The organism is Rhodocyclus tenuis, assembly GCF_014197755.1.
GTDB lineage: Bacteria > Pseudomonadota > Gammaproteobacteria > Burkholderiales > Rhodocyclaceae > Rhodocyclus > Rhodocyclus tenuis.
Genome location: NZ_JACIGE010000003.1, coordinates 112,653 through 167,949, shown reverse-complemented (window position 1 = coordinate 167,949; position 55,297 = coordinate 112,653). Strand labels below are relative to the sequence as shown.

56 protein-coding genes and 1 pseudogene (2 of these 57 only partly in view) are annotated in these 55,297 nt (G+C 64.3%); 25 read left to right on the top strand and 32 right to left on the bottom strand.

The genetic code is table 11. The features are described from left to right. Both icd and GGD90_RS05855 read left to right on the top strand, forming a co-directional pair. Window positions 1-237, top strand: the final stretch of a protein-coding gene (gene icd, locus GGD90_RS05860; RefSeq protein ID WP_153115319.1) for an NADP-dependent isocitrate dehydrogenase. It extends 996 nt beyond the left edge of the window; the window shows 237 of its 1,233 coding nt (coding positions 997-1,233); its start codon lies beyond the left edge, outside the window; its stop codon occupies window positions 235-237. Between the two features lie 322 nt (window positions 238-559). Further along, the gene (locus tag GGD90_RS05855; protein ID WP_184414973.1) at window positions 560-1,003 is read left to right on the top strand and encodes a GreA/GreB family elongation factor; all 444 of its coding nucleotides are present in this window, start codon (window positions 560-562) and stop codon (window positions 1,001-1,003) included. Window positions 1,004-1,019: 16 nt separating this feature from the next. Here the strand turns inward: GGD90_RS05855 and GGD90_RS05850 are convergent, their stop codons facing one another. The 5 genes from GGD90_RS05850 to GGD90_RS05830 all read right to left on the bottom strand — a co-directional run bounded on the left by GGD90_RS05850 (window position 1,020) and on the right by GGD90_RS05830 (window position 5,677). Continuing rightward, on the bottom strand, window positions 1,020-1,955 hold the full coding sequence (locus GGD90_RS05850) for a nucleoside recognition domain-containing protein (RefSeq protein ID WP_153115317.1): 936 nt from the start codon (window positions 1,953-1,955) through the stop codon (window positions 1,020-1,022). 19 nt (window positions 1,956-1,974) lie between these two features. Next, complete coding sequence (locus GGD90_RS05845) at window positions 1,975-2,727, bottom strand: LrgB family protein (protein WP_153115316.1); 753 nt, start codon at window positions 2,725-2,727, stop codon at window positions 1,975-1,977. 13 nt (window positions 2,728-2,740) lie between these two features. After that, the gene (locus GGD90_RS05840) at window positions 2,741-3,100 is read right to left on the bottom strand and encodes a CidA/LrgA family protein (RefSeq protein ID WP_153115315.1); all 360 of its coding nucleotides are present in this window, start codon (window positions 3,098-3,100) and stop codon (window positions 2,741-2,743) included. Between the two features lie 175 nt (window positions 3,101-3,275). After that, window positions 3,276-4,874 carry a malate synthase A gene (gene aceB / locus GGD90_RS05835; RefSeq protein WP_153115314.1) on the bottom strand — a complete coding sequence of 533 codons (1,599 nt, stop codon included), beginning with the start codon at window positions 4,872-4,874 and terminating at the stop codon, window positions 3,276-3,278. A 23-nt stretch (window positions 4,875-4,897) separates the two neighbouring features. Further along, complete coding sequence (locus GGD90_RS05830) at window positions 4,898-5,677, bottom strand: sulfite exporter TauE/SafE family protein (RefSeq protein ID WP_153115313.1); 780 nt, start codon at window positions 5,675-5,677, stop codon at window positions 4,898-4,900. Between the two features lie 260 nt (window positions 5,678-5,937). On the opposite strand from GGD90_RS05830, the gene GGD90_RS05825 reads away from it, so the two are divergent. Further along, window positions 5,938-6,846: a LysR family transcriptional regulator gene (locus tag GGD90_RS05825; protein WP_153115312.1), complete on the top strand. Its 909-nt coding sequence runs from the start codon at window positions 5,938-5,940 to the stop codon at window positions 6,844-6,846. 98 nt (window positions 6,847-6,944) lie between these two features. Here GGD90_RS05825 and aceA read toward each other — a convergent pair whose 3' ends face one another. Continuing rightward, entirely contained in the window at window positions 6,945-8,243 is a 1,299-nt protein-coding gene (gene aceA / locus GGD90_RS05820) for an isocitrate lyase (RefSeq protein WP_153115311.1), read from the bottom strand. 1,081 nt (window positions 8,244-9,324) lie between these two features. Between aceA and GGD90_RS05815 the strand changes: the two genes are divergently transcribed. Then, entirely contained in the window at window positions 9,325-9,906 is a 582-nt protein-coding gene (locus GGD90_RS05815; protein ID WP_228273636.1) for an OsmC family protein, read from the top strand. Window positions 9,907-9,954: 48 nt separating this feature from the next. Then, window positions 9,955-10,815: a dihydrofolate reductase family protein gene (locus tag GGD90_RS05810; protein ID WP_184414971.1), complete on the top strand. Its 861-nt coding sequence runs from the start codon at window positions 9,955-9,957 to the stop codon at window positions 10,813-10,815. 97 nt (window positions 10,816-10,912) lie between these two features. Here the strand turns inward: GGD90_RS05810 and GGD90_RS05805 are convergent, their stop codons facing one another. Continuing rightward, the gene (locus GGD90_RS05805; RefSeq protein WP_228273635.1) at window positions 10,913-11,983 is read right to left on the bottom strand and encodes a flavodoxin family protein; all 1,071 of its coding nucleotides are present in this window, start codon (window positions 11,981-11,983) and stop codon (window positions 10,913-10,915) included. Between the two features lie 776 nt (window positions 11,984-12,759). Continuing rightward, window positions 12,760-12,906 carry a hypothetical protein gene (locus tag GGD90_RS05800; protein ID WP_153115309.1) on the bottom strand — a complete coding sequence of 49 codons (147 nt, stop codon included), beginning with the start codon at window positions 12,904-12,906 and terminating at the stop codon, window positions 12,760-12,762. Window positions 12,907-12,997: 91 nt separating this feature from the next. Here GGD90_RS05800 and GGD90_RS05795 point away from each other — a divergent pair, with 91 nt between their 5' ends. The 3 genes from GGD90_RS05795 (at window position 12,998) to GGD90_RS05785 (ending at window position 15,735) form a co-directional block, all read left to right on the top strand. After that, on the top strand, window positions 12,998-14,251 hold the full coding sequence (locus tag GGD90_RS05795) for a PQQ-dependent sugar dehydrogenase (RefSeq protein ID WP_228273634.1): 1,254 nt from the start codon (window positions 12,998-13,000) through the stop codon (window positions 14,249-14,251). A gap of 151 nt (window positions 14,252-14,402) precedes the next feature. Next, window positions 14,403-15,107 (top strand): hypothetical protein, encoded by a 705-nt coding sequence (locus GGD90_RS05790; protein ID WP_153115307.1) that lies wholly within the window; start codon window positions 14,403-14,405, stop codon window positions 15,105-15,107. After that, on the top strand, window positions 15,091-15,735 hold the full coding sequence (locus tag GGD90_RS05785) for a chemotaxis protein CheB (RefSeq protein WP_228273633.1): 645 nt from the start codon (window positions 15,091-15,093) through the stop codon (window positions 15,733-15,735). The genes GGD90_RS05790 and GGD90_RS05785 overlap by 17 nt, the downstream gene beginning before the upstream one ends. Before the next feature lie 15 nt (window positions 15,736-15,750). Here GGD90_RS05785 and GGD90_RS05780 read toward each other — a convergent pair. From GGD90_RS05780 to clpS, 11 genes and pseudogenes are all read right to left on the bottom strand, one after another. After that, a pseudogene (locus GGD90_RS05780) lies at window positions 15,751-16,064 on the bottom strand (hypothetical protein); the annotation flags it as partial. Between the two features lie 9 nt (window positions 16,065-16,073). Further along, window positions 16,074-16,787 (bottom strand): ABC transporter ATP-binding protein, encoded by a 714-nt coding sequence (locus GGD90_RS05775; RefSeq protein WP_153115306.1) that lies wholly within the window; start codon window positions 16,785-16,787, stop codon window positions 16,074-16,076. Continuing rightward, window positions 16,784-17,566: an ABC transporter ATP-binding protein gene (locus tag GGD90_RS05770; RefSeq protein ID WP_153115305.1), complete on the bottom strand. Its 783-nt coding sequence runs from the start codon at window positions 17,564-17,566 to the stop codon at window positions 16,784-16,786. Before GGD90_RS05770 ends, GGD90_RS05775 begins: the two co-directional genes overlap by 4 nt. Beyond that, the gene (locus tag GGD90_RS05765) at window positions 17,563-18,429 is read right to left on the bottom strand and encodes a branched-chain amino acid ABC transporter permease (protein WP_228273632.1); all 867 of its coding nucleotides are present in this window, start codon (window positions 18,427-18,429) and stop codon (window positions 17,563-17,565) included. Before GGD90_RS05765 ends, GGD90_RS05770 begins: the two co-directional genes overlap by 4 nt. Then, complete coding sequence (locus GGD90_RS05760; RefSeq protein WP_153115304.1) at window positions 18,426-19,307, bottom strand: branched-chain amino acid ABC transporter permease; 882 nt, start codon at window positions 19,305-19,307, stop codon at window positions 18,426-18,428. Before GGD90_RS05760 ends, GGD90_RS05765 begins: the two co-directional genes overlap by 4 nt. 78 nt (window positions 19,308-19,385) lie before the next feature. Then, the gene (locus GGD90_RS05755; protein WP_233448518.1) at window positions 19,386-20,531 is read right to left on the bottom strand and encodes an ABC transporter substrate-binding protein; all 1,146 of its coding nucleotides are present in this window, start codon (window positions 20,529-20,531) and stop codon (window positions 19,386-19,388) included. Window positions 20,532-20,891: 360 nt separating this feature from the next. After that, window positions 20,892-21,398 carry a DUF1993 domain-containing protein gene (locus tag GGD90_RS05750; protein WP_153115302.1) on the bottom strand — a complete coding sequence of 169 codons (507 nt, stop codon included), beginning with the start codon at window positions 21,396-21,398 and terminating at the stop codon, window positions 20,892-20,894. A 51-nt stretch (window positions 21,399-21,449) separates the two neighbouring features. Then, window positions 21,450-22,310 (bottom strand): PA4780 family RIO1-like protein kinase, encoded by an 861-nt coding sequence (locus tag GGD90_RS05745; protein WP_153115301.1) that lies wholly within the window; start codon window positions 22,308-22,310, stop codon window positions 21,450-21,452. A gap of 210 nt (window positions 22,311-22,520) precedes the next feature. Next, window positions 22,521-23,015 carry a ribonuclease E activity regulator RraA gene (rraA, locus tag GGD90_RS05740; protein ID WP_153115300.1) on the bottom strand — a complete coding sequence of 165 codons (495 nt, stop codon included), beginning with the start codon at window positions 23,013-23,015 and terminating at the stop codon, window positions 22,521-22,523. Window positions 23,016-23,022: 7 nt separating this feature from the next. Then, on the bottom strand, window positions 23,023-25,281 hold the full coding sequence (gene clpA / locus GGD90_RS05735; protein WP_153115299.1) for an ATP-dependent Clp protease ATP-binding subunit ClpA: 2,259 nt from the start codon (window positions 25,279-25,281) through the stop codon (window positions 23,023-23,025). Then, entirely contained in the window at window positions 25,282-25,590 is a 309-nt protein-coding gene (clpS, locus tag GGD90_RS05730; protein WP_153115298.1) for an ATP-dependent Clp protease adapter ClpS, read from the bottom strand. A 268-nt stretch (window positions 25,591-25,858) separates the two neighbouring features. Here clpS and GGD90_RS05725 point away from each other — a divergent pair, with 268 nt between their 5' ends. The 4 genes from GGD90_RS05725 (at window position 25,859) to GGD90_RS05710 (ending at window position 30,032) form a co-directional block, all read left to right on the top strand. After that, window positions 25,859-26,062 (top strand): cold-shock protein, encoded by a 204-nt coding sequence (locus tag GGD90_RS05725; protein ID WP_153115297.1) that lies wholly within the window; start codon window positions 25,859-25,861, stop codon window positions 26,060-26,062. Window positions 26,063-26,240: 178 nt separating this feature from the next. After that, on the top strand, window positions 26,241-27,737 hold the full coding sequence (locus tag GGD90_RS05720) for a M48 family metalloprotease (RefSeq protein ID WP_153115296.1): 1,497 nt from the start codon (window positions 26,241-26,243) through the stop codon (window positions 27,735-27,737). Window positions 27,738-27,800: 63 nt separating this feature from the next. Further along, window positions 27,801-28,028, top strand: a complete 228-nt coding sequence (locus GGD90_RS05715; RefSeq protein WP_153115295.1) for a sulfurtransferase TusA family protein — start codon at window positions 27,801-27,803, stop codon at window positions 28,026-28,028. A 42-nt stretch (window positions 28,029-28,070) separates the two neighbouring features. Further along, the gene (locus tag GGD90_RS05710; RefSeq protein ID WP_153115294.1) at window positions 28,071-30,032 is read left to right on the top strand and encodes a chorismate-binding protein; all 1,962 of its coding nucleotides are present in this window, start codon (window positions 28,071-28,073) and stop codon (window positions 30,030-30,032) included. Between the two features lie 65 nt (window positions 30,033-30,097). Here GGD90_RS05710 and GGD90_RS05705 read toward each other — a convergent pair whose 3' ends face one another. From GGD90_RS05705 to GGD90_RS05690, 4 genes are all read right to left on the bottom strand, one after another. Continuing rightward, window positions 30,098-32,905, bottom strand: a complete 2,808-nt coding sequence (locus GGD90_RS05705) for a valine--tRNA ligase (protein WP_153115293.1) — start codon at window positions 32,903-32,905, stop codon at window positions 30,098-30,100. Window positions 32,906-33,051: 146 nt separating this feature from the next. Beyond that, complete coding sequence (locus GGD90_RS05700; RefSeq protein WP_153115292.1) at window positions 33,052-33,510, bottom strand: hypothetical protein; 459 nt, start codon at window positions 33,508-33,510, stop codon at window positions 33,052-33,054. After that, a complete protein-coding gene (locus GGD90_RS05695) occupies window positions 33,510-33,935 on the bottom strand; it encodes a DNA polymerase III subunit chi (RefSeq protein WP_153115291.1) in 426 nt (141 codons plus the stop codon). The genes GGD90_RS05700 and GGD90_RS05695 overlap by 1 nt, the downstream gene beginning before the upstream one ends. 11 nt (window positions 33,936-33,946) lie before the next feature. Next, complete coding sequence (locus GGD90_RS05690) at window positions 33,947-35,443, bottom strand: leucyl aminopeptidase (protein WP_153115290.1); 1,497 nt, start codon at window positions 35,441-35,443, stop codon at window positions 33,947-33,949. A 74-nt stretch (window positions 35,444-35,517) separates the two neighbouring features. On the opposite strand from GGD90_RS05690, the gene lptF reads away from it, so the two are divergent. After that, complete coding sequence (gene lptF / locus GGD90_RS05685) at window positions 35,518-36,597, top strand: LPS export ABC transporter permease LptF (RefSeq protein ID WP_153115289.1); 1,080 nt, start codon at window positions 35,518-35,520, stop codon at window positions 36,595-36,597. After that, window positions 36,594-37,667, top strand: a complete 1,074-nt coding sequence (lptG, locus tag GGD90_RS05680; protein ID WP_153115288.1) for an LPS export ABC transporter permease LptG — start codon at window positions 36,594-36,596, stop codon at window positions 37,665-37,667. The genes lptF and lptG overlap by 4 nt, the downstream gene beginning before the upstream one ends. 87 nt (window positions 37,668-37,754) lie before the next feature. Here the strand turns inward: lptG and GGD90_RS05675 are convergent, their stop codons facing one another. From GGD90_RS05675 to GGD90_RS05660, 4 genes are read right to left on the bottom strand one after another with little or no spacing between them, the layout of a single operon-like run. Continuing rightward, a complete protein-coding gene (locus GGD90_RS05675; RefSeq protein WP_153115287.1) occupies window positions 37,755-38,195 on the bottom strand; it encodes an RDD family protein in 441 nt (146 codons plus the stop codon). Next, entirely contained in the window at window positions 38,195-38,716 is a 522-nt protein-coding gene (locus tag GGD90_RS05670) for a DUF3106 domain-containing protein (protein ID WP_184414967.1), read from the bottom strand. Before GGD90_RS05670 ends, GGD90_RS05675 begins: the two co-directional genes overlap by 1 nt. 47 nt (window positions 38,717-38,763) lie before the next feature. Then, window positions 38,764-39,141, bottom strand: coding sequence for a DUF3619 family protein (locus GGD90_RS05665; protein ID WP_184414965.1), 378 nt, complete (start codon window positions 39,139-39,141; stop codon window positions 38,764-38,766). Between the two features lie 5 nt (window positions 39,142-39,146). Next, window positions 39,147-39,728 (bottom strand): RNA polymerase sigma factor, encoded by a 582-nt coding sequence (locus GGD90_RS05660; RefSeq protein WP_228273631.1) that lies wholly within the window; start codon window positions 39,726-39,728, stop codon window positions 39,147-39,149. A 118-nt stretch (window positions 39,729-39,846) separates the two neighbouring features. Here GGD90_RS05660 and GGD90_RS05655 point away from each other — a divergent pair, with 118 nt between their 5' ends. The 6 genes from GGD90_RS05655 to GGD90_RS05630 all read left to right on the top strand — a co-directional run bounded on the left by GGD90_RS05655 (window position 39,847) and on the right by GGD90_RS05630 (window position 46,510). Further along, a complete protein-coding gene (locus GGD90_RS05655; RefSeq protein ID WP_153115284.1) occupies window positions 39,847-41,556 on the top strand; it encodes an acetolactate synthase 3 catalytic subunit in 1,710 nt (569 codons plus the stop codon). 11 nt (window positions 41,557-41,567) lie between these two features. After that, window positions 41,568-42,059, top strand: a complete 492-nt coding sequence (gene ilvN, locus GGD90_RS05650) for an acetolactate synthase small subunit (RefSeq protein WP_153115283.1) — start codon at window positions 41,568-41,570, stop codon at window positions 42,057-42,059. 109 nt (window positions 42,060-42,168) lie between these two features. Then, window positions 42,169-43,185, top strand: a complete 1,017-nt coding sequence (gene ilvC, locus GGD90_RS05645) for a ketol-acid reductoisomerase (RefSeq protein ID WP_153115282.1) — start codon at window positions 42,169-42,171, stop codon at window positions 43,183-43,185. A 183-nt stretch (window positions 43,186-43,368) separates the two neighbouring features. Beyond that, a complete protein-coding gene (locus tag GGD90_RS05640) occupies window positions 43,369-44,010 on the top strand; it encodes a phosphatidylserine decarboxylase (RefSeq protein WP_153115281.1) in 642 nt (213 codons plus the stop codon). A 3-nt stretch (window positions 44,011-44,013) separates the two neighbouring features. After that, on the top strand, window positions 44,014-44,775 hold the full coding sequence (pssA, locus tag GGD90_RS05635) for a CDP-diacylglycerol--serine O-phosphatidyltransferase (protein ID WP_153115280.1): 762 nt from the start codon (window positions 44,014-44,016) through the stop codon (window positions 44,773-44,775). Between the two features lie 193 nt (window positions 44,776-44,968). Beyond that, complete coding sequence (locus GGD90_RS05630; protein WP_153115279.1) at window positions 44,969-46,510, top strand: 2-isopropylmalate synthase; 1,542 nt, start codon at window positions 44,969-44,971, stop codon at window positions 46,508-46,510. A gap of 53 nt (window positions 46,511-46,563) precedes the next feature. Here GGD90_RS05630 and GGD90_RS05625 read toward each other — a convergent pair whose 3' ends face one another. Together GGD90_RS05625 and wrbA are read right to left on the bottom strand one after the other, a co-directional pair. After that, window positions 46,564-46,926, bottom strand: coding sequence for a DUF2069 domain-containing protein (locus GGD90_RS05625; RefSeq protein ID WP_153115278.1), 363 nt, complete (start codon window positions 46,924-46,926; stop codon window positions 46,564-46,566). A gap of 75 nt (window positions 46,927-47,001) precedes the next feature. Continuing rightward, window positions 47,002-47,601, bottom strand: coding sequence for an NAD(P)H:quinone oxidoreductase (gene wrbA, locus GGD90_RS05620; RefSeq protein WP_153115277.1), 600 nt, complete (start codon window positions 47,599-47,601; stop codon window positions 47,002-47,004). A gap of 292 nt (window positions 47,602-47,893) precedes the next feature. Here wrbA and GGD90_RS05615 point away from each other — a divergent pair, with 292 nt between their 5' ends. Then, window positions 47,894-48,703, top strand: coding sequence for a YihY family inner membrane protein (locus GGD90_RS05615; RefSeq protein WP_184414963.1), 810 nt, complete (start codon window positions 47,894-47,896; stop codon window positions 48,701-48,703). On the opposite strand, the gene GGD90_RS05610 is transcribed toward GGD90_RS05615, so the two are convergent. Next, the gene (locus tag GGD90_RS05610; RefSeq protein ID WP_153115275.1) at window positions 48,682-50,220 is read right to left on the bottom strand and encodes a hypothetical protein; all 1,539 of its coding nucleotides are present in this window, start codon (window positions 50,218-50,220) and stop codon (window positions 48,682-48,684) included. The two genes, GGD90_RS05615 and GGD90_RS05610, sit on opposite strands and share 22 nt — an antisense overlap. 160 nt (window positions 50,221-50,380) lie before the next feature. Here GGD90_RS05610 and rpsP point away from each other — a divergent pair, with 160 nt between their 5' ends. The 4 genes from rpsP (at window position 50,381) to rplS (ending at window position 52,556) form a co-directional block, all read left to right on the top strand. After that, window positions 50,381-50,635, top strand: a complete 255-nt coding sequence (gene rpsP, locus GGD90_RS05605) for a 30S ribosomal protein S16 (protein WP_153115274.1) — start codon at window positions 50,381-50,383, stop codon at window positions 50,633-50,635. 62 nt (window positions 50,636-50,697) lie between these two features. Continuing rightward, on the top strand, window positions 50,698-51,246 hold the full coding sequence (rimM, locus tag GGD90_RS05600; protein ID WP_153115273.1) for a ribosome maturation factor RimM: 549 nt from the start codon (window positions 50,698-50,700) through the stop codon (window positions 51,244-51,246). Beyond that, the gene (gene trmD, locus GGD90_RS05595) at window positions 51,213-52,046 is read left to right on the top strand and encodes a tRNA (guanosine(37)-N1)-methyltransferase TrmD (RefSeq protein WP_153115272.1); all 834 of its coding nucleotides are present in this window, start codon (window positions 51,213-51,215) and stop codon (window positions 52,044-52,046) included. Before rimM ends, trmD begins: the two co-directional genes overlap by 34 nt. Window positions 52,047-52,190: 144 nt before the next feature. After that, entirely contained in the window at window positions 52,191-52,556 is a 366-nt protein-coding gene (rplS, locus tag GGD90_RS05590) for a 50S ribosomal protein L19 (RefSeq protein ID WP_153115271.1), read from the top strand. Window positions 52,557-52,677: 121 nt separating this feature from the next. Here the strand turns inward: rplS and folE2 are convergent, their stop codons facing one another. Beyond that, window positions 52,678-53,487, bottom strand: coding sequence for a GTP cyclohydrolase FolE2 (folE2, locus tag GGD90_RS05585; protein WP_153115270.1), 810 nt, complete (start codon window positions 53,485-53,487; stop codon window positions 52,678-52,680). 29 nt (window positions 53,488-53,516) lie between these two features. Then, on the bottom strand, window positions 53,517-55,297 hold the 3' portion of the coding sequence (gene dxs, locus GGD90_RS05580; RefSeq protein WP_153115269.1) for a 1-deoxy-D-xylulose-5-phosphate synthase. Its footprint extends 109 nt past the window's final position; only the last 1,781 of its 1,890 coding nucleotides appear in the window; its start codon lies off the right edge, out of view — the gene reads right to left on this strand; it ends in the stop codon at window positions 53,517-53,519.

The following is a 55,297-nucleotide window of genomic DNA, read 5'->3' as shown; positions in this document are numbered from 1 at the left end:
CATGGCACGGCGCCGAAGTACGCCGGCCTCGACAAGGTGAACCCGGGTTCGCTGATCCTCTCCGCCGAAATGATGCTGCGCCACCTTGGCTGGAGCGAAGCCGCCGATCTGATCATCAAGTCGATGGAAGCGGCGATCGGCGACAAGGTCGTTACCTACGATTTCGCGCGCCTGATGGATGGCGCCACCGAGGTGTCGTGTTCGGCCTTCGGCGATGCGATGATCGAGCGCATGTAAGCTGTCGGCGCCGGAGCGATTCCGGCGCCTGATTTTCCCGAAGCGATGCCGGCTTTTTTCTCCTCCTCCCTCTCCTGTCCGCGCTCCCGCGCGGCCGCTGCGCCGCTGGCGCTGTGGCCGACCGGTGTGCGGCTTGCTGCCGCCTGCCTTTCTGCTGCCCGGCGTTTGCGCTGATCGAATGATCGGCCAGCGCCGGGCGAAGGACGCCGGCGCTGGCGCCGGTGCATGCAGGACGCCCACTTTGGGCACCTTTGTGGACACATTCGCGGACGCTGGCACTCCTCGCCGGCTGTCTTGTGATCAGGCAAAACAGGAGAAGGAAATGAATCACAGCAGCCTCAACGAAGCCGCCGATGCGGCGCATTTCATCAACAGTCTGGATCGGCAGCGGCTGGTGCCGCTGATCGAGCGCGCCTGCGGGCGCGGCGACGACGCCGTGCCGCGTGCGCGCGAGGTGTTGCGTCGCGTATGTCAGGCGGTCGTGCTGCCGCCACAGGCGGTACCGGCCGATCTGGTGACGATGAACTCGACAGTCTCGCTGCATGCCGTCGACGGCAGCCGCACTTGCGAGCTGACGCTGGTTTATCCCGAAGACAGCGATCCCGACGAGCTGTGCTGCTCGATCTTCAGTTCCGTGGGGGCAGCAGTTTTCGGCCGTCGTGTCGGCGAGGAAGTCCACATTGACGAGGCCGGCTTTGCTGGTACGCGCTGGGTAATCGCTGCCATTCCCTTTCAGCCGGAAGCGCACGGCTGGCACACGATGTGAGTGCGTCCGGCAGGCTCTAGAGCAGCGCCTGCCCGAGCATGCGACAGCCGATGCCGACTGCCGCACCAAGCGCCGCCGGCTTCCAGACGGCGGCGGTACGCCGGCCGGCCGAGATGAGCACGGCGACGCCGGGGATATCGAGCGGGTGGATGAGGAAACCGGCGCTGGCGTTCATCAAGGCCGGCGTCGCCGCGCCGCTCTTCAGCATTTCGTCCATCACGCCCATCATCGCCGTGCCGCCGGCGAGCAACTTGGTCAGCGTCGGCAGCACCAGCACCGGGTCGACGCCGGCATAGCTGAGTGCTGGCGCCAGCGCTGACGTCAGCGCATCGATGGCGCCGGCGCTGCGCAGCGCGGTGACGACGACCAGCGACAGCACCAGCATCGGGATGGCGCCGACGGCGATCCTGAAGGCTTCGGCGCCGGCGCGGTTGATCACGTCGAGAACACCCTTCGCGTCTGCGGCCTGCGCGTGCTGCAGGTGTTCGTCGAGAACGGCTTCGCTGGCGTCGAGCTGGCGGCCGAAGAGATGATAGGTGGCCGCTGCGGCGACCAGTCCGCCGATGAGCGAGAGCAGCAGCGTACGGCCGAGGTCGAGGCCGAGCGCCACCAGCGGGAAGACGACGTTGGCCTGCGCCATGGACATCACCATCGCCAGCGTTGCTGCCAGATGCCGCGACGAGGTGCCGCGGCTCTCCATCATCGTCAGCGTCGCCACCGGCGCGGCAAAGCTGACGAAGCTCACCTGCAGCGCAGCGAAGACGCCGAGCCCGGTCAGTCCAAGTGGCCTGAGCAGCGGCGCCAGTCGCGCCACCAGCCAGTCGAGCGCGCCCCTGGCTTCGAGCAGGCGCATCAGCGCGAGCATGACGACCATGATCGGCAGCAGCACGAACAGCGACAATTCGACCGCCGAGCGGCCGGCGCGCAGGATGATGTCGATCAGGATTTCCATCGGGGTCGCGTCTGCTACTTCAGTGGCCGGCAAGCAGTGGCAGCAGCGGCGGCACCAGCCAAGGCAGCGTCAACGCCGCGAAGGCGCCGCCAAGACCCATCGCCAGTGCTGCGAAAGCGCCCGCTTCCTCGCTGATCTGCAGCGCGCGCGCCGAGCCGATGCCGTGCGCGGCGAGTCCGAGCGCGAAGCCGACACTAGCGTCGTCGCGCACGCCGAGGCGGCGCAGCAGGCCGCTGCCGACGACGGCGCCGAGGATGCCGGTGAGGATGACGACGACGGCGGTCAGCGAAGCGAGCCCGCCGATGCGTTCGGCGATGCCCATGGCGATCGGCGTCGTTACCGATTTCGGTGCCAGCGAGGCGATCGTTGCCGGACTGGCGCCGAGCGCGGCGGCGATCAGGCACGCCGACAGCGCCGCGGCCAGCGAACCGGCGACCAGCGCGATGGCGATCGGTCCAGCGCGTTCGACGATGCGCTGCCGCTGGCCGTAAAGCGGCACCGCGAGCGCAACAGTGGCCGGGCCGAGCAGGAAGTGTACGAACTGCGCGCCTTCGAAGTAGCGCGCGTAAGGCGTGCCGGTGGCGAGCAGCACCGTCGCCAACAGGGCGACGGCGATCAGCACCGGATTGGCCGCCGGGTGGCCGCGCAGGCGGCGCTGCAACGCGAAGGCAGCAGCGTAGGCGACCAGCGTCAGCGTCAGCCAGAGCAGCGGCTGCGTTTCCAGATATACCCAGATATCGTGGGCGGGGTGTCCGCCGATCACTGGGGGCATCGTGCGCCCCCGCTCATTGCTGCGTGTGCGCAGAGCTGCGCCGGCGGCTGAACCACGCCAGCGTCAGCCCGGCGACGGCGAGTCCGAGCAGGGTGCTGACGATCAGCGCGACGGCGATCGGCAGCGCTTCGTCGGCCAACCGGTGCAGGTGCAGCAGAACGCCGGTGCCGGCCGGCACGAAGAGCAGCGGCAGGTGCTGCAGCAGGCCGGCGGCGGTGCGCCGCTCGGACTCCTGCGGTCCGCCGCGTGCGAGCAGCCAGACGAACAGGAAAATCATGCCGAGTACCGGGCCCGGCACGGGTAGCTGCAGCAGCACGGCGAGCGTTTCGCCGAGCAACTGGCAGCAGAGGAAGAGGGCAAGCGCGGCGATCATTGGTGTTTCCGGCAGGCGGGAGGCCTGTAAGTGATGCGCCGTGTTCTACGCCTTTTGCCGGGAGTTGGCGAGCGCTGAGCTGGGCGGCAAGAACCGAGGATGCTTGGCGAAAACTTTCGGGGACGGGCGAGACGCGTCGGCTGACGCGCCTCGCCAGAGGTATTGCGTGAAGCGATCAGGCCATTGCCTCGTACAGCGGCAGCGTCAGGAACTCGGGGTACTCCGGCGTCAGCGACATGCGGTCGAAGATGTCGGCCGCCTGATCGTAGGTGGCGGTGTCCTCACCTTGCGCCGCGACGGCGGCCTTCACCTTCGCCAGTTCCTCGGCGATCATCGGCCGCACCATATCGACGGTCACCTTTCTACCGTCGTCGAGGATTCCCTTCGGCGAGACGACCCACTGCCACACCTGCGAGCGCGAGATTTCGGCGGTGGCGGCGTCTTCCATCAGATTGTGGATCGGCACGCAGCCGTTGCCGGCGAGCCACGAGCCGAGGTAGTGGATGCCGACGTTGATGTTGTTGCGCAAGCCGGCTTCGCTGATCGGTTGCGTCGGCTGGAAGTTGAGGAAGTCGGCGGCGGTGAACTCTTCATCGCGCTGCTTCTCCCACTGGTTCGGGCGCTCGCCGAGAACGCGGACGAACTCCTCGTGGGCGATGGCGACGAGACCCGGGTGCGCGACCCAGCCGCCGTCGAAGCCGTCGTTGGCGTCGCGCGCCTTGTCGTGGCGGATTCCGGCGAGCGCCTTCTCGTTGGCGACCGGGTCGTTCTTGATCGGGATCAGCGCGCTCATGCCGCCCATCGCCGGCGCGCCGCGCTTGTGGCAGGCCTTCACCAGCGCCAGCGCGTAGCTGCGCATGAACGGCACTTCCATGGTGATCACCGAGCGTTGCGCGAGACAGAAGTCGGGGTTCTTCTTGAACTTCTTGATGCACGAGAAGATGTAGTCCCAGCGTCCGGCGTTGAGTCCGGCCGAGTGCTCGCGCAGCTCATAGAGGATTTCTTCCATCTCGAAGGTGGCGAGGATCGTCTCGATCAGCACGGTCGCCTTGATCGTGCCTCGCGGCAGCCCGACGTGTTCCTGCGCGGCGACGAAGACGTCGTTCCACAGGCGCGCTTCGAGGTGGCTTTCCATCTTCGGCAGGTAGAAGAAGGGGCCGGCGCCGCGCGCGACTTGTTCCTTCGCGTTGTGGAAGAAGACGAGGCCGAAGTCGAAAATGCCGCCGGAAACGCGCTGACCGTCGACGAGCACGTGCTTCTCGTCGAGGTGCCAGCCGCGCGGGCGGATCTGCAAGGTGGCGATCGTGTCGTTGAGTTTGTATTCCTTGCCGGCCTCGTTGCGGAACGACAGCTGGCGGCGGATCGCCTGGTACAGGTTGATCTGGCCCTGGATCTGGTTGTCCCAGTTCGGCGCGTTCGAGTCCTCGAAGTCGGTCATGTACGAATCGGCGCCCGAGTTGAAGGCGTTGATGATCATCTTCGCCTCGACCGGGCCGGTGATTTCGGTGCGACGGCGTTCCAGCGCCTTGGGCAGCGGCGCGATTTTCCAGTCGCCGGCGCGGATGTGCGCGGTTTCCGGCAGGTAGTCCGGCATCTCGCCGGCGTCGATGCGTGCCTGACGGGCGACGCGCGCGGCCAGTAGTTCCTGGCGACGCGACTCGAAGGCGCGGTGCAGTTTGGCGACGAGCGCTAGCGCGTCATGCGTCAGTACGCTTTCGTAGCCGGGCTTGAGCGGACCGGTGATTTGTACGCCTTGCGGCAGATTGAGGCTCATGGGGTCTCCTTGTCTGTTGTCGTTCAGAAGTACGTCTTGATGAAATAGATGAGCGTCAGCGCGCTGCCGACGGCGACGACCAGCCGGCGCAGCCACAGCGCCGGCAGGCGGCGGGCAAGCGAGGCACCCGCCCAGCCGCCGGCCATCGCCGTAACGAGCATCACCAGCGCGTGCGGCCAGCTGATCGCGCCAGCGATGATGAAAGTCGCCGACGAGACGGCATAGTTGATGCCGGAAGTCAGGTTCTTCAGTGCGTTGATTTCCTGGATGTCTTCGAAGCCTTGTATGGACAAGGCGGCGAGCGTCAGGATGCCCATGCCGGCGCCGAAGAAACCGCCGTAGATCGCCACCACCAGCTGGAATATCGCGCCGCCGACACCGCCCGGTGTTTGTGCCTGCGTGCTGCCGAGGCGCTGCCGAATCCGGGTGAGCCGTTTCGAGATCTGCCCGCTGAAGGCAAACAGCGCGGTGGCGACGAGCAGCAGCCAGGGAATCAGCTTCGAGAAGGCGGCGTTCGACGTCGCCAGCAGCAGCAGCCCGCCAACGATGCCGCCGATCAGCGAGACGACGATCAGCAGGATCGCCCAGCGGCCGTGGCGCATTGCCTCGCGCCGGTAGGTCCAGGCGCTGACAAGGCTGGCCGGGCACAGGCCGACGGTATTGGTGGCGTTGGCCATCACCGGCGGCACGCCGGCGGCGAGCAGGGCGGGGAAGGAAAAGAAGGTGCCGCCGCCGGCCAGCGCGTTCATGCCGCCGGCGAGAAAGGCGCCGCCGGCGACGAGGAGCATCAGCGCCAGATCCATCTCAGCGTGCTCCGGCCTTCGCCGGCCGAGCGCTGCCGGTAGGCGCGTACGCAGCGATCGGCACGAGACGGCGAAGGCGGGCGGTCGGGCGGGCTGTGGTAAAGGTGGCGGTAGCGATCATTGGCGGATACGAGTGGCAGTCGGATTGCATCAGGATGCGAAATCCCGTGCAGAGTTCAATGTCATGCAGTTTATTGTTGCTCATAACAAAATATAAGACGCGTTGCGGGCGAATGATCTTTTACTTAAAGTATTAAGTTATGGATACCTTCAAGCAGATCGGCGCCTTTGTCAGCGTGGCCACGCGCGGCAGTCTTTCCGCCGCGGCGCGTGCCGAAGGGGTGACGCCGGCCATTGTTGGCCGCCGCCTCGATGCACTGGAAGCGCGCCTCGGCGTCAAGTTGATGGTACGGACGACGCGCAAGCTGACGCTCACCTTCGAGGGACAGGCCTTCCTCGAAGACTGCCAGCGCGTGCTCAACGATCTGGCCAACGCCGAGGCGGCGGTGTCGCTCGGTGGCGTCAAGGCGAGCGGCCAGTTGCGCGTGTCGGCGCCAGCCGGATTCGGCCGCCGCCATGTCGCGCCGCTGGTTGGCGCGTTCATGCAGGCCAACCCTGAAGTCACGGTCAATCTCGATCTGTCTGACCGCCTCGTCGATCTGGTCAATGAGAACATCGACTGCGCCGTGCGTATCGGCGAATTGCAGGATTCCAGCCTGGTCAGCGTCCGGCTCGGCGAAATGCGGCGCATGGTCGTCGCCAGCCCGGCGTATCTGGTCGCGTGCGGTGTGCCGCGCACGCCGGCCGATCTGGCGCGGCACAATTGCCTGTCGCTCGGGCAGCAGCGCGGCTGGGTGTTCCGCGACCCGGAGAGCGGTGAGCTGGAAACGCGCAAGGTCGGCGGCCGCTTCGAATGCAACGATGGCGCGGTGTTGCATGAGTGGGCTCTCGCCGGCAAGGGGCTCGCCTGGCGGTCCTTGTGGGAGGTCGGACAGGATCTGCAGGAAGGCCGGCTGAGCTCGGTGCTCGATGCCTGGCAGGCGCCGCCGATGGGTATCTACGCGGTTTTTCCGCAACGCCGGCATCTGCCGCTGCGCGTGCGCCTGTTCATCGACCTGCTCAAGGAAAGCTACAGTGAGCCGAGCTACTGGGCGCTGAACGGCGCCTAGCAGTGCAGGCCTGGAGGGGGGCGGCACGGGCGGGCCCATGAAAAAGGCGCCGGTGGGGGCACCGGCGCCTTGTGCTCCTCAGGAGGCCGTGGGTCGGCTTAGTGGAACTGTTCTTCCTCGGTCGACCCGGTCAGCGCGGTGACGCTCGAGGTGCCGCCCTGGATGACCGTGGTCACTTCATCGAAGTAGCCGGTGCCGACTTCCTGCTGGTGCGAGACGAAGCTGTAGCCGCGGTCACGCGCCGCGAACTCGGGTTCCTGCACCTTCTCGACGTAGGCCGACATGCCGCGGGCGACGTAGTCCTGCGCCAGGTCGAACATGTTGTACCACATGGAGTGGATGCCGGCCAAAGTGATGAACTGGTACTTGTAGCCCATCGCGCCGAGCTCGCGCTGGAACTTGGCGATGGTCGCGTCGTCGAGGTTCTTCTTCCAGTTGAACGACGGCGAGCAGTTGTAGGCGAGCAGCTTGCCCGGATGCTTGGCATGCACGGCTTCAGCGAACTTGCGTGCGAATTCGAGATCCGGCGTGCCGGTTTCGCACCAGACGAGGTCGGCGTATTCGGCGTAGGCGACGGCGCGCGAGATCGCCTGGTCGAGGCCCTTCTTCGTCTTGTAGAAGCCTTCGGCGGTGCGCTCGCCGGTGACGAAGGGCTTGTCGTTGGCGTCGTAGTCGGAGGTCAGCAGGTCGGCCGCTTCGGCGTCGGTACGTGCGATGACCAGCGTCGGCACGCCGCAGACGTCGGCGGCGAAACGCGCGGCGATCAGCTTCTGTACGGCTTCCTGCGTCGGCACCAGCACCTTGCCGCCCATGTGGCCGCACTTCTTCACCGAAGCAAGCTGGTCTTCGAAGTGCACGCCACCGGCCCCGGAGCGGATCATCGCCTTCATCAGTTCGAAGGCGTTGAGCACGCCGCCGAAACCGGCTTCCGCGTCGGCGACGATCGGAGCGAAGTAGTCGATGTAGCCCTTGTCACCGGCCGAGATGCCCTTCGAGTGCTGGATTTCGTCGGCACGGCGGAACGAGTTGTTGATGCGCTCGACAACTTTCGGCACGGAATCGACCGGGTACAGCGACTGGTCGGGGTACATCGACGCGTACGAGTTGTTGTCGGCGGCAACCTGCCAGCCGGACAGGTAGATCGCCTTGACGCCGGCCTTCACCTGCTGCATCGCCTGACCACCGGTCAGCGCGCCGAGACAGTTGATGTACGGCTCGTTGTTGACCAGATTCCACAGCTTTTCGGCGCCGCGGCGCGCGATAGTGTATTCGATCGGGAAGGAACCGCGCAGACGGACCACTTCAGCCGCCGAATAGCCGCGCTTGATTCCCTTCCAGCGGGGGTTCTCGGCCCAGTCTTTTTCCAGTGCGGCGATTTCTTGTTCGCGGGTGCTCATGTTCATCCTCGTGAAATTAGCGGCCGTCGGAGACGACCAATACGTCGATTGGATCGCGCCGGTGGCGGGTTGGCGGCGTGCCGCGGACCGTTGTTGCTGGGCGTCGATGGAGGAAAGTATATGGGCCTTTCTGTGTCGTAGCAACAGTCTTATATAAGACAGAAGATATTATTTTTCGCATCATAATCATATTGTTGCAATCGGCATCCCGGATTGCAAAAAGGCATTGATCGAGATGAAACGAAAAGCGGCAGGCGCTGCTGACAAACAATGGAGTTCTTCCCTGCGCCGACAAGTATTTCTCCGGCGTGCATCCAACAAATAGTTCTTCTTCCGCACGCCTGCGAGCCGCTTTTGAGCCGACCTATAGCCCGCCTTGGCTATTGCTTGCACCTCGGGCGCCTTTGATGGTCGATGATCGCCCTGCAAGACGAACTGGCGTTGCTGGATCGCGCCAATGTGTGCGTCACGCGCCGTTCAAGTGCATCCAGTGGGGCGTTGCAGTTGCGGGCGGGGATTTGAGGGATCGGCAAATGCCAAACCGATGTCCCGATAAGCGCCGCGGCGAGACCCTGCCAACAGGGTGCGAAACCCGCCGCCGACCCTGATCAGTCAGCTACGCCTTCAGCGCCGCCGCTCAATGATCAGGACCGACCTCAAATCTGTGGCGGGTCCGTCTCGCGCGCCGGTTGCCGATGCTTGCCTGCTGCCGCGATGAAGGCTGCCGCACCATCAGCCAGCGTATCGACGCCCGCCAGAACGATGCCCGGGTCGGGCCTGCCGGAAATCTCCAGCTTAGACCGGTACTAAATCCGGTGCAGCCTCAGCCCTCACGGCTTGCGATAGGTGTTCCGGCCTTTGCTGTGCCCGCTGTTTCCGCTCGGTACCTTAGCGAACTGACGGCCGCACCGTGTCGCCAAAGATTCAGCGGCCACAACGCAGGCGCTTGCTCCTGCCGGTCTGCAGCGCTGGGCTGGCGACTTCGTTTGCATGCGTCTTTGCCCGCAACGGCCGATACCCGCGACGCTTTGCGCATTGGCTGAAAGCTTCTGCGCGCTACCGTACGGAGCAACGTGCCGGAATGGTGACAATAGCTTTCTGCTTTCCGACGCTGACCGGTCTGGGTTGCATGGCGATTTCTGGCATGCCGTCACCGAAGTGCTGCGGCGGAATTCGTTGTTCTCTCAACCCCCATGGAAACAGGAGCGACACCATGAACGACAAGACAGCCAGCGTGCATTGGCAAGGCCACGGCAAGCAGGGCCAGGGAAAGATCAGCACGGAAACAGGAGCGCTGAAGGAGTATCCCTATGGTTTTGCAAGCCGCTTCGAGGACGATCGGCGAGGAAGCAATCCCGAAGAGCTTCTCGGCGCAGCGCATGCAGCGTGTTTCACGATGGCGTTTTCCTTTGCCTGTGACAAGGCCGGCCTGGCAACCAGCGCTATCGACACGCAGGCCAGCGTGCGCCTGTCCCGACAGGGTGACGGCTTTGTCATCGACCGCATCGCTCTCGCCATGCAGGCGACGGTACCCGGCATCGACGAGGCGAAGTTCCAGGAGATCGCCACTGCGGCGAAGCTCAATTGTCCCTTGTCGCAGGCACTTGCTGCGGTCCCGGAAATCACGCTTCTGGCGACGCTGCGGCAGGATAAGGGCGGCTGAATTCGTTTGCGCCGGAACCTCTCTTAAGCAATGCCGCAACCCGCTCCCATGCCGATCCGGCCGCTGGCAACGCTTTTTGCAATGAAGCGAGGCAAGCTGTTGCCGCTGCCGCCCAGACTGGCTCGCCTGTACGGCAGCCTGCGCATGCCACGGACACTCACTCATCCGCACGTCTTCAGCAATTTTGTGAGCACGCTGGACGGCGTCGTCTCGCTCAACGTGAAGGGACACGCCAGTGGCGGCGACATCAGTGGCTGGAACGCCCAGGACCGCATGGTGATGGGTCTGTTGCGCGCCATTGCCGACGTGGTGGTCATCGGTTCCGGCACCTTGGGCGCCGATCGCGAGCACGTATGGACGGCCGAAGCCATTTTCCCCGAGCTTGCGGATGACTATCGGCGGCTGAGGGAAACCTTGGGCAAGGATGACGCGCCGCTCAATGTTGTCGTCAGCGGCAGCGGCGAACTCGATCTGCGTCTCCCCGTGTTCGCGTCCGGCAAGGTGCCGGCGCTGATCGTGACGACGAGCGCGGGTGCGCAGCGCTTGCGCAAGCATGCTGTGCCCGATTCGCTGGCAATCCGCGCGATTGCTGGCGAATCGGCGACGATTCCGGCCCAGGCCATTCTTGACGAGGTGCTTCGCGTGAGCTCCGGCAAGATGATCCTGGTCGAGGGAGGGCCACGCCTGCTTGGTGATTTTTACGCGCAGCGGCTTATTGACGAGCTGTTCCTGACGCTCGCGCCGCAGATTGCCGGGCGCGAGGCGAATGACCGGCGGCTCAGCCTCGTCATGGGGAGGGCGTTTGCGCCGGGTGAGGGGCCTTGGGGAAGCTTGCGCGACGTGCGGCGCGGCAGCAGTCATCTGTTTCTGCGCTATTCATTTGCCGCGTCCAGGACAGAAGCGTCATGACGCGGCCGTCTATGCCGACCACCGACGGGCTCGAACTTCTCTTCAGCGGCATGGGATTTCTCCTGCCAGCAAAACGCGCCAGATGCGGGAGTGCCGTTCACTTGGGTCGCGGCCGCGCCAGATTCGGCTGCACGGCCTGCAGTCGGCCGGCACGCAACTCGATCACCGCTTTCGCCACGGCTCGCGCGACATTGCGCGTTTCTTCCTGCATCGCCTGATTCCGGTCGAGCGCCTCATGACTGGTCGCATACGGCTCGTAGTAGCCGATATAGCGGTCAAGCCGTGCCGCGACGCCGGCGTCGATGAAGCCCATCCAGTCGAGCCAGTCCGACAGCGCGCGGCGCGATTCTTCGACCCCCGTCACGTCGCCATGCACGACCAGGCCATAGGCGCGTCCCGCCAGGTGTTGCGGGTAGGTCCAGCCGGCCATCTCCAGTGCTTTTGCCTTGCCGGCCTTCTTGCCCGAGGTCGAGGTCGGATCCGGGTTGCCACCGTCGGCGCAAACCAGGCGGTCAATCATCAGCTTCAAGGGGCTGGGGCTCTGATACCAATACACCGGCGAGACGATGATCACCGCATGGGCGGCGGTCCACCGCTCGTAGATGTCGGCCATCCAGTCGTGGACCTGGTTCAGCGCGTGGTTCGGATAGCAGCTGCACGGCCAGTGGCACAGCGGCATCGCGGTCGATACGCAGCCCTTGCAGGGATGAATCTGCCGACCGTAATCGGAGGTGAGCAGGCTCAGGTCGAGTACATCGGCCTCGATCTGCGACTGCTCCAGAATTTCGCGAGCAAGTCCCAGCAGCCTGAACGTCTTCGATATCTCGCCCGGACACGTACCGTCATTGCGCGCTGACCCGCAGATCAGCAACACCCGCGAAGGTGTCGTGGGGTCGGCCCAGCGCAGTTGTGCTTCGTCGAGGCGCTCGCGGGTGGCAATCCAGTCGGTCGACAAATCGTAATCCGGATCAACGTAACTTGTGCCGGCCTTCTGTGTAAAGGGCGCCTTGCGGCCCTCCGCGTAGGCCTGCCACGCGATCTCTTCTAGGCGTGCAATCGACTGATCTTCGGCGCGGAATGCCGGATCATGGAAGGAAGCACGGAAGCGGACGCTGAATTCGCTGCGCTCAAGCTTCGCTGGCGCCTGGCCCTTGCGGATATCGATCACGATGGAACCCCGCCGAAAGTGCCTTCGGAGTCGCATAGCGCGCTGCGGCAGGCGCCGTCCACGAGCGCCGTGCTTGGAAACATATTGCTGCCGGCTTTGGCCCAAAGGTAGTCGGTGTCGAGTCGGCATGGCGCAAGAGGGAGCGTTCGCGCGGCAAGCCGCGGTCGGCGACTATGGGCACGGCGTTTCAGGCTCCTCCGCGGAGGGTAGAGAGCTCGCCACATGTGATGATATTCGCGCAAGTTGTTCTCCTTGGGAGATTTGTACGGCTCGATTTCCACGCTATTCAGAGCCCCCGGAAGCGTCTGTACGCAAACACACAAATGAAGCCGGCAGTCTCGCGCCCGAAACTCGGTGCACAGCTTGGTGCCGGGAAAAACTCCTGACAGCCAATGTCGCGCACAGCCGTCATCAGGCGGATTGCGCCAGTTCGTTCGAGAAAACGTGAGCGCAATCGCGATGCTGCAGTGTGTCGTTTCCAAGCAGGACGAGTGCGTCGCGCCAGCGCGCTGCGGGCGAGCTCCCCGTAGTCGATGGCAATAGCCAGCGTCGGGATCCTGGCGCAGCTGCCGTCACCGACGCCGGCCGAGTATTCGATGTGGCCGCAGGTCGCCTCTTCCTTCCGACTGCCCAGCAAGTGGTGGGTAGTCCTGGACGTCAGCAGATCGCTGTTTGTGCTCCATCGCACGGACTCGCTTGGTCTGCCCCTTGAATATCCAATGACGAAGCACTGCCGGCGGATTTTGCGCAGGTGTTGCGGATCGACTGGCCTTGATCTACTCGGGGATGTACATGATGGAGAATTGCCTGCTGATACTGATGCTGTCCTTGGTGGTGCTGTTTGCCGGGCTCCGCCGCAAGCGTTCGACGCGGACGGTGATGCCGGCACGAGCGCGCAGAGTTGCTGTTCCGGGATCGCTCATGGGTGATCGGGCGGTACCCGGGTTTTCCTCGTTGCTGTTGAAAGCTTGTTCGATCGGGGGGGTACTACTGGTCCTGTCGGCATGCGGCGAGGTGGCCACGCTGCCGGTGTCGGCAGGCATCGGCCCGCAGCCGGTGCTGCCGACACCGGCGCCGGGCTTGCTGCCGACGGTCAACATTGCCCCCGCCACGGGTTGGCCTGTTGGCGTTTTGCCGCAGGCCGCTCCAGGAACCCGCGTCACCGCCTTCGCTCGCGGCCTCGACCATCCGCGCTGGCTGTATGTTTTGCCCAATGGCGACGTACTCGTCGCCGAGACCAACGCGCCAGCGACGCCTGATGACGGCAAAGGAATCAAGGGCTGGGTGATGGGGCTGGTGATGGGCCGGGCGGGAGCCGGCGTTGCCAGCGCTAACCGCATCACCTTGCTGCGCGACAGCGACGGTGATGGCGTGGCGGAGTTCAGTTCGGTGCTGCTCGAAGGACTGCATTCGCCCTTCGGCATGGCGCTCGTCGGCGATGTGCTGTTCATCGCCAACAGCGATGCCGTGCTGCGCTTTCCCTACCACGCGGGTGATACGCGCATCGCCGCGCCGGGCGAGAAGCTGGTCGATCTTCCCGCTGGCCCGATCAATCACCACTGGACCAAGAACCTCATCGCCAGTGCTGACGGGAAGAAGCTCTACGTGACGGTCGGTTCCAACAGCAATGTCGGCGAGCGCGGCATGGCGGCCGAAGCCGGGCGCGCCGCCATCTGGGAAGTCGATATCGCCAGCGGCGCACACCGCATCTTCGCCTCCGGCCTGCGCAATCCCAATGGGCTGGCATGGGAACCCGCCAGCGGTGTGCTCTGGACGGTCGCCAACGAGCGCGACGAAATCGGCAGCGATCTCGTTCCCGACTACCTGACGTCGGTGCGCGACGGCGGCTTCTACGGCTGGCCTTACAGCTACTACGGTCAGCACGTCGATGAACGGGTGCAGCCACCGCGACCGGACCTCGTCGCCATCGCCATCTCGCCGGACTACGCGCTCGGTCCGCACACGGCGTCGCTCGGACTCGCGTCTTCGCGTGGAACGACCCTGCCTGCGGCATTTGCCGACGGCATGTTCGTCGGCCAGCACGGCTCGTGGAACCGGCGGCCACACAGCGGCTACAAGGTCATCTTTGTTCCCTTTGCAGGTGGACGACCGTCCGGGATGCCGGTTGATGTGCTGACCGGCTTCCTGAGCGAAGAGGGAAGCGCTTACGGCCGCCCGGTCGGCGTCGTGATCGACAAGCGCGGCGCGCTGCTCGTCGCTGACGATGTCGGCAACGTCGTCTGGCGCATCAGCACGTCGGAACATTGAGCCGCGCTGCGCCATCTTGGCGGCGGCAAGTGTATGTGCAGAAGCGTACAGACGGCGGATAACGGCTCAGGCGAGGGTACGCGAGCATTGGCGCCGTCGTACCAAAAGGACGCCTGCCCACCAGTGGATTCAGTGAAAGGTTTTCGTCATCATGAAAAATACATCAATCGACAGCGCAGTTCCGGGCGAAGCCAAGCTCAAGAGTGACAATTCGTCCGCTCATGGCGCAGGCAAAGCGGCAAGCGCCGAAAAATTTCCGCCTCGCCGCGAACTTGCCGAACAGCCCCCGGCGGCAGCGACTGAGGTGCCAGCGAGCAAACCGGGACGGCACAAGGTGTCGGCAATCTATCCGACGCGCAACGAAGCCGAGACAGTTTGCCAACGCCTGAGCGACGGCGGCATTGACTTCTGTACCGTCGATAGTGCGCACGAGCAGCCACTTGCGGTGATCGAGGACAGTAGCGACGAAGTACTCAAGGAGGTGCTGGTGGACGGCGCCATCGGTACCGCGATCGGCACCGGCGTCGGAGTGATCGGTACTGCGGTGTTATGGGCCTCCGGGGCTGCCCTCTTCATCGCCAGCCCGGTGGTGGCTCCGCTTGCCTTGCTGGGCTGGTTTGCCAGCATCGGTGGCGTCGTCGGCGCCGTCACCGGTTCGGCCAGCACACCGGAGGCCGGCACGACGCGCAAGGAGGGGAAATTCTCCGAACTCGTGATGGACGCGATCAAGGCCGGCAATGTCGTCCTGATTGCCCGACCGCGCGACCACGCCGAATCGGAACTGGCGAAGAAAATCATCGCCGACTCGCTTAGAGGTCGCGACAAGGCGGCGTCCGAATTTGTCGCCGAAACTTGATCGGCGGCGTCGCAGCGCGTCGGCGATGATCGCGGTGAAAGACTTTCCCATTGTCTGCGTCGGCGGCTCGGCGGGCGGTCTGGATGCTTACATTCGGCTATTGCAGAACCTTCCCGGTGACATGGGGGTGGCCATCGTCATCGTCAATCACATCACGAGCGTGCCGACGCTGCTCCATGAAGTGCTTCCTCGCTTTAGCGAGATGCCGGTCGAACTGATCACGGAAAAGCTTTCGATCACACCGAATCGCGTATTCATCATTCCCTCTGATCGGGATTTGCACGTCAAAGACGGGGTCTTCCATCTGCTGCCAATCTCCAAGCCGCGCGGCTGGCCAGATGTCATTACTGTTTTTCTGCGCTCATTGGCTGACTGCTGGGATGGCAAACTGATCGCCGTCATCGTCTCCGGCTACGACGGCGACGGTGCCCCAGCGCTGTGCGGGATCAAGGCGGTCGGCGGCATCACGATCGCGCAGCGGCTTGATACGGCCAAGCAGCCCGACATGCCGGAAAGCGCAATCAACAGCGGCTGCATCGATTTCATCCTGTCGCCGGAAGAAATCGCCGCATGCATCGTGCGGCTCGCACCGATCATGACGCATAAGCACCGAAACAGCGGCGATTGAGCGATTCCCGGTCGATCAGAAATGCAGCCCGATGCTGACGCCGCAATGGGCGGTTTCAAATCCCAAGCGCAACAGCGATGAATCAGTGGACCGGGATGCAGGTTGATGCACCAAAGCCGGCATCCGGGCGAAGACTTCGGGTGGCGAGTGGACGGCATCAGTCGCGCGCGGCCGGTGCTTCAGGCGGTCGGCGATGCTGTCGAGATCGTCCTGGCTGAACACTCTCAGATCAGTTCCCTTCGGAAGATACCGGCGCAGCAGGCCGTTGGCGTTCTTGCCTTGCCGCGTTGCCAGGGGTTGTGCGGATCGCAGAAGTGTACGGCAACGCCAGCGCCGCCTCAGCCGCCGAGGTAGGCGGCTTCGACTTCGGGGTTGGCGAGCAGGTTGGCGCCCGAATCGGCGAGGACGATCTTGCCGGTTTCGATGACGTAGCCGTGGCGGGCGATTTTCAGCGCCTGGCGCACGTTCTGTTCGACGAGCAGGATGGTCAGACCCTTGCGGTTGATCTCGACCAGCGTGCGGAATATTTCCTGCACCATCAGCGGCGCCAGCCCCATCGACGGTTCGTCGAGCAGCAGCAGCTTGGGCTTCGCCATCAGCGCGCGGCCGATCGCCAGCATCTGCTGCTCACCGCCGGAGAGGTTGCCGGCGAACTGGCCGGCGCGGTCCTTGAGGCGCGGGAAGATTTCGTACACCTCGGCGAGCGTGGCGGCGATCGCCGCCTTGTCGTCGCGCGTGTAGGCGCCGAGCGCGAGGTTTTCGGCCACCGTCAGCGTGGTCAGGATGGCGCGCCCTTCGGCCACCTGCACCACACCGTGGCGGACGATCTGGTGTGCCGGCAGGCGCGAGATGTCCTGACCGTCGAACTCGATCGTCCCGCGCGTGGCGCGCAGCAGTCCCGATAGCGCGAGCAGCGTGGTGCTCTTGCCGGCGCCGTTGGCGCCGACCAGCGCGGTGATCTCGCCCGAGTTGAGGTGAAAATTGATTCCCTTGACGGCCTCGATGTGGCCGTAGCTGACCGCGAGGTCGTGTACGCGGAGCAGGACGCTCATGCCGCTTCCTCCTCGCGACCGAGGTAGGCCTCGATCACTTCCTGATTGTTGCGCACCTCGTCGGGCGAGCCTTCGGCGATGATGCGGCCGAAGTTGAGCACGGCGATGCGGTCGCACAGCCCCATGACGAAACGCATGTCGTGCTCGATCATGAAGACGCCGTAGCCGCGGTTGCGGATGTTGATGATCTCTTCCATCAGCAGCGTCTTTTCCGACGGGTTCATGCCGGCAACGGGTTCGTCGAGCAGCAGGAGCTTCGGTTCAGTGGCCAGTGCGCGCGCAAACTCGAGCTTGCGCTGGTCGCCGTAGGAGAGGTTGTCGGCGAGCATGGCGGCCTTGTGTTCGAGGCCGAGCCACGAGAGCAGCTCGAAAGCGCGTTCGCGCGCGCGCTTCTCGGCGGCGCGACAGGCGCTGCTGTTGAAGAAGATGCCGCCGGCGCCGTATTTCAGGTGCTCATGCATGCCGATCATCACGTTCTCGAGCAGGCTCATCTCCTTGAAGATGCGGATGTTCTGGAAAGTGCGCGCGATGCCGCGATGCGTGATCTGGTGCGGCGGCAGGCCGACCAGGCTCTCTCCCTGGAATTCGATCGTGCCGCTGCTCGGCGCGAGCAGGCCGGTAACGAGGTTGAAGACGGTCGTCTTGCCGGCGCCGTTCGGGCCGATCAGTCCGTAGATGCCGCCGGCGGGAACTTCGAAACTGACGTCCTGCAGCACATGCAGGCCGCCGAAGTGCTTGCCGACGTTGCGGATCGACAGCAGCGTTTGCGGGGTATTCATGCCTCAGCTCCCTTGGCCTTGCCGAACCATTTGCGGAAGCGGCGCGGATCCCACAGCCCCTTGGGCAGGAACAGCACCACCAGCACGAGCACGGCGCCGTTCACGAAGGAACGGTAGTCGTGCAGCGAACGCAGCAGTTCGGGCAGCAGCGTGATGATCGAGGAACCGAGCAGCGGCCCGATCAGGCTGGAGATGCCGCCGAGGACGGCCATGGTGAGGATGTCCACCGCGGCCTCGAAGCCGTACTCGCGCGGGCTGATGAAGAAGGTGAAGTGCGCGTTGAGCGCACCGGCGACGCCGGCGATGAAACTGCCGAGCGTGAAGGCAAGCAGCTTGTAGCGATCGACGTTGATGCCCATCAGGCGTGCCGCCACTTCGTCTTCCTTGATCGCCTCGAAGGCGCGGCCGACCTTCGAGCGGCGCAGCCGCGCCAGACCATAGATGGTCAGCGCCAGCAGCGCGGCGATGTGCCAGCCCTCGGTCTCCAGCGGAATGCCGTTGAGACCTTCCGGGCCGCCGGTGATCTCGAGGTTGAGGACAGTGATGCGCACAACCTCGCCGAAAGCCAGCGTTGCCATTGCCAGATAGACGCCGGAAAGACGCAGCACCGGCGCGCCGATGAGTAGCGCGACGACTGCCGGCGCGATACCGCCGGTGAGCAACACCAGCGGGAACGACCAGCCAAGCTGCAAGGTCAGTAGCGCCGAGACGTAAGCGCCGATGCCCATGAACGCGGCGTTGGCCAGCGAGAGCAGGCCGCACGAGAGCGTCAGCCAGATCGACAGCGCCAGCAGCGCATGCACGCCGACCGAAAACACCAGCGTGCTGTAGGTCGACCAGAAATCGTTGAACCATTCCATCATGCTTTCCTTTCCAGCACTCGGCCGAACAACCCGGATGGCCGCACCAGCAGAATCAGGAAAAGCAGGCCGAAGGCGACGGCGTCGCCCATCTGGCTCGACAGGTAGGCCTTGCTGATCACCTCAGCGAAGCCGAGGAACAGCCCGCCGATCAGCGCGCCGCGGATGTCGCCCATGCCGCCGAGGATGATCACCGCCAGCCCCTTGTGCAGCATCGGCTGGCCCATCTGCGGCGTGATCGCGTTGAAGTCGAGTCCGATGAGCACGCCGGCGATGCCGCCGAGCGCGGCGGCGACAAAGGAGGTGACGTGAAACAGCCCTTCGACGTTAATGCCGAGCAAGGACGCGGCCTTCGGCGATTCGGCGATGGCGCGCAGCGCGCGGCCGAGTTGCGTACGCTTGAGCGCAGTGAACAGCACTGCCATCAGTATGAAGGCGATGGCGACGATGGCGATCTCCAGCGCGCGCACATGCACGCCGCCGACGATGAACTCGCCCGCCGGCAGCGTCTCTTCGGGGAAGCGCAGCACCTCGGCGCCGAACATTCCCTGCGCCGCGCTGGTGAGCATGATGCCGACGCCGATGGTGGCGATCATCGGCGTCAGATGCGGTGCGTTGCGCGCGCGCAAAGGCTTGAGGATGAGCACGTCAACGAGCAGGCCGAGCGTGCCGCTGAGCAGCATGGCGCCGAGCATCGCCAGCCACAGCGGTGCATCGAGATGGCTGACCAGCCATAACGCGGCGTAGCTGCCGACCATGAAGATCGCCCCGTGCGACAGATTGATCACGGCAAGCACGCCGAACACCAGCGTGAAGCCGAGCGCGAACAGCGCATAAACGCTGCCGAGGGTCAGGGCATTGAGAAGTTGCTGTTCAAGCATTGGAGCATTCCATCGGCTGAAGCAAAAGCAATGCGGGGCAGACTTTCATCGGCCCCGCATTGGAGGGTGCAGCGGAAACTATTTGCTGTCGTAGAGCGTGAACTTGCCGCCCTTGACGATGTAGATGAACGGCTTCTGGTCGGCGTCCCAGCCGCCGGGCTTGCCGGTCTTGGTTTGCGCCGGGCGGAACTTGAATGGGCCGGTGGCGCCGTTGATCGTCGCCTTGGGCAGCGCGTTCTTCAGCGCTTCGCGGTCGGCAGCGATGTCGCCGGAGAGCTTCACGTCCTTCAGCGCCGCAGCAGCGATGTGTAGCGCGTCATAGCCTTGCGCCGCGAACTGGTTCGGCTCGCTGCCGAACTTCTGCTGGTAGGCGGCAACGAAGGCCTTGTTGGCCGGCGCCGGGTTGGTGTTCGACCAAGGGCTGCCGACGAAGGTACCTTCACCGGCGAGCTTTGAGATTTCGAACAGCTTCGGCGAGTTGAAGCCGTTGCCGCCGATGAACGGCGCCTTGATGCCGAGGCCGCGCGCCTGCAGCATGATGTTGGCGGCTTCTTCGGCGAGACACGAGCAGACGATGGCGTCCGGGTTCGAACCCTTGATCTTGGTCAGCTGCGCCTTGAAGTCGACGTCGCCCTTTACGTAGGTTTCGGTCGTCGTCACCGGCAGCTTCTGTTCTTCGAGCACCTTCTTGAAGACGTCGTAGCCGCTCTTGGTGAAGGCGTCGTCGTTGCCGTAGATCACGGCGACCTTCTGCAGCTTGTAGTGCTTGGTCGCGGTGGCGACGGTGATCGGCAGCACATCGGATTCCATCACCGAATTGCGGAAGGTGTAGGGGCCGATGTCGGTGATGCCGTTGGCGGTGACCGAGGTGCCGAAGACGACGGTCTTGGCGGCATTGGCCACCGGTCCGGCGGCGAAGAACGAGTTGGACAGCGTCGGGCCGAAGATCATCAGCACCTTGTCCTGGAAAATCAGCTTCTTGAAGACGTTGATGCCTTCTTCCTTCTTCGCCTGTTCGTCTTCGATCACCAGCGCAATCTTGTTGCCGTTGATGCCGCCCTTGGCGTTGATTTCATCGGCGGCGAGCTGGAAGCCGTTGCGGATGGCGACGCCGTACTGGGCTGCACCGCCGGTGAGCGCTTCGGCAATGCCGATCTTGATGTCGGCTGCTTGCGCCACTCCGGCGCAGGCAAGGGCGCTGATCAGCGCGATGGATTTGGGCATGAAACGCATGAAATCTCCGATAGACGATGACAAGTTGACCGAGCGGGGCTGCCAATTGGGTTCTTGCGGTCGACGCCGCCGTGCGCGCGGCTGCCTCGGCTGTCGAGGCTTTCGACCGGGTTCAGACCGCGGGTGTCTGGTCTGAGGGCTGCGCCGACGACGGTCCCTTGTGGGGCGTCGCATCGGACTTGCGCGATGGACCGATCCGGTATCGGGTCGACGGGATTTGCCGCCGCGCGGGAAAAGCGCTGATTATACAGGCTCAAGCGAGCGCTTCGGCGCTTCGGGAACGGCCCGCGCCACGCAGGGTCGGCTGTTTATGCCGCTGCAATGCGCGTTGGCCCGGGCGGGCCGTCAGCGCTAGGGCGTGCCGATGAAGTCGCGCTTGCCAATGTCCACGCCGTTATGGCGCAGAATGTTGTAGGCCGTGACCAGATGGAAATGGAAGTTGGGCAGGGCGAAGCCGAGCAGGTACTGCATTCCCTGAAACTGCATCTGTTGGCCGCCGATGCTCAGCGCGATGTCGCGCGTTTCCGAGTCATTGACTCGCGCGGCGTCGACCGACTCGACAAAGGCGATGGTGCGCGCGATGCGCTCCTGCAGTTCAGCAAAGCTCTGCTCCGTGTCGGTGAAGCTTGGCACTTCGATCCCGGCCAGTCGCCCGACGGCACCTTTGGCGTGATCGCAGGCAATCTGTACCTGCCTGCTCAGCGGAAACATGTCGGGGAAGAGTCGCGCCGACAGCAGTACCTCTGGCGCGATCTTTCTGGCGTCGGCGTGGGCTTCCGCCTTGGCCAGAATTGCGCTCAGGTTTCTGAGCAGGTTGACGAAACGCGGGGCGCTGGCTTCGTACATTGAGATGGTCATGGTGAATCTTTCAAAACAGGTGGTTGATCGGTGCCGGCGGGCGGGCTTCGCCTAAGCGAGCGGCAGCGCTGCCGCCGCCAGGCGTGCTTGCCGGGCCTCTTCTTCTTCGCTGGCGGCGTTGATCACCAGCAGCACCTCGTCGAGGTCAGCAGGTTTCTCGTCGCGGCGGAAGACGCCAGAGAGCTGACTGTCCGCTTTGAGCTTGCCTGCTTCGTAGAGTGCCCAGATTTCGCTGCCGTAATCGGTCGCGAGCAGTTCGGGCGCGAACTGGCCGAAATAGGTGGCGAGATTGGCAACGTCGCGCGCGAGCATCCGGCTGGCGTTGTTGTTGGCCGCCGCGTCGATGGCCTGCGGCAGGTCGATGATCACCGGCCCGTCGCTGTCGACGAGTACGTTGTACTCGGACAGGTCGCCATGGACGATACCGGCACAGAGCATGAGTACCACCTGGCGAATGAGGGCGGCGTGGAACTCACGCGCCTGCTCGGCGCCGAGGACAACGTCGTTGAGGCGCGGCGCCGGTTCGCCGTCGGCGTCGGCTACCAGTTCCATCAGCAAGACGCCTTCGTGGAAGTTGTACGGCGTCGGCACGCGAACGCCCGCTGCCGCGAGGCGGTAAAGCGCGTCGACCTCGGCGTGTTGCCACGCCGCCTCCTGTTCCTGGCGACCGTAGCGCGAGCGTTTTTCCATGGCGCGCGCCTGCCGGCTGTTCTTGACCTTGCGTCCTTCGGTGTAATCGACCGCCTGACGGAAACTGCGCTTGTTGGCTTCCTTGTACACCTTGGCGCAACGCATCTCGTCGCCGCACTCGACGACGAAAACCATCGCCTCCTTGCCGCTCATCAACTGGCGGACAACCTTGTCGATCAGTCCGTCGACGAGCAACGGTTCAAGTCTGGCAGGCGTTTTCATCGTATTTTCCGTGGGCTTGCCGGCAAAGGGGTGCTGGCGTCAGTGGGCTCAACGCTGCGCGCGGGCGTGCAGGAGACGTGCGTCGTTTCTGGGTGACGCACAGCGCCGGCGGTCAGCCTGGTCGCCAGCTGGCAGGAAAGCCATGCCCGCCGAGCCGGCTTCGCTGCGCGCGGCGGTCGTGGTGAGATGATGGATGTGAGCGCGATGGGCTCAGGCCAGTGCGTCGCGACAGACGATGATGCCGTCTGCGTCGGCGCACAGCCATTCGCCGGGGAGAAAGGCGATGCCGGCGAAGGCCAGCGGCACCTCTCGTTCGCCGAGTCCGCGCTTGACGCTTTTCAGCGGATGCGTGGCGAGCGCGCGCACACCGATGTCGATCGTGGCGATCACCGCCGAATCGCGGATGCAGCCGTTGATGACGATGCCTTCCCAGCCGTTGCGCTGTGCCAGTTCGGCCAGCTGGTCGCCGAGCAGCGCACAACGTAAGGAGGCTGCGCCATCGACCACCAGCACGCGACCCGTACCGGGTTCGGCGAGCGCTTCACGCACCTTCGAGTTGTCCTCGAAGCTGCGCAGCGTGCTGATCCGGCCGGCAAACGACTCCCGGCCACCGAAACGCTGTAGCAGCGGCGTGGCAACGCGCAGGCTGCCGTCGGCGAGACGTGCTTCGTGAGCGTCGAGCAGGTCGGCGGTCTGGTAGCTCATCCGCTGATCAGACCACCGCTTCGGCTTCTTCGGCGAAGACCAGATGAACCTTGCCCTCGGCGTCGACATCGACGGTGACCTGGCCGCCGTTGGCGAGCCGACCGAACAGCAATTCGTCGGCCAGCGCCGAGCGGATCGAGTCCTGGATCAGCCGCGACATCGGCCGCGCGCCCATCAGCGGGTCGAAACCCTTCTTCGCCAGGAAATCCTTGAGCTCCTCGGTGAACACGGCCTCGACCTTCTTCTCGTGCAGCTGTTCTTCAAGCTGCATGAGGAACTTGTCGACCACGCGCAGGATGATGTCGTGATCGAGCGGACGGAAAGAGATGGTCGCGTCGAGGCGGTTGCGGAACTCCGGCGAGAACAGGCGCTTGATGTCGATCATCTCGTCACCGGCCTGCTTGTTGCTCGTGAAGCCCATCGTCGCCTTCTGGATCGCTTCCTGACCGGCGTTGGTGGTCATGATGATGATCACGTTGCGGAAGTCAGCCTTGCGCCCGTTGTTGTCGGTCAGCGTGCCGTGATCCATCACCTGCAGCAGGATGTTGTAGATGTCCGGATGCGCCTTCTCGATTTCGTCGAGCAGCAGCACGGCGTAAGGCTTCTTGGTTACCGCCTCGGTGAGCAGGCCGCCCTGATCGAAGCCGACGTATCCCGGCGGCGCGCCGATCAGCCTGGATACGGCGTGGCGCTCCATGTACTCGGACATGTCGAAGCGGATCAGTTCGTTGCCGAGACTGTAGGCGAGCTGACGCGCGACCTCGGTCTTGCCGACGCCGGTGGGGCCGGAGAAGAGGAAGCTGCCGATCGGTTTGCCCGGATTGCCGAGGCCGGAGCGCGCCATCTTGATCGCCTTGGCCAGCGCGTCGATCGCCGCATCCTGCCCGAAGACGACGGCCTTCAGGTCGCGGTCGAGGTTCTTCAGCGAACTGCGGTCGTCCGACGAAATGTGCGTCGACGGAATGCGCGCGATGCGGGCGACGATCTCCTCGATGTCCTGCTTGCCGATCAGCTTCTTCTGCTTCGACTTCGGCAGGATGCGCTGCGCGGCACCGGCTTCGTCGATGACGTCGATCGCCTTGTCGGGCAGATGCCGGTCACTGATGAAGCGCGCCGACAGTTCGACCGCCGAAGTCAGCGCTGCCGCCGAGTATTTGATGCTGTGGTGCGATTCGAAACGCGTCTTCAGCCCCTTGAGGATTTCGACGGTCTCGGCGATCGACGGTTCGTTGACGTCGATCTTCTGGAAGCGACGCGACAGCGCATGATCCTTCTCGAAGACGCCACGGTACTCGTTGTAGGTGGTTGCGCCGATGCACTTCAGCTGGCCCGACGAGAGCGCTGGCTTGAGCAGGTTCGAAGCGTCGAGCGTGCCGCCGGACGCCGAACCGGCACCGATCAGCGTATGGATCTCGTCGATGAACAGGATCGAATTGGGGTTTTCGGAGAGCTGCTTGATCACGCCCTTCAGGCGCTGCTCGAAATCACCGCGATACTTGGTGCCGGCGAGCAAGGAGCCCATGTCGAGCGCGAAGACGCGCGCCTTGGCGAGGATTTCCGGAATGTCGCCCTCGACGATGCGCCGCGCCAGTCCTTCGGCGATGGCGGTTTTGCCGACGCCGGCCTCGCCGACCAGCAGAGGGTTGTTCTTGCGCCGCCGGCACAGCGTCTGGATGACGCGCTCAAGTTCCTTGTCGCGGCCGATCAGCGGGTCAATGCGTCCCTGCTGGGCCAGCGCATTGAGGTCGATCGTATAGCTCTCAAGAGGACCGGAAGTGCCTTCGGGTTCGCCTTCGGCTTCGGTTTCACGCTCCTGGCGCGTCGTCGTCGGCTGCACCTTGCTGATGCCATGAGCGATGAAATTCACCACGTCGAGACGCGTGACGCCCTGCTTCTGCAGGTAATAGACGGCGTGCGAATCCTTCTCGCCAAAAATGGCGACGAGCACGTTGGCACCATTGACGGCCTTTTTGCCTGAAGACTGCACATGCAGGATCGCGCGCTGGATGACGCGCTGGAAGCCGAGCGTCGGCTGCGTGTCGATCTCGCCTTCACCGGCGACCGTCGGCGTGTGCTCGCCGATGAACTGGCTCAGGTCCTTGCGCAGTTGCTCGATGCTTGCACCGCAGGCGCGCAGGGCTTCCGCTGCCGACGGATTGTCGAGCAGCGCGAGCAACAGGTGCTCGACCGTGATGAACTCGTGGCGCTTCTGCCTCGCCTCGACAAAAGCCATGTGCAAGCTGACTTCAAGTTCCTGCGCAATCATTCAGTTCTCCTCCATGACGCACGCCAGCGGATGCTGGTGGTCGCGAGCGAAAGTGCAGACCTGTTCAACCTTGGTTGCGGCAACATCCTTCGGGTAGATGCCGCACAGGCCACGTCCTTCGTTATGGACTTTGAGCATGATTCGCGTCGCTTGTTCTCGATCCATCGAGAAAAATTTCATCAGAACGAGAATCACGAATTCCATCGGCGTGAAATCGTCGTTGAGCAGCAGCACCCGATACATCGGTGGCGGTGCAACTCGCGTACGTTCTGCTTCAAGCAGCGAACCATGCTGATGCTGTTTTGTCATGGGTCAATTCTAACGGCTCTTCCCGAATCCGCAACCTCGCCCCGCCTCGCTGGGAAACGGCGGCGAGAGTCGCGCCGGCCGGGAAAAGCTGAAATATTTCGAAAATGCTTGACGCATTCGCCGGAAGTAGCGTAAAAAGGTTCGCATGTTCTGGTTTGGAACGGTTCTCCGGGTTTCGCTTTCCGGACGCCACGCAGGCCGTCGTTAAAGCCAAAACATGCAAGTCGGGCAAGGCCCGGATTTAGTCTCTTTTCAAGGAAGTCGCAATATGGCAACTGGTACTGTTAAGTGGTTCAACGACGCTAAGGGTTTTGGTTTCATTACGCCGGATGATGGCAGCGAAGATCTGTTCGCGCACTTCTCCGCGATCACCATGCCCGGATTCAAGACCCTCAAAGAGGGCGAGAAGGTTTCCTTCGACGTGACGCAAGGCCCCAAGGGCAAGCAAGCTTCGAACATTCAGCGCGCCTGATCTTTTCAGGTTCGCAAAGAAACCCGCTGCAAAGCGGGTTTTTTTTCGCCTGCGCTTTGTCCCGGTTCGCTGTGCCGGAGCGCCCGGCAGACTCCCGCGCAATCGACGGAAACGATTGGAAACACACGTTGCCCGGCACCAGTTCATGCGCTGCGATCGACTCCGGTATCATGCCACGATGAATCCAAGACCTTTCCTGCGCTTGCCGGCCTTGCCGCTCCCGGCGGTTCCGCTGCTGCTGGCGGCCTTTCTGGGAATGGGTGTCTTGTGGCCGGCGCAGGCTGCCGACGAATTGCCCGACCTCGGCGAGTCGGCGCGTGTTGATCTTTCGCCGCAGATCGAACGGCGTATCGGCGAAAGCATCATGAACGACATCCGGCTGTACGAGCCGACCTATGTCGACGACGCCGAGATCAGTGACTATCTCAATCGCCTCGGCGGCCGACTGGTCGCTGCGAGTGCCAATCCGACGGGCGATTTCCTCTTTTTCGCGATCAACGACAGCGCGGTCAACGCCTTTGCCATGTTCGGCGGCTTTATTGGCGTCAATACCGGAACGCTGCTCACCGCGCAGACCGAATCCGAACTGGCCGGCGTGCTTGCGCACGAAATATCGCACGTCACGCAGAGCCACCTCGCGCGCCAGATCGCCAAGCAAAAGCAGAACTCGATTGCCAGCATGATCACCATGGCAATCGGCATTCTGGCAGCCCGCTCCAACTCGCAGGTGGCTGGCGCCGCGATCGCCTCGGCGCAGGCCGGTTCCATCCAGGCGCAACTGGCTTACACGCGGGATTTTGAGCGCGAGGCTGACCGTTTCGGTTATCTCGCGCTGGAAAAAGCCGGCTTTGATGTGCATGGCATGGGTGATTTCTTCGAGCGCTTGCAGAAGGCTGGGCGCGTCTATGACAGCAATGCGCCGGTGTATTTGCGCTCGCACCCGCTTACGGTCGAGCGCATTTCCGACATGCAGAACCGTGCGCAGAACGCGCCTTACCGGCAGGTCGTTGATAGCCTCGATTTTTCACTGGTGCGTGCCAAGCTGCGCGCGCAGCAGGGAACACCACGCGAAGCGGTGACCGACTTCGAGTCGCAACTGGCCGAAAAAAAATACGCTTCGGAACTGGCGGCGCGCTATGGCTTGACGCGTGCGCTGCTGCGTAACCGCGACCTTGCCGGTGCGCAGCGCGAAATGGCGCAGCTTAATGCGCTGGCCAAGACGCAGAAGTCCGCCTCGCCGCTGCTCGCCGGGTTGGCTGGCGAAATTCGCAGCGCCGCCGGCGATGCGCCCGGTGCGCTCGTCATCTACCGCGACGCGCAGTTGCGCTTCCCGCAGGCGCGCTCGCTCCTGTACGCTTACGGCGAAGCGCTGTTCGCCAACCAGCAATACGATCTGGCGATGCGTTTCCTCGATGCCCAGTTGCAGCTCTATCCGTCCGATTTCAAGCTCTATCAACTGCAGGCGAAAACCTGGGCGGCGCTGGGCAGGCGTCTGCAGCAGCATCGGGCCTTGGCTGAGTTCTACGCCTTGCAGGGTGAGCTTGGTCAGGCCGTCGAGCAATTGCAGATCGCGCAACGTGCCGGCGACGGTGATTTCTTCGAGCTGTCGGTGGTTGATGCCCGCCTGCGCGAACTGCGCCGACAGCAGGCCGAAGAGGCCAAGCGCCGCAACTAGACCGCGGCCCAGCGCGCTGGCGTGCTGGCGCAGCAGAACAATTGATACAGGAAATTGCCGGATATGGATTTCGACCGCGAACTTGACGTCACCTCCCTCAAATGCCCGCTGCCGATCCTGCGCACCAAGAAAGCGCTGGCTGAGATGGACTCGGGGAAGCTCTTGCGTGTGCTGGCCACCGATACCGGTGCGGTACGCGATTTCGAGGCTTTCGCCCGGCAGACCGGGAATGCGCTGCTCGCTAGCGAAGAGGAAAACGGCGTCTTCGTCTTCCTGTTTCAGCGCAAGTAGCCCGCCGGGCGGGCCTTGCTGATTCGCGTGCCCGAAAATTCGATGTCTTGCGCGGCTGGCGGCGCCTGGCCCGGTGACGATTTCGCACTGTTTGACGACGATGCCGGCGGTGCGCTGCTGCTTTCCGGCTACGTCGGCGAACTCGTCTTTTCTTCTACGGACGATCCGCGCGCGCTATTCACCGCCGTCGAGGCGGCCGCCGGGGAGGGCTGGCTGGCACTGCGTGTCGACTACGAGTTCGGCCATCGACTCCAGCCCAAACTTCCTCACCCGCCGGCCGGCCGGGCCTTGCTGCGCGCTTTTCGTTTTTCCCGTGCCGAGCGACTGGACGCCGCTGGCGTCGACAATCTGCTCGCCTGCAAGCTTGCTGCGCTCGACGACGAGTCGCGTGTCGCCGGCGTCGCCGAACTGCGACCGGGGCTTTCTGCTGGCGAATACGCACCGGCGGTCGAGCGCATCCGCAACTGGATCCGCACCGGCGACTGCTACCAGATCAACTTCACCTTTCCCATTGACTGCACGCTCTACGGCGATCCGCTGGCGCTCTACGCCGCTTTGCGCCGCCGCCAGCCGGTGCGTTATGGCGGCTTTCTCGTCGTTGGCGGCGGATCGGTCCTCTCGTTCTCTCCCGAACTTTTCTTCGCGCGCGCGGGCGCGCGGGTCATTACACGACCGATGAAGGGAACGGCGGCGCGCGGTGCCAGCGTCGCCGAGGATCTCGCCTGCCGTGAAGCCTTGCTCAACTCGGCGAAGGAACGCGCCGAGAACGTGATGATCGTCGACCTGCTGCGCAACGACCTCGGCCGGCTGGCCGCGCCCGGTGCCGTTCGCGTCGACGCGTTGTGCGTCGCCGAGGCCTACCCGAGCTTGTGGCAGATGGTTTCGACCGTCTCTGCCGACCTGCCAGACGCGAGTCTCGGCGACATTTTTGCTGCACTTTTCCCCTGTGGCTCGATCACCGGCGCGCCGAAATTGCGCGCGCAGCAGCTCATCGACGAGCTCGAGACGCAGCCGCGCGGGCTGTACACCGGCGCTTTCGGCTGGCTGGCGCCGGATGGCGACTGCCGCTTCAACGTGGCGATCCGCACGCTGAGCCTGCCGGCTGACACGGCAAGTCAGTGCGCGGCCAGGGACGGCGCTGCGCCAGCCGGCGTCGCTGCGGCGAATGAGGGGGCAGAAATTGCTTCTGCGGGCGGTGATGCTGTTTGGCCCGGCCGGCGTGCGCGCCTTGGTGTCGGCAGTGGCATCGTCATCGACGCCGATCCGGCGCGCGAGTACGCGGAATGCCTGCTCAAGGCCGAGTTCCTGACGGGCTTTGATCCCGGTTTCGAACTGATCGAAACCTTGCGCCTGCAGCAGCCCGCGGCTTCGGCGCCGGGTTTGCCGCGCTGTGCTGCCTCGACGAGCCTGGTCTATCCGCTGCTCGGGCGCCATCTCGAACGTCTGCAGTGCTCCGCTCGCGCGCTTGGCTTCACCTGCGATCTGCCGGCGATCGAGGCGGCGCTGCTAGCACTCGCCGCCGATCCGCAACTGACTTTGGCGTCGGTCTGGCGGGTGCGTCTGACGCTCCGGCACGACGGCCGCTTCGCACTGAGCCACGCACCGCTGCCGTTGCCGCCAGCGGTGGACTTGCTCGCCGTAGTGGCTGACGAACGGCTCGATCCCGACAACTATCTGCTGCGCCACAAGACCAGCGCGCGTGCGCGCTACGAGCGGGCGCTGGCGGCCTTGGCCGGACGCCCGGAAGTGTTCGATGCGCTATTTCTCAATCGCCGCGGCGAGGTCTGCGAGGGCGCGCGCAGCAATGTCTTCGTCGAACGCGGCGGCGTCCTGCTGACACCGCCGGCCCGTTGTGGCCTGTTGCCCGGCGTTCTGCGCGCCGAATTGCTGGCCAGCGGTCGTGCCGTCGAGTCGCTTCTGACGCTGCCAGACCTTCTCGCCGCGCCGCGCATCTTTCTCGGCAATTCCCTGCGCGGCCAGCTGCCGGTAAGTATCGGGCGGTAAACGGCGAAGGCCAGCGTCAGCCGGCCTTCGCCGGCGAAAACTGCTCGCGCGGAATTGCTCGTCCTTTACCCAGCCAGCTTGGCCAGTTGTGGCCGCAGCTTGTCGAGCGTCGCCGAAAAGTCGGCGAGCCGTTGGCGTTCCTGATCGACGACCTTGGCTGGCGCGCGCGAGATGAAGCGTTCGTCGGCGAGCTTGTTGCCGGCCTTGACGATCTCGCCTTCGAGGCGGCTGATTTCCTTTTGCAGGCGTTCGCGCTCGGCGGCGACGTCGATTTCCACCTTGAGCATCAGCCGCGTTTCGCCGGCAACGGCGACGGGGGCGGCCGCGTCTTCCGGCAGCGTGTCGACGATGCTGATTTCGGAGAGCTTGCCGAGCGCCTGCATCCACGGCGCGAAAGCGGCGAGGCGCGCCGCGTTGCCGCTGGCGATCAACGGTGTCTTCTGCGCCGGCGAGATGTTCATTTCGCCACGCAGATTGCGGCAGGCGTAGACCAGCGCCTTCAGTTCGGCGATGTCGGCTTCCGCAGCGGCATCGATCCGCCCGACGTCGGCGCGCGGGAAGGGCGCGAGCATCACCGAGGCGTTTTCGGCAAGCGGCTTGCCGGCGGCGATCGGCGCCACCGTCTGCCACAGTTCTTCGGTAATGAACGGGATCAGCGGATGCGCCAGACGCAGCGTCGCTTCGAGAATGCCGATCAGCGTACGGCGGGCGCCACGGGCGGCGGCCTCGTCGCCGCTCTGGATCGACACCTTGGCCAGTTCGACGTACCAGTCGCAGAACTCGTCCCAGACGAATTCGTAGATTTCGCGGGCGAGCAGGTCGAAACGGTAGTCGGCGTAATGGCGTTCGACGGCAGCGGCACAGCGTTGCAGGCGGCTCTCGATCCAGCGGTCGGCGGCGCTCAGCGTGAACGGCGCGTCAGTGGTGAAGCCGAGGTCCTGTCCTTCGCAGTGCATCAGCGCGAAGCGCGTCGCGTTCCACAGCTTGTTGCAGAAGTTGCGGTAACCCTCGCAGCGCGCCAGGTCGAACTTGATGTCGCGGCCGGGGCTGGCGAGCGAGAGGAAGGTGAAGCGCAGCGCGTCGACGCCGAAGGCCGGGATGCCCTGCGGGAATTCCTTGCGTGTGCGCTGCTCGATCTGCGCCGCCTGCTTCGGGTTCATCAGGCCGGTGGTGCGCTTCTTCACCAGATCCTCGACACCGATGCCGTCGATCAGGTCGATCGGGTCGAGCACGTTACCCTTCGACTTGCTCATCTTCTGGCCTTCGGCGTCGCGGATCAGGCCGTGCACGTAGACGTCGCGGAAGGGGATTTTGCCGGTGATGTGCTTGGTCATCATGACCATGCGCGCCACCCAGAAGAAGATGATGTCGAAGCCGGTGACCAGTACCGACGACGGCAGGTAGAGGTCGAGCGCCGGGTTCGACTTTTCCGGCCACTCCGGCGTCCAGTCGAGCGTCGAGAACGGCCACAGTGCCGACGAATACCAGGTGTCGAGCACGTCCGGGTCGCGCGTCAGCGCGCCGGTGTAGCCGGCCTTGGCAGCGAGCGCCTGCGCCTCGGGGGCGTCGTGCGCGACGAAGACCGAACCGTCCTCGCCGTGCCAGGCCGGAATCTGGTGGCCCCACCACAGCTGGCGCGAGATGCACCAGTCCTGGATGTTGTTCAGCCACTGGTTGTAGGTATTTACCCAGTTTTCCGGGACGAAGCGGATCTCGCCCGAGGCGACGACGTCGAGCGCCTTCTCGGTGATTGACTTGCCATCAGCGCCCGGTTTGCTCATGGCGACGAACCACTGGTCGGTGAGCATCGGCTCGATGACGACGCCGGTACGGTCGCCGCGCGGCACCTTGAGCTTGTGCTTGTCGGTCTTCTCGAGCACGCCGATCGCCTCGAGGTCGGCGACCACCGCGCGGCGCGCGTCGAAGCGGTCGAGGCCGCGATACTTCTCGGGCGCGTTGTCGTTGATCCTGGCGTCGAGCGTCAGGATGCAGATCGTCGGCAACTGGTGGCGCAGTCCGACCGCGTAGTCGTTGAAGTCGTGCGCCGGTGTCACCTTGACGCAGCCGGTGCCGAATTCCATGTCGACGTAGGCGTCGGCGATGATCGGGATTTCGCGCCCGGTGAGCGGCAGCTTCACCGTCTTGCCGATCAGCGCACGGTAGCGCGGGTCTTCCGGATGCACCATCACCGCGGTGTCGCCGAGCATCGTCTCCGGGCGCGTCGTCGCCACCGTCAGCGAGCCGCTGCCGTCGGCGAGCGGGTAACGGATGTGCCAGAGGAAGCCGTCTTCCTCCTCGCTCACCACTTCCAGGTCAGAGACAGCGGTGTGCAGCACCGGATCCCAGTTCACCAGCCGCTTGCCGCGGTAGATCAGACCCTCGTTGTAGAGGCGGACGAAGGTCTCGGTGACGATTTTCGACAGGCCGGCGTCCATCGTGAAACGCTCGCGCGACCAGTCGGGCGAGGTGCCGAGCCGGCGCATCTGCCGCGTGATGGCGCCGCCCGAGTATTCCTTCCACTCCCAGACTTTCTCGACGAACTTGTCGCGGCCGAGGTCGTGGCGCGAAACGCCCTGCGCGTCAAGCTGGCGTTCGACGACGATCTGCGTGGCGATGCCGGCGTGGTCGGTTCCCGGCTGCCACAGCGTGTTGTCGCCGCGCATGCGGTGGTAGCGCGTCAGCGCGTCCATGATCGCCTGGTTGAAACCGTGGCCCATGTGCAGCGTGCCGGTGACGTTCGGCGGCGGCAGCAGGATGCAGAAGGCGTCGGTCTTGGTGGTGTCGAGGCCGGCCTGGAAGTGGCCGGCGGCTTCCCAGGCGGGATACCAACGGCGTTCGATGTCGGCGGGTTCGAAACTTTTGGCGAGAGGCATGGTGGCGGCGGGGGATAGGTGACTGGACAATGGCCAGTGTCGGCCGCGCCTGAGGCGGCAGCGGGCAGCAGGCGAAAGACGCGGATTATACCGGATGGCGTATCGACGCCGCGGCGGGCTGGCGCGGCGCGGGGCCGCTGAGCCGATCAGTCGCGCGCCGGGGGCTCTTCGTGCGCCGGCAGTTGCTGCCGCCGGGCGAGAAAATCCTTGAGTGCGTTTTCGGCAATGGCGCGCAGGTCGCGGCGCAGATCGCCCTCGATGCGCGCGAAACTGGCGTCGATCAGCGCCGGCAGCTCTGCTTCCAGCCGTTCGCCGACGGCCTGCGCCAGTTCGCTGGCGAGGCGGTGCGCCAGCGCTTCTTCGATCGCCGCTGCCGGCATGGCCGCAGGCGTGGCTTCCGGTGGGATGACTTCGGTGAGGACCGGCAGATCGTCCTCGTTGCCGGCCGGCGCGGGCTCTACGGCGGGGCTTGGCGGCGCCAGCGGCTCGGCAGGATTCGCCGGCGGGGCAACGACGGGGCGCGGCGTGGCGATGAAGCTGCGCCGTTTCTGCATCAAGGAGTCGGCGCGAAGCACCAGCGCGCCGGTTGCGCGGTCGATGTCCATCAGCCGCGTCCGGCGAGGTCGATGAAAGACACGGCGAAGCCGCGTTCGCGATAGCGGCGAACACGTTCGCGGCCGGCATTGCGCGCTTCGGCGTCGTCGCCGACGACTTCGATGATCGACGCGAAGCGTTCGGCGCCTTCGGGTATTTCGTCGGCGAGACTGAACAGGCGCTCGCACTGTTGCGGCTGCTCCAGTTGCCGCGTGATCACCACCGGCGTTTCGGCGGCGAGCGGCGATTCGGCGCGCACATGCGCAACAAAGCTGCCGGGCGGATGCAGCCACAGCTGCCGGTCGATGGCGTCGGCGACGGCAGCTTCGGGTGCGAAGACGAGCAGCGCTTTCTTCTGCGCGAACGCCTTGCCGATGAGCACGGCCGCGGCGGCAATGCGGTCGCTGGCGTCGTGGTAGAAAAAGACCTGGGTCAAGGTGTTTGCGCTCAGGTGAGCAGTTCGGCGCGCTTGAGCAGATAGTGCGCAAGCAAGGGCACCGGCCGCCCGGTGGCGCCCTTGTCGGCGCCGCTCTTCCAGGCCGTGCCGGCGATGTCGAGGTGCGCCCACTCGTATTTCTTGGTGAAGCGCGAGAGGAAACAGGCGGCGGTAATCGCTCCGCCCCAGCGCCCGCCGATGTTGGCCATGTCGGCAAAGGGGCTCTTCAGCAGTTCCTGATAGTCGTCCCAGAGCGGCAATTGCCAGGCACGATCGTGCGCCTCGTCGGCGGCGCCGAGCAACTCGCGGGCAAGGCCGTCGTCGTTGGCGAAAAGGCCGCTGGCAACGTGGCCGAGTGCAACGACGCAGGCGCCGGTGAGCGTGGCCACGTCGATCACCGTTTCCGGCGACAGGCTTTCGGCGTAAGTCAGCGCGTCGCAGAGGATCAGGCGACCTTCGGCGTCGGTGTTGAGGATTTCGATCGTCTGTCCGGACATCGAGGTGACGATGTCGCCGGGCCGGCTGGCGTTGCCGCCGGGCATGTTTTCCGCCGTCGGGATGATCACGCTCAGATTCAGCGGCAGCTTCATTGCCGCGCATGCCTTGAGAACCCCGAGCACGGTGGCGGCGCCACACATGTCGTACTTCATCTCGTCCATCTCGGCGCCGGGCTTGAGCGAGATGCCGCCGCTGTCGAAAGTGATTCCCTTGCCGACCAGCACCAGCGGCGCTGCGCCCCCGCTGCTGCCACGGTAGTGCGCGACGATCAGTTTCGGCGCCTGCCGCGAGCCGCGGGCGACCGCCAGCAGCGCGTGCATGCCGAGCGCTTCCATGTCGGCGTTTTCGAGAATCTGGCAGTCGAATCCGTATTCCTGGGCGAGCGATTGCGCCGTTTCGGCGAGGTGCGTCGGCGTGCAGATGTTGCCCGGCAGATTGCCGAGGTTCTTGGTCAGAGCGACGCCGTCGGCGATGGCGATTCCCTGCGCCAGTGCCGCTTCCGCTGCCGCCAGTTCGTTGCGTCGCTCGACGGCGAAGGTGAGCTTGCGCAGTGGCCGGCGAACCTCGTCCTTCTTGCTCTTGAAACGGTCAAAACGATAGACGGCTTCGCGGGCGACGATGCTCGCCTGGCGGATCCGCCAGGCGACGCTGCGCTTCCTGACAGCGATTTCGGTGAGGAAAATGACGCCGTCGAAGGATCCGGTTTCGTTGAGCGTTTTTACCGCGCAACGGATCGCCTGGCAGTATTCCTTCTCGCGGAATTCCTTTTCCTTGCCCAGGCCAACTAGCAGGACGCGGTCGCACAGCGTGCCGGGAACCTTGTGCAGCAGCAGCGTCGAGCCGGCCTTGCCTTCCATGTCGCCGCCGCGGATGACGTCGGAAAGGTAGTTGCGGGCAGCGTTGTCAAGCAACTCGGCGGGCAACGAAAGCTTGCGTGGTTCGAAAACGCCGACGACGACACAGGCGCTGCGCTGCTTTTCCGGGCTGCCGCTTTTTATGCTAAATTCCACGCGCCGTCCCTCCGCCAGAGAAGTTGCTTGCAAAAGAACTGATTATCACAGTTGTATTTCATTAAAGTCAAAAGATGATCTTTCATCGCGCCGTGCGGCGCGAGCTGACGCACGCGGCGGCCGGCATCTTCGTCGCACTTTTCGCCATCATGGCGACGACCCAGTTGATCCGCCTGCTCACCGAGGCGGCAGCAGGCAAGGTAGCGCCCGAGGCAGTGATCGCTCTGCTCGGTTTTGCAGCGCTCAATTACCTGCCTGTCCTGCTCTCGCTGGCCATGTTTATCGCCATATTGCTGACACTTTCGCGCAGCTATCGCGATTCGGAGATGGTCGTCTGGTTTTCTTCAGGTTTGCCGCTGACCGCCTGGGTGCGCCCGGTGCTCGCCTTTGCCGCACCGCTGGTGCTTGCGGTCGCGGTCCTGTCATTTTTCCTGTCGCCCTGGGCTTTGTCACAAAGTGCAGAGTTCCGGCAGAAACTCAGCACGCGCAGCGATGCCGGTCAGGTCTCGCCGGGCGCCTTTCAGGAGGCGAGCAGTGCCAATCGCGTCGTTTTTGTCGAGGCCGTGGCCGAGGACTCCAGCGCGGTGCGCAATGTCTTTGTCAGCTCGGTGCAGAACGAGCGCCTCGGCGTGACGATGGCGGCGACTGGTCATCAGGAAAGCGCAGCCAATGGCGACCGTTTCATGGTGCTCGAGGATGGCAGGCGTTACGAGGTCGAGCCGGGTATTCCCTCTTTTCGCGTGCTTGAGTTCGACCGCTACGCGGTGCGGATCGAGACAAAAGAAGCGCAAGGCATCGAGCGCACGCCGCGCAACATGTCCACCCGCGACCTGCTCCGGGACGAAAAGGCGGTTAACCAGGCCGAGCTTCTCTGGCGCATCGGCATTCCGCTGTCGACGGTGGTGCTCGCCCTGCTGGCAATTCCGCTGTCTTTCGTCAATCCGCGCGCCGGTCGCTCGGCCAACATGCTCGTCGCACTGTTCACCTACATGATCTACAGCAATCTCTTGTCGATCGGCCAGGCCTGGGTGGCGCAAGGCAAGGTATCTTTTGTCGTCGGCATGTTCGGCGTGCACGTCCTGATGATTGCCCTGCTGCCGCTGCTCTTTTACCGGCGTATCGCCGTCACCTCTTTCCTGCAGCTGCGCCGATGAAGATCTACCAGCGCTACCTGCTGCGCGAAACGATGGCGTCGGTGCTGCTCGTTCTCGTCGCTTTTCTCGCCTTGTTCGGCTTTTTCGACATGATTGCCGAACTCAAGGACGTCGGCCGCAATGGCTACCAGCTGCAGCATGCACTCGCATACGTTCTGCTGCGTCTGCCGGGACGTGTTTATGAGTTGATGCCCGTCGCGGTGTTGATCGGCACGCTCTATGCACTGACCACGCTGGCGCGGCATTCGGAAATCACCGTGTTGCGCGTCTCGGGGCTGTCGACGCGCGGACTGCTCGGCAGTCTGTTCATCGTTGCCGGGCTGGCGGCGGTGACGACCTTCCTCATCGGCGAGTTCGTCGCGCCGCCGGCCGAACGTGCGGCCAACCAGCAGCGGCTGAAGGCTTCCGGCGGCATCGTCGCGCAGGAATTCCGCACCGGCTTGTGGGTCAAGGACGAGCGCACATTCGTTAACGTGCGTACGGTGCTGCCCGATGCCGGCTTGCGCGGCGTGCGTATCTACGAGTTCGACGAACAGGCCAGGTTGCGCTCGGTGAGCGAGGCGGAAGCGGGCGAGTACAAGGCCCCGGCCGGCTGGCAACTGACGGGCGTCGTCCAGACGATCCTAGACGGCGATCGGGCGCGTGTCGAGAAGAAGCCCCAGATGCTCTGGAGTTCGGCGCTGAGCCCGGACATTCTTTCGGTGTTGCTGGTCGTTCCCGAGCGGATGTCGTTCGCGCATCTCACCGCTTACATCCACCATCTCGCGGAAAACCACCAGAAGACACAGCGCTACGAAATCGCGCTATGGAAGAAGATCATCTATCCGCTGGCGGCCTTCGTCATGGTTGCGCTGGCCTTGCCTTTCGGCTATGGGCATGACCGCGTCGGCGGCGTCAGTCTGAAGATATTCGCCGGGGTCATGATCGGCATCTTCTTCCACATGCTCAACGGGTTGTTCTCGAGCCTCGGCGTCATCAACAACTGGCCGCCCTTGTCGAGTGCCATCGCGCCGTCTGCGCTGTTCCTGCTTGCGGCGATGGCGATGCTTGCCTGGAGCGAGCGGCGCTAAGGCTGGCAGCGCAAATCGTACTGCCGGTGCAGTGTTGCGGGGTGCCGGCATTCGCCGATGGCACTGGCGCGCCATCGGCCAACCCGTTCACTTTTTCGCGGCGGGCGGCAGCAGCGTGATACGGGTGCCAGACAGTCGGTCGTGCAGGAACTGGCGGTCGCGGTCGAACAAGGCCCAGAAAATGCCGATGCCGCCAAGCAGCAGGCTCGGGTAACTGAGGCAGTAGCGCAGCAGCGCCTGCCCCGGACGCACCGGACCGCCGCTGACGTCGTTCAGTTGCAGGCGCCAGGTTTTCATCGCCAGCGTCTGCCCGCCGTGCGTCCAGAACCAGCCAAAGTAAAGCAGCAGCGAAAGAAAGAAGTGCGCCTGCAGCACCGGCGGCGTTGCCAGTCGATGGGTGAACGCGCCGATGAGCACGTGCGGCAGCAGCATCAGGATCAGCAGCGCCGCGGCGAGCAGGATCGTCTCGTAGGCCATGCCGGCCAGCCGCCGGGAGATTGCCGGCGGTACATTTGCGTGATTGCTCATTAGGGGTGTGGCGCCTGCTCGGGCGCAATTATGGCGGGACTGCTGGTTTCGCCCGCACTGACGGCGGCTGCATCGGCAGGTTTTGACGTCTTCGGCGGGATGGCGGGGAGCGTTCCCGCCGGCGCAGCGTGGCGGCTCTTGGCAGCGGCGACGCTTGCCGCCTGTTCCTGCAGCTTGCGTTTCTCTTCCTCGGGAAGGTTTACGTAAACCTCCCATTTTTCCTTCAGTTCCTGCTTCTTTTCCGGCGGCAGTTGCGTCACGGTCTGGTATCTCTCACGCGCCGCCTGCCTTTGCTGCGGCGTCAGCTTGGCCCACTCGTACATCTGCGCCTGGACCCGTTTCTGATCCGCCGGAGACATCGTCGCAAAGCGCTGGGCGATCCCCAGCCATTTTTTGCGCCGGTAGTTCTCCATCTGGTTCCAGTCGCTGGCCAGCGGGACCAGGATGCTTTGCTGCTGGAAGCTGAGTTCGTTCCATTTCGGCTGCGCTGGCGTGGCGACGACCGCCGCCGGCGTCACCACCGCTGCAGGTCCCGCCCAACTACAGACGCAAATAAAACAGCTCAGCGCTATTCCGCCGAGGAGTTTTTTAACCATGCGTCGAAGCCTTTGTCGGTGAGTGCGCCAACCGGAAGCTCATCAGCGAGGAGCGCGCTGTCGATTTCTTCCATTTCGGTGAGGCTTTGGTCGGCGTGCCAGTACGCGGCAAAGCCGATGCCCAGTGCCAAGGCCAAGGCCGCCAGCAGTTGCTCGACATGCAGGCGCTCGAAGTGCGAGTGCAGGAAATTGCCGACCGATGCCAGTGCCGACTGACGCACCGCGACCCGCTGCTGCGCCAACGCGCGTTCGCGTGCTGCGCGCAGACGTTCGCTGGTGGCGGAAGGCATCTCGTGCAGTCCACGGTTCAACTGCAGCCTGACCTGCCGGGCAAACTGCAGTTCCTGCATTTCGTTCATAAAGTCACTCCTTTTGCTGCGAGCGCGGCGGCCAGCGTATGTGTGGCGCGCGAACAGTGCGTCTTGACGCTGCCTTCCGAGCAGCCCATCGCCTGGGCGGTCTCGGCAACATCCATATCTTCCCAGTAACGCATCAGGAAGGCTTCGCGTTGACGTGGCGGCAGCGCCTTTACTTCTTTTTCGATCAATTCGAGTACCTGTGCCTGCTCGAACTGCGCGTGTGGCGTGCTTACCGACTCGTTGTCGTTTTCCGACAGCAGACTCTCCAGCGGGTCGTGGTCTTCGTCGTCGCTCGGTGACAGTGCCGAAAACAGCGTCGTCCATGTCGAGCGAACTTTGCTGCGCCGGTAGAAGTCGCGGATCGTATTCTGCAGGATGCGCTGAAAAAGCATCGGCAGTTCTTCGCCCGGACGGTCGCCATACTTTTCGGCCAGTTTCATCATCGAGTCCTGCACGATGTCGAGCGCAGAATCTTCGTTGTGAACGGCAAACATCGCCTGTTTGAAGGCGCGGCGTTCAACAGCAGCAAGAAAGTCGGACAGTTCGCGTTGGCTGGCCAGAAGGGGAATCCTTTGCAAAACCGGTAAGCATGGCCTGCTTGCCGTCGTGCGCCGGGGGCGCAAGCCTTGACCAATCGGGGCTCAGGCATTAACGTAACCGGCTTTTTCGAGCACTCAGCTTGGTAAGGCGACGGCGATGATGATGACCGGTGCGGAGATTGTAATCAGGTGCCTCCAGGAAGAAAAGGTCGAGTATGTTTTCGGCTATCCCGGTGGTTCCGTCCTCCATATATACGATGAGCTGTTCAAGCAGGACAAGGTCAAGCACATTCTTGTCCGCCATGAGCAGGCTGCCGTGCATGCGGCCGATGGCCTGGCGCGCTCGTCGCACAAGGTCGGCGTCGCCATGGTTACCTCCGGTCCGGGCGCGACCAATGCCGTTACCGGCATTGCCACCGCCTACATGGATTCGATCCCGCTGGTGATCATCACCGGACAGGTGCCGACGGCCTACATCGGTCAGGACGCCTTCCAGGAGTGTGACACCGTCGGCATCACGCGGCCCTGCGTCAAGCACAACTTCCTGGTCAAGGACGTGCGCGATCTGGCGGTGACGATGAAGAAGGCTTTCCACATCGCCAGCACCGGCCGTCCGGGCCCGGTGGTCGTCGATATCCCGAAGGACATCACCGCGGCGAAGTGCGAGTTCGACTACCCGAAGACGATCCAGATGCGTTCGTACAACACGGTGGTCAAGGGGCACCTCGGCCAGATCCGCAAGGCCGTGCAGCTGCTGCTCGACGCCAAGCGGCCGATGATCTACACCGGTGGCGGCGTCATCCTGTCGAACGCCGCCGATCCGCTGACACGTCTGGTGCGTCGTCTGGGATTCCCCGTCTGCAACACGCTGATGGGTCTCGGCGCCTACCCGGCCGGCGACCGCCAGTTCCTTGGCATGCCCGGCATGCATGGCACTGTCGAAGCCAATATGGCGATGCAGAATAGCGACGTGCTGCTGGCCATCGGCGCGCGCTTCGACGACCGCGTCATCGGCAATCCCGAGCACTTCTCGGACGTGCCGCGCAAGATCATTCACATCGACATCGACCCCTCGTCGATTTCCAAGCGCGTCAAGGTCGACGTGCCGATCGTTGGCAGCGTTCCCGACGTGCTCGAAGAGATGTTGCGTCTGCTCGACGCCGACAAGGCCAAGCCCGACGCGACGGCGCTCGCCGACTGGTGGGCGACGATCGGGGGCTGGCGCGGCAAGAACTGCATGCGCTACGAAGCGAAGAGCGACGTGATCATGCCGCAGTACGTGATCGAAAAGCTGCACGAGATCACCGGCGGCGAAGCGATCATCACCTCCGATGTCGGCCAGCACCAGATGTGGGCGGCGCAGTACTACAAGTTCGAAAAGCCGCGGCGCTGGCTCAACTCGGGCGGTCTCGGCACCATGGGCGTCGGTCTGCCTTACGCCATCGGCGCCGCCTTTGCCAATCCCGACCGCCCCGTCGCCTGTGTGACCGGCGAAGGTTCGATCCAGATGTGCATCCAGGAGCTGTCGACGGCCAAGCAGTTCCGCCTGCCGATCAAGATCATCTCGCTCAACAACCGCTACCTGGGCATGGTGCGGCAGTGGCAGGAGATGTTCTACGGCAGCCGCTATTCCGAGTCGTACATGGATTCGCTGCCCGACTTCGTCAAGCTCGCCGAAGCTTACGGCCACGTCGGCATTCGCGTCGACCGGCCGGAAGACGTCGAACCGGCGCTCAGGAAGGCGTTCATCGAGCACAAGAACGAACTCGTCTTCATCGATTTCCGCACCGATCCGAAAGCCAATGTCTTCCCGATGGTGGCAGCGGGCAAGGGCTTGTCGGAAATGATTCTGGCTGAAGATCTGTGAGGGGCGACGACATGCGACACATCATTTCCATCCTGCTCGAAAACGAAGCCGGTGCGCTGTCGCGCGTCGCCGGGCTGTTCTCGGCGCGCGGCTACAACATCGAGTCGCTGACCGTGGCGCCGACCGAAGACCCCTCGCTGTCGCGGATGACCATCGTCACTTCCGGCTCCGAGGAAGTACTCGAGCAGATCACCAAACAGCTGAACAAGCTGATCGACGTCATCAAGGTCGTCGACCTGTCGGAAGCCGCGCACATCGAGCGCGAGCTGATGCTGATCAAGGTCCGTGCCGCCGGCAAGGACCGCGAGGAGATGAAGCGCATGGCGGAGATCTTCCGCGGGCGCATCATCGACGTCACCGAATCGACCTATGTGGTCGAACTCACCGGTCCCGGGGCCAAGCTCGACGCTTTCATCCAGGCGCTCGACGGCAGCCTGATCCTCGAAACCGTACGTACCGGCGTCAGCGGCATCGGCCGCGGCGACCGTATCCTCAAAGTGTGAGGTGGCGGCCGCACCGACGCTCCGGAGTCGGTCGCTGCGCTGGTTTTCCCGCACTTGAGCTCATTTCGCCCGTTTCAACTATCGCGCTCACGCACCTGAAAGGAATCGCATGAAAGTTTATTACGACAAGGACGCCGATCTCTCGCTGATCAAGGGCAAGAAGGTCACCATCGTCGGTTACGGCTCGCAAGGCCACGCCCACGCGCAGAACCTCAACGATTCCGGCGTCAAGGTCACCATCGGCCTGCGCAAGGGCGGCGCTTCCTGGGCGAAGGCCGAAGCGGCCGGCCTCAAGGTCAAGGAAGTCGGCAAGGCTGTTGAAGGTGCCGACGTCGTCATGATCCTGCTGCCGGACGAGAACATTCCTGCCGTCTATTACAACGACGTCGAGCCGAACATCAAGAAGGGCGCCGCGCTGGCCTTCGCGCACGGCTTCAACGTGCACTACAACCAGGTCGTGCCGCGTGCCGACCTCGACGTGATCATGGTCGCGCCGAAGGGCCCGGGCCACACCGTGCGCTCCGAATACCTGAAGGGTGGCGGCGTTCCCTCGCTGATCGCCGTGCATCAGGACGTCTCCGGCAAGGCCAAGGATGTTGCGCTGTCCTACGCGGCGGCCAACGGCGGCACCAAGGGGGGCGTCATCGAGACCAACTTCCGTGAAGAGACCGAGACCGACCTCTTCGGCGAACAGGCCGTGCTCTGCGGCGGCGCCGTCGAACTCGTCAAGATGGGCTTCGAAACCTTGACTGAGGCCGGTTACGCGCCGGAAATGGCGTACTTCGAGTGTCTGCACGAACTGAAGCTGATCGTCGACCTGATGTACGAGGGCGGCATCGCCAACATGAACTACTCGATCTCGAACAACGCCGAATACGGCGAGTACGTGACCGGCCCCGAAGTGATCAACGAGGAGTCGCGCTACGCCATGCGCAATGCCCTGAAGCGCATCCAGAGCGGCGAGTACGCCAAGCAGTTCATCCTCGAAGGCAAGACCAACTACCCGTCGATGACCGCGCGCCGCCGTCTCAATGCCGAGCATCCGATCGAAGTGGTCGGCGGCAAGCTGCGTGAAATGATGCCGTGGATCCGCAAGAACAAGCTGGTCGACCAGTCGAAGAACTAAGTTTTACGTATTGAGAGCGGGCGCGGCCGACCGGTCGCGCCCGTTTTCGCTATAGTTGCTGCAGTTTTTGCCCGTGTATTCGTCGCTTCGCAGCATCGGCCGCACGCTGGCTTGTCTCTCCCCGGCTTCCGTGCCGCCGCCCATCCGGCGCTTCGCCGCCACTGTCTGGACGATTTCCGCCCGATGAATTACCCGCACCCCATCATTGCCCGCGAAGGCTGGCCCTTCCTCGCCATCGCTATCGCCGTCGCCATTGGCGTCCATCTCGGCTTCGGCGCGATGCCGGCCTTTCCGTTCTGGATCATCGCCATCTTCGTCCTGCAGTTCTTCCGTGATCCGCAGCGCGTCATCTCGGGCGACGCCAAGAGCGTCGTCGCGCCGGCCGATGGCCGCATTGTCGTTGTCGAGGAAGTGCGCGATCCCTATCTCGATCGTCAGGCGATCAAGGTCAGCGTGTTCATGAACGTTTTCAACGTGCATTCGCAACGCAGTCCGGTCGATGGCGAGGTGAAGCAGCGCTGGTACAACCCCGGCAAGTTCGTCAATGCCGCGCTCGACAAGGCATCGACCGAGAACGAGCGCAATGCCTTGTGGCTGCGCACCAAAGACGGCCAGGATGTGACCTCGGTGCAGGTCGCCGGCCTCGTCGCCCGCCGCATCCTCTGCTACGTCGATGCCGGCAAGCAACTGGTGCGCGGCGAGCGCTACGGTTTCATCCGCTTCGGTTCGCGGCTTGATGTCTATCTGCCGCTTGACGCCCGCGTCAAGGTGACGATTGGCGAAAAGGTGTATGCTTCGACCACCGTTTTGGCCGAACTTGCCTGAAACATGCCGGAAATAAAGCCCCGCAAGACCCTGTTCAATCCCGAGTTGCGTCGGCGCGGGATTTACGTTCTCCCCAATCTGTTCACGACGGCCGCCTTGTTCTGCGGCTTCTTCGCCGTCGTCCAGGCGATGAAGGGCGCGTTCGAGCTGGCCGCGGTCGCCATCTTCGTCGCCATGGTGCTCGACGGCCTCGATGGTCGTGTCGCGCGACTGACGCGAACGCAGAGCGCCTTCGGCGCCGAGTACGATTCGCTCTCCGACATGGTCTCGTTCGGCGTCGCCCCGGCGCTGGTAGTCTATGTCTGGGCGCTCAAGGACATGGGCCGGCTCGGCTGGATCGCCGCTTTCATCTACTGCGTCGGCGCCGCGCTGCGTCTGGCGCGCTTCAACACCACGCTCGAAGTCGTCGACAAGCGCTACTTCCAGGGCTTGCCGAGCCCGGCGGCGGCGGCGCTGGTCGCCGGCTTTGTCTGGGTGGCGATCGACAACGGCATCGCTGCCTTCGACGTGCGCTGGATCGCCTGCGTGCTGGTGATCTTCGCCGGTATCACCATGGTGACCAATGTCCGTTTCTACAGCTTCAAGGACATCAACCTGCGCCGCAGCGTGCCCTTCATCTTCATCGTCGCCATGGCGCTGGGCTTCGCAGTGATTTCCTACGACACGCCGGCAGCGTTGTTCCTGCTCTTCGTCGTCTACGCGCTGTCCGGCTACGTACAGGCGGCGATTCGTCTGCTCAAGCGCAAGACGCCGAACCCCGGCTGAACTGACGCACGCCCGTCCCTTGTGCCGGGATGGTGCGCGCGGTGCTGGCGAGTCTAATGCCGGCGCTCCGGCAACAGGGTTTGTTTCGCCGCGGCGCTTCGCGCGCCGACCCTCTCCCTCTACAATCCTGTGCACTCCGCCCTGATTTCCGGATCCGGTGTCGGGCTTCCTTGACTATCTTCGGAGTCAGCTCATGAAACAGCGCCTCGTCATTTTCGACACCACCCTGCGCGACGGCGAACAAAGCCCCGGCGCGTCGATGACGCGCGAGGAAAAGCTGCGCGTCGCCCGCCAGCTCGAACGCATGCGCGTCGACGTGATCGAGGCCGGCTTCGCCGCCGCGTCGCCGGGCGACTTCGACGCCATCCACGCCATCGCCGAGACGATCAAGGAGTCGACCGTTTGTTCGCTGGCGCGCGCCAACGATAACGACATCCGCCGCGCCGGCGAGGCGATCCGCCCGGCGGCGTCGGGACGAATCCACACTTTCATCGCCACCAGCCCGATCCACATGGAGAAGAAGCTGCGCATGAGCCCCGACCAGGTCGTCGAGGCAGCGGTGCGGGCGGTCAAGCTGGCGCGCGAATACACCGACGACGTCGAGTTCTCGGCCGAGGACGCGGTGCGCTCCGACTTCGATTTCCTGGTGCGTATCTTCGACGCGGTGATCCAGGCCGGCGCGACGACGATCAACGTCCCCGATACCGTCGGCTATTCGATTCCCGAAGTCTGGGGCGAGCGCATGCGCACGCTGATCGAGCGCGTACCGGGCGCCGACAAGGTGGTCTGGTCGACGCACTGTCACAACGACCTCGGCATGGCCGTCGCCAATTCGCTGGCGGCGGTGCTCGCCGGCGCACGCCAGGTCGAATGCACGATCAACGGCCTCGGCGAGCGTGCCGGCAACGCCTCGCTCGAAGAAGTGGTGATGGCGGTGAGGACGCGCTCCGACCTGTTCCCGGTCGAGACGCGCATCGACACGACGCAGATCGTTCCGGCGTCGAAGCTCATCTCGCAGATCACCGGCTACCCGGTGCAGCCGAACAAGGCCATCGTCGGCGCCAACGCCTTCGCGCATGAGTCGGGAATCCACCAGGACGGCGTGCTCAAGCACCGCGAAACCTACGAAATCATGCGCGCGCAGGACGTCGGCTGGGCGCAGAACAAGCTGGTGCTCGGCAAGCACTCCGGGCGCAATGCCTTCAAGTCGCGGCTCGCCGAGCTGGGTATCGAGCTCGCCGGCGACGAGGCGGTGAACGCCGCTTTCGCGCGCTTCAAGGAACTCGCCGACAAGAAGCACGAGATATTCGACGAGGACTTGCAGGCGCTCGTCTCCGACGAGGCGGTGAGCGCCGGCGAGGAGCACTACAAGCTCGTTTACCTGCACGTCTGCTCGGAAACCGGCGAAACGCCGCAGGCGACGCTGACGCTGACGCTTGGCGGCAGCGAACAGAAGGCGCAGGCCACCGGTGGCGGCCCGGTCGACGCGTCGTTCCGCGCCATCGAGTCGATTGCCGGTTCGGGTGCCGAACTGCTGCTCTATTCGGTGAACGCGATCACCACCGGCACCGACGCGCAGGGTGAGGTCACCGTGCGGCTGGCCAAACAGGGGCGCATCGTCAACGGCGCTGGCGCCGATACCGACATCGTCATTGCCTCGGCGAAGGCCTACCTCAACGCGCTGAACAAGCTGCACTCGTCGCTCGAACGCGTCAATCCGCAGGGCGACGTGTAGGGCGTACGCGGGCTCGCTGCGGCATGGCGCCCGCCATGCCGCGTCGCCCGGTTTTATTGCGCTTGCTTGCCTGCCTGCGCCGACGGCCGCGTCCGGTAGGCGTAGGCCACGCTGGCAATGAAGAAGACAAACGAGAGGACGATTTCGGCGATGGCCAGCGCCTGCGACATTCCCTGTTCGGTGGTGGCGCGGACGATGCCTTCGGCAAAGTAGGCAAGGATCAGCATCGATACCCACTGGTAGGTGTAGCGGCGACCGTGCAGCACGCCACGCAGCGGCAGCAGCAGCGGCAGGCACTTCAGCGCCAGCCACGAGCCGCCGGGATGGATCGGCGCCAGGCGCAATTCCCAGGCGAGGCAGAGGAAGATCAGCGCAATCAGGCTGACGATCGAGGCATTCAGGGCGAGTCGGGTCATGGCTTCCGGGGCGGCTAAGGACGCGGGGAAAATGGTGGTGAAAGAGCGCTGGCGGGCAGCTCGCGCAAGGCGCCGTCAGCCGCCGCCAGCGAGGCGGCGCGCGATCGTGGCCAGCCGCTGTCCCTGGGCAAAGGCCAGCTGGCGTTCGTCGGCACTCAGTTCCGGGTCGCCGTCGCTGCCGGCGACGTGGCTCACGCCGTAAGGCGTGCCGCCGCTGCGCGTGGTCGACAGCGCCGGCTCGGTAAAAGGCAGTCCGACGATGAGCATGCCGTGGTGCAGCAGCGGCAACATCATCGACACCAGCGTCGTTTCCTGGCCGCCGTGCATGCTGCCCGACGCGGTAAACACGCAGGCCGGCTTGCCCACCAGCGAACCATTCACCCACTGCGTGATGGTGCCGTCCCAGAAATACTTCATCGGCGCCGCCATGGCGCCGAAACGCGTCGGACTGCCGAGCGCGAGTCCGCTGCATTCGTCAAGATCGGCGGGCTCGACATAAGGGGCGCCGCTTTCCGGCACCGCCGGCGCGCTGCTGGTGCAGACGCTGGCGACTTTCGGCACGGTACGCAGGCGCGCGCCGACACCGGACACCGATTCGATGCCGCGCGCGATCTGCTGCGCCAGCGCGCGCACCGAACCGCGCTGGCTGTAGTAAAGGACGAGGATTTCGCTCATCGGGCTATTATACGGGCGACGTCGGCAGCGTCTGCCGCCGACACCTTGCCGGCTTTGTCCACCTTTCGCCGCGGGCCGCCGCGGATGGCGGTTCTTTCCGGCTGCACCGGAAGCGCAGCCTTGTCGGCACCGATGAATCTCTCGCCATGGTTTTCCTCCTTCCGTTTCGCTTCGTGTTGACCGCGCGCCGCCATCCTTCATTCCCTCTCCTGCCGGCACCTTCGCTGTGCCGCTGGCCGGTATCGTGATCGCGCGCCCGGTTTCGCCGCTGCGGCGTTTGCTCCGGCGCCTCGTGCGCCGGTTCAGCGAGGAGAATCTCGACGAGGTCGCCGCCAGCCTGGCATTCACCACCTTGCTCTCGCTCGTGCCGCTGGTTGCGCTGATCGTCAGTCTGGCGACGCTGCTGCCGAGTTTTCCGGATTTTGCCGAGCAGATCGACCGCTATCTGGTGCATAAATTGCTGCCCGAAGGCTCTGCCGGGCTGATCGCCCGCTACGTGCTCGAGTTCTCGCACAAGGCCGCGCAGGTGACTGTCGCCGGCCTGCTCCTGCTGGTGGCATCAGCGTTTCTTTTGCTGCTCACCATCGAGCGTGCTTTCGGCCATGTCTGGCGGGCGCCGCGGCGGCGCTGGTGGCAGCGGCTGCGTCTGTACGCGGCACTGGTCGCACTCTGGCCGCTGGCGCTCGGTGGCGTCGCCGCAGCGATTTCCTACGCGGTGACGGTGTCGCTCGGTCTTGCCGACGAACCGCCCTGGTTACGTCGTCTGGCGTTCAAGGCGATGGGCGTGCTCGTGCCGGCGCTGTTTTTCGGAGGACTGTATTACACGCTGCCCAATGTCCGCGTGCGCGTGCGCGATGCGGCCTGGGGCGGCATCGCCGCCGCGCTCGCCTTTGCGCTGATGCAGAAGGCCTTCGAGCTGTACCTGCAGCACTTTCCTTTCTATCAGACGATCTACGGCGCGTTCGCGACGGTGCCGATCTTCCTGATCTGGCTCTACCTGTCGTGGGCGGTGGTGCTGATTGGTGCGCTGATCGCCGCGACCCTGCCCGAATTCGCGGCCGTTGAAGGCGGAGCCGATACTCAGACGCGCTCGTCGGCCTGAACGGCGAACAGCGCCAGACTCGGCGTCAGCTCCTCGGTGTGCGCGATGTGCAGCTCGCGCACGTCGACCCGTCCGCTATCGACGACGACGATCAGCTTTTCTTCGACCGCAGGTAGCGCCGCGGCGGCGATGAGCAGTTTCGTCCGTTCATGCAGCGGTGGCGCGGCCGGCAGCAGCAGCGCCGCCTGTGTCGTGCCGCTGGCGGGCAGCGCGAGCAGTGCCGGCAGCGCCAGCGGCGCGACGATCTGCAAGCCGAGTTCGAGGTGTTCGGGGTTTTCGGAGATGGCCCAGCGCACCATGGCAATCTGCCAGTGCCGGTCTTTCCCACTATCGTCTTCGCTGCAGCGGACGGCGACGACTTCGCCGACAGCCAGCGGGCCGCTGTCGCCACCGACATGCATCACTGCATAGCCGTCCGGACTTTCGTTGATGATCATCCAGTCTGACAGCGGTGCCGAATCCTGGCCACGCAGCGCCGCAATGACCGCCGTCAGTCCGGCACACAGTTGCGCGCGACTCGACTGCCGGCGCCGCAGGAAGCGTCGCTTGCGTGGCGCGCCCCAGCAGTTGAGCAGGTGGCGCAATGTGCCGCGCTGCTCGGGCGTGATTGCAGTTACCGGCAGTGAAGTGTCGATTGTCGCGTCGCCGGCTGCAGTCATGTGCCTTTCGACCAGAGTCGCGAGCGCTGCACAGGAGAAGAACAGCGCGCCGCTGTCCGGTGGCGGTGCGCGGCGCGCCAGCGGCGCCGGTGGCTGGTCACGCAGCGGGTCAATCCAGAAGGTCGCCGAGCCAGCCGGAGCCTGTGCCGACGGGGCGTCGACCTGTCCGGCGAAACGCTCGGCAAAAGCGGCAACGAAGCTGATTTCGCGCGCCGTCAGCGCCGCCGGATGGGCGCAGGCGACGAGCAGCGCAGCGTTGTAGACCTGACGCAGGCTGCGCGTCGCGGCGGCCGGAATGTGTTCGGCAAGACCGAGACGGACCGCTTGCACGTGGCGCTGATGCAGCGCCAGCCAGACGCCGCTGCTCGCCGGCGATGCCGTCAGGTAGCTGAGCAGCAGATGTCGGGCGAGCGCGTCGACGCTGCGCCACAGTGCGCCACCTGAGCGTATCGCTGCTGTCGCCGCTTCGCCGTCGTGCGCGGCATCGCCAAGCGCGCTTGCGGCCGGCAGGTCTGCCGCGAGTTGCCAGAGCAGTTCGTGCATGACGCGCAGGGTGCGCCCGGTGCTGCGCGGCAGCGGCAACTCGTGGTCGAGCAGGCTTGGCGTCAGTGCGTTGATCAGTGGCAACGCGCGATCAAAAAGCCGTTCGAGCAGTGCCGCGCGCTCGTCGTTCGTGGCGGCAATCTCGCGCAGGGCAAGGAGATGGCCGCGCAGGGCTTCAAGCTCATCGCGCGGCTGTGCCGGATGGCGGACATTCAGCCAGTCGGCAATTGCGCGCAGACAGGAAATTTCGTCAGTGGCGCCGCCCGTTGTGGCGGCGGCCGGGTCGCTGTCAGCTGCTAGGATCGGATCGTTCATCGCTATGGGCTTGGGCGCCGGCCGGTGTGAGCTGAACGATTATAACCATGGCGCGCCGGAACGTGTCCGGCAGTCCAGCTTTGCTGCCGGAATATCAGCTTGTTTTCTCGCGGTTTCTTGTTATAATCCTGCCCTTTTTCTGAATCCGGAAGAGAGTGTCATGGTAGTCATTCGACTGGCTCGCGGCGGCGCCAAGAAGCGCCCGTTCTATAACCTGGTGGTCGCGGATTCCCGTACCCGCCGCGATGGCCGTTTCATCGAGCGTATCGGCTTCTACAACCCCGTCGCCGCTGGCGCCGAGGAAAGCCTGCGCATCGCTGCTGACCGCCTGAACTACTGGCAGCAGCAGGGTGCCCAGCTGTCGCCGACGGTTGCTCGTCTGGTCAAGCAGGCTGGCGCCAAGGTCGCGGCCTGAGTTCTCCGCTGACCGCTGATTTGTCCGCCAGTCAGTCTTCGTCTCTGCCGGCGACCCCGGTCATGGCAGAGGCGGGGGGGGCTGCGGTGGAAAATGCGTCGGCGTTCGTCGTCCTCGGCAAAGTTGTCGATGCCTGGGGAATTGCCGGTGCGTTGAAGATTCATCCGTTCGCCGACGATCCTGTCGCGTGGGCAAAGTTGCCGGTCTGGTGGCTCGGCCGCGAGGAGCAGGTAACTGGCAACTGGCGCGAATGTCGTTTGCGCAGGGGTCGCGTGCACGGGGAAAGCGTGGTCGTCGAATTCGACGGTGTCGCTGACCGGAATGCTGCCGAGGCCTTGAAGGGAATGCTGGTCGGTGTGCCGCGTTCGGCGCTGCCACCGGCACGCGAGAATGAGTATTACTGGGCTGATCTGATCGGCCTGCAGGTGTTGAATACCCGCGATGAGCCGCTCGGGCGTGTGCTCGGGCTTATCGAAACCGGCGCCAACGATGTTCTGCGAGTTGGTGTCGAGGGCGAGCCGGAACGCTTGCTGCCCTTCGTTGCGGCGGTGGTGCTGTCGGTCGACATTGGTGCGGGATGCATCCGCGTCGATTGGGAAGCCGACTGGTGACGACAAGTCCGGCGTCGCCCGCAGGGGAGACGCGACCGTTGCTGCTGGTCGAAGCGGTCACGCTTTTCCCCGAGATGTTTGCCGCGGTGGCGCAGTACGGCGTGACGCGGCGGGCGCACGAGAAGGGGCTGTGGCAACTCGGTTTGTCGAATCCGCGCGATTTCACGCACGACGAGCGGCGCACGGTTGATGACCGTCCCTACGGCGGCGGTCCGGGAATGGTCATGCTGGCGGCTCCGCTGGAAGCGGCGATCGGCGCAGCAAAGCAGCGTCAGGCCGCTGCCGGTTCTGCAACCAGCCGGGTGATCTGTCTGTCGCCGCAGGGCGCGCCGCTGACACACCGGCGGGTCAGCGAGCTGGCGGCGGATGCGCAGGCGGGTGTCGGGCTGGTGTTGTTGTGCGGACGTTATGAAGGAATCGACGAACGCTTGCTGCAGCGTTGCGTTGATGAAGAAATATCGCTGGGCGATTTTGTTCTCTCCGGCGGCGAGATTCCGGCGATGGCGCTGATCGATGCCGTCGTCAGGCAATTGCCGGGGGTGCTGAACGACGCCGAATCAGCGGAACAGGATTCGTTTGTGGCGGGCCTGCTCGATTGCCCGCACTACACGCGGCCCGAGGAATACGCGGGGCTGCGGGTGCCGGACGTGCTGCTCTCCGGTCACCATGAAGAAATCCGGCGCTGGCGCCTGCAACAGGCGCTGGTGCGGACACGGCAGCGGCGTCCCGAGCTGATTGCGGGGCGGACGTTGTCGAAAGAGGAAGCGCAACTCCTGGCGCGGTTTCAGGAGGACTCGTAAGCGCTGCCGCTGGCGGCTGGCTACGGGCCGCAGTCGAAGTACGCAATGCAGTACGCAACTCCTGGCGATTTTCAGGAGAATTCGCAACTCCCGGCGCAAGCACTGGAGCAATGCGGTCAGACAAGCAAAAAAGGAGTATCAACAATGAATCTGATCCAGCAACTCGAGCAGGAAGAAATCGCCCGCCTGGGCAAGACGATCCCCGACTTCGCGCCGGGTGACACCGTCATCGTTCAGGTGAAGGTCAAGGAAGGCACGCGCGAGCGTCTGCAGGCCTATGAAGGCGTCGTCATTGCCAAGCGCAATGCCGGTCTCAACTCCAGCTTCATCGTGCGCAAGATTTCCTCGGGCGAGGGCGTCGAGCGGACGTTCCAGACCTATTCGCCGCTGCTGGCAGCGATCGAGGTCAAGCGTCGCGGCGACGTGCGTCGCGCCAAGCTGTACTACCTCCGCGAGCGTTCCGGCAAGTCGGCGCGCATCAAGGAAAAGCTGACCGCGCGCAAGGCCTGATCACCGGTCTTTGTCGCCGCGGCTGCGCGCCCGGCGGCAAGCGCAAGAAAAAGGGCAGCGTCTGCGGACGCTGCCCTTTTTGTTTGGATCGCGGCGCGGTGCGCGGTGAGCGGCCGAACGATCAGTCGGGCGTTTTCTCGATCAGCGCGTACGCCGAGTGGTTGTGGATCGACTCGAAATTCTCCGATTCGACCGTATAGCGGCGGATGCGCGGGTCGGCGTTGAGGCGTGCGGCGACATCGCGCACCATGTCCTCGACGAACTTCGGGTTGTCGTAGGCGCGTTCGGTGACGTATTTCTCGTCCGGGCGTTTCAGCAGGCCGAACAGCTCGCACGAGGCCTCGCTTTCGACGAGGTCGACGATTTCCTCGATCCACACGTGATCGTCGGCGCAGAGCGTGACGGTGACGTGCGAGCGCTGGTTGTGTGCGCCGCGCTCGGAAATCTTCTTCGAGCAAGGGCACAGGCTGGTTACCGGCACAACGACGCGCAAGGTTGCTTCGATCTCGCCGTCGCGGATGTCGCCGATCAGCGTCACGTCGTAGTCCATCAGACTCTGCACGCCGGAAACCGGCGCCGCCTTGTTGATGAAGAACGGGAAGTTCATCTCGATGTGACCGGTTTCGGCTTCCAGCCGGTCGACCATGTGGCGCAGCATCGCCGGGAAGCTCTCGACCGAGATTTCACGCTCCTCGGTGTTGAGTATCTCGACGAAGCGAGACATGTGCGTGCCCTTGAAGTTGTGCGGCAGGCCGACGTACATGTTGAAGACCGCGATGGTGTGCTGGATGCCGCCCGACTTGTCGAGCACCTTCACCGGGTGGCGGATCGCCTTGATGCCGACCTTGTTGATGGCGATCTGGCGCGTATCGGCCGAGCTTTGCACGTCGGCCATCGCCGCGCCTGGGCGCGGCGTGGGGGATTGGGGCATTTCTTCTCCTGCAGGCGGCGTGGTGCTGCTCACGCCACCGTTCTCAATAGGGGCGCCGCGCCAAGGCGTTCACGAACCGTTGCGACGATGCCGGCGCGGTCGAGGCCGAGTTCGGCGAGCAGCAGCGACTGGTCGCCATGCTCGACAAAGCGGTCGGGCAGGCCGAGGCGCAGCAGCGGCGTCGGGCAGCCGGCTTCTTCGAGGACGCGCGCGACTTCGGAGCCGGCGCCGCCGACCAGCGCGTTTTCCTCGAGCGAGACGAGCAGCGTGTGCTCGGCGGCGAGTTCGAGAATCAGATCGCGGTCGATCGGCTTGACGAAACGCATGTTGGCGACGGTGGCACCGAGTTCTTCGCCAGCGGCAAGCGCCGGCGCGAGCATGCTGCCGAAGGCGAGCAGCGCGACGCTGCGGCCACGGCGGCGGATTTCGCCCTTGCCCAGCGGCAGCTCGTTCAGTTCGGGTTCGATGGCGACGCCCATGCCGCTGCCGCGCGGGTAGCGCACGGCAGCCGGGCCGTCGTAGCGGAAGGCGGTGGTCAGCATGCGTCGGCACTCGTTTTCGTCAGCCGGTGCCATGATCACCATGTTCGGGATGCAGGTCATGAACGACAGGTCGAAGGCGCCGTGGTGCGTCGGGCCATCGGCGCCGACGAGGCCACCACGGTCGAGCGCGAGGACGACCGGCAGGTTCTGTAGCGCGATGTCGTGCAGCAGCTGGTCGTAGCCACGCTGCAGGAAGGTCGAGTAGATCGCCAGTACCGGCTTCAGTCCTTCGCAGGCGAGACCGGCGGCGAAGGTCGCCGCGTGCTGTTCGGCGATGCCGACGTCGAAGTAGCGGTCCGGGTATTGCCGCGCAAAGCGGATCATTCCCGAGCCTTCACCCATCGCTGGCGTGATCGCCACCAGACGTTTGTCGGCGGCGGCCATGTCGCACAGCCAGTCGCCGAAAATCTGCGTATAGGTCGGCTTGCCGCCGCCCTTGCCTTCGAGGATGCCGACTTCGGGCTGGAACTTCGAGACGCCGTGGTAGAGGATCGGGTTCGCTTCGGCCTGCTGGTAGCCCTGTCCCTTCTTGGTGATGATGTGCAGGAACTGGGGGCCGCGCAGGTTCTTCAGGTTCTGCAGCGTCGGGATCAGCGAATCGAGGTCGTGGCCGTCGATCGGGCCGATGTAGTTGAAGCCGAATTCCTCGAACATCGTTCCCGGCGTCAGCATTCCCTTGACGTGCTCTTCGGCACGGCGCGCGAACTCGAGCAGCGACGGCGCGACGCCGAGCATCTTCTCGCCGGCGCGGCGCGCGGCATTGAAGGTGCTGCCCGAAAACAGGCGGGCGAGGTGGCGGTTGAGCGCGCCGACCGGCGGCGAAATCGACATGTCGTTGTCGTTGAGTACGACCAGCAGGTCGGCGTCGGTGACGCCGCCGTTGTTCAGCGCTTCAAACGGTTGGCCGGCGGACATGGCGCCATCACCGATCACCGCGACCGTCTTGCGCGTTTCGCCCTTCATGCGCGCGGCAACGGCCATGCCGAGAGCGGCCGAAATCGAGGTCGACGAGTGGCCGACGCCGAAGGTGTCGTACTCGCTTTCGCAGCGCTTGGGGAAGCCGGAAATCCCACCGTGCATGCGCAGCCGGTCCATGCCGGCACGCCGTCCCGTGAGCGCCTTGTGCACGTAGGTCTGGTGGCCGACGTCCCAGACGAGACGGTCGTAAGGCGTGTCGAAGACGTAGTGCAGCGCGATCGTCAGTTCGACGGTGCCGAGGTTCGACGACAGGTGGCCACCTGTCTTGGCGACCGAGCTGACGAGGAAGG

Bases quoted from the DNA above. Each gene is read 5' to 3' on its own strand.
- GGD90_RS05855 (WP_184414973.1), top strand. From the start codon at position 560: ATGAATCACAGCAGCCTCAACGAAGCCGCCGATGCGGCGCATTTCATC.
- GGD90_RS05850 (WP_153115317.1), bottom strand. From the start codon at position 1,955: ATGGAAATCCTGATCGACATCATCCTGCGCGCCGGCCGCTCGGCGGTC.
- GGD90_RS05845 (WP_153115316.1), bottom strand. From the start codon at position 2,727: ATGCCCCCAGTGATCGGCGGACACCCCGCCCACGATATCTGGGTATAT.
- GGD90_RS05840 (WP_153115315.1), bottom strand. From the start codon at position 3,100: ATGATCGCCGCGCTTGCCCTCTTCCTCTGCTGCCAGTTGCTCGGCGAA.
- aceB (WP_153115314.1), bottom strand. From the start codon at position 4,874: ATGAGCCTCAATCTGCCGCAAGGCGTACAAATCACCGGTCCGCTCAAG.
- GGD90_RS05830 (WP_153115313.1), bottom strand. From the start codon at position 5,677: ATGGATCTGGCGCTGATGCTCCTCGTCGCCGGCGGCGCCTTTCTCGCC.
- GGD90_RS05825 (WP_153115312.1), top strand. From the start codon at position 5,938: ATGGATACCTTCAAGCAGATCGGCGCCTTTGTCAGCGTGGCCACGCGC.
- aceA (WP_153115311.1), bottom strand. From the start codon at position 8,243: ATGAGCACCCGCGAACAAGAAATCGCCGCACTGGAAAAAGACTGGGCC.
- GGD90_RS05815 (WP_228273636.1), top strand. From the start codon at position 9,325: ATGGTGACAATAGCTTTCTGCTTTCCGACGCTGACCGGTCTGGGTTGC.
- GGD90_RS05810 (WP_184414971.1), top strand. From the start codon at position 9,955: ATGCCGATCCGGCCGCTGGCAACGCTTTTTGCAATGAAGCGAGGCAAG.
- GGD90_RS05800 (WP_153115309.1), bottom strand. From the start codon at position 12,906: ATGAGCGATCCCGGAACAGCAACTCTGCGCGCTCGTGCCGGCATCACC.
- GGD90_RS05790 (WP_153115307.1), top strand. From the start codon at position 14,403: ATGAAAAATACATCAATCGACAGCGCAGTTCCGGGCGAAGCCAAGCTC.
- GGD90_RS05775 (WP_153115306.1), bottom strand. From the start codon at position 16,787: ATGAGCGTCCTGCTCCGCGTACACGACCTCGCGGTCAGCTACGGCCAC.
- GGD90_RS05770 (WP_153115305.1), bottom strand. From the start codon at position 17,566: ATGAATACCCCGCAAACGCTGCTGTCGATCCGCAACGTCGGCAAGCAC.
- GGD90_RS05765 (WP_228273632.1), bottom strand. From the start codon at position 18,429: ATGATGGAATGGTTCAACGATTTCTGGTCGACCTACAGCACGCTGGTG.
- GGD90_RS05760 (WP_153115304.1), bottom strand. From the start codon at position 19,307: ATGCTTGAACAGCAACTTCTCAATGCCCTGACCCTCGGCAGCGTTTAT.
- GGD90_RS05755 (WP_233448518.1), bottom strand. From the start codon at position 20,531: ATGCCCAAATCCATCGCGCTGATCAGCGCCCTTGCCTGCGCCGGAGTG.
- GGD90_RS05750 (WP_153115302.1), bottom strand. From the start codon at position 21,398: ATGACCATCTCAATGTACGAAGCCAGCGCCCCGCGTTTCGTCAACCTG.
- GGD90_RS05745 (WP_153115301.1), bottom strand. From the start codon at position 22,310: ATGAAAACGCCTGCCAGACTTGAACCGTTGCTCGTCGACGGACTGATC.
- rraA (WP_153115300.1), bottom strand. From the start codon at position 23,015: ATGAGCTACCAGACCGCCGACCTGCTCGACGCTCACGAAGCACGTCTC.
- clpA (WP_153115299.1), bottom strand. From the start codon at position 25,281: ATGATTGCGCAGGAACTTGAAGTCAGCTTGCACATGGCTTTTGTCGAG.
- clpS (WP_153115298.1), bottom strand. From the start codon at position 25,590: ATGACAAAACAGCATCAGCATGGTTCGCTGCTTGAAGCAGAACGTACG.
- GGD90_RS05725 (WP_153115297.1), top strand. From the start codon at position 25,859: ATGGCAACTGGTACTGTTAAGTGGTTCAACGACGCTAAGGGTTTTGGT.
- GGD90_RS05720 (WP_153115296.1), top strand. From the start codon at position 26,241: ATGAATCCAAGACCTTTCCTGCGCTTGCCGGCCTTGCCGCTCCCGGCG.
- GGD90_RS05715 (WP_153115295.1), top strand. From the start codon at position 27,801: ATGGATTTCGACCGCGAACTTGACGTCACCTCCCTCAAATGCCCGCTG.
- GGD90_RS05710 (WP_153115294.1), top strand. From the start codon at position 28,071: ATGTCTTGCGCGGCTGGCGGCGCCTGGCCCGGTGACGATTTCGCACTG.
- GGD90_RS05705 (WP_153115293.1), bottom strand. From the start codon at position 32,905: ATGCCTCTCGCCAAAAGTTTCGAACCCGCCGACATCGAACGCCGTTGG.
- GGD90_RS05700 (WP_153115292.1), bottom strand. From the start codon at position 33,510: ATGGACATCGACCGCGCAACCGGCGCGCTGGTGCTTCGCGCCGACTCC.
- lptF (WP_153115289.1), top strand. From the start codon at position 35,518: ATGATCTTTCATCGCGCCGTGCGGCGCGAGCTGACGCACGCGGCGGCC.
- lptG (WP_153115288.1), top strand. From the start codon at position 36,594: ATGAAGATCTACCAGCGCTACCTGCTGCGCGAAACGATGGCGTCGGTG.
- GGD90_RS05675 (WP_153115287.1), bottom strand. From the start codon at position 38,195: ATGAGCAATCACGCAAATGTACCGCCGGCAATCTCCCGGCGGCTGGCC.
- GGD90_RS05665 (WP_184414965.1), bottom strand. From the start codon at position 39,141: ATGCAGGAACTGCAGTTTGCCCGGCAGGTCAGGCTGCAGTTGAACCGT.
- GGD90_RS05655 (WP_153115284.1), top strand. From the start codon at position 39,847: ATGATGATGACCGGTGCGGAGATTGTAATCAGGTGCCTCCAGGAAGAA.
- ilvN (WP_153115283.1), top strand. From the start codon at position 41,568: ATGCGACACATCATTTCCATCCTGCTCGAAAACGAAGCCGGTGCGCTG.
- ilvC (WP_153115282.1), top strand. From the start codon at position 42,169: ATGAAAGTTTATTACGACAAGGACGCCGATCTCTCGCTGATCAAGGGC.
- GGD90_RS05640 (WP_153115281.1), top strand. From the start codon at position 43,369: ATGAATTACCCGCACCCCATCATTGCCCGCGAAGGCTGGCCCTTCCTC.
- pssA (WP_153115280.1), top strand. From the start codon at position 44,014: ATGCCGGAAATAAAGCCCCGCAAGACCCTGTTCAATCCCGAGTTGCGT.
- GGD90_RS05630 (WP_153115279.1), top strand. From the start codon at position 44,969: ATGAAACAGCGCCTCGTCATTTTCGACACCACCCTGCGCGACGGCGAA.
- GGD90_RS05625 (WP_153115278.1), bottom strand. From the start codon at position 46,926: ATGACCCGACTCGCCCTGAATGCCTCGATCGTCAGCCTGATTGCGCTG.
- wrbA (WP_153115277.1), bottom strand. From the start codon at position 47,601: ATGAGCGAAATCCTCGTCCTTTACTACAGCCAGCGCGGTTCGGTGCGC.
- GGD90_RS05610 (WP_153115275.1), bottom strand. From the start codon at position 50,220: ATGAACGATCCGATCCTAGCAGCTGACAGCGACCCGGCCGCCGCCACA.
- rpsP (WP_153115274.1), top strand. From the start codon at position 50,381: ATGGTAGTCATTCGACTGGCTCGCGGCGGCGCCAAGAAGCGCCCGTTC.
- rimM (WP_153115273.1), top strand. From the start codon at position 50,698: ATGGCAGAGGCGGGGGGGGCTGCGGTGGAAAATGCGTCGGCGTTCGTC.
- trmD (WP_153115272.1), top strand. From the start codon at position 51,213: ATGCATCCGCGTCGATTGGGAAGCCGACTGGTGACGACAAGTCCGGCG.
- rplS (WP_153115271.1), top strand. From the start codon at position 52,191: ATGAATCTGATCCAGCAACTCGAGCAGGAAGAAATCGCCCGCCTGGGC.
- folE2 (WP_153115270.1), bottom strand. From the start codon at position 53,487: ATGCCCCAATCCCCCACGCCGCGCCCAGGCGCGGCGATGGCCGACGTG.